At 32.5% G+C, this 57,671-nt stretch carries 48 protein-coding genes and 1 riboswitch (2 of these 49 running past the window's edge); of the genes, 25 read left to right on the top strand and 23 right to left on the bottom strand.

The window, feature by feature from the left end; genetic code table 11:
• On the top strand, positions 1–205 hold the 3' portion of the coding sequence (locus tag OZP06_RS05395) for a thioredoxin family protein (protein ID WP_281238694.1). The gene continues 302 nt to the left of window position 1, outside the view; 205 of the gene's 507 nt are visible here — the last part of the coding sequence; the start codon falls outside the window, past its left edge; its stop codon occupies positions 203–205.
• Between the two features lie 10 nt (positions 206–215).
• On the opposite strand, the gene OZP06_RS05390 is transcribed toward OZP06_RS05395, so the two are convergent.
• The 5 genes from OZP06_RS05390 to surE all read right to left on the bottom strand — a co-directional run bounded on the left by OZP06_RS05390 (position 216) and on the right by surE (position 6,090).
• The gene (locus OZP06_RS05390) at positions 216–2,252 is read right to left on the bottom strand and encodes a ComEC/Rec2 family competence protein (RefSeq protein WP_269223978.1); all 2,037 of its coding nucleotides are present in this window, start codon (positions 2,250–2,252) and stop codon (positions 216–218) included.
• A gap of 145 nt (positions 2,253–2,397) precedes the next feature.
• Complete coding sequence (locus tag OZP06_RS05385; RefSeq protein ID WP_269221582.1) at positions 2,398–3,405, bottom strand: IS110 family transposase; 1,008 nt, start codon at positions 3,403–3,405, stop codon at positions 2,398–2,400.
• 308 nt (positions 3,406–3,713) lie between these two features.
• Positions 3,714–4,826, bottom strand: a complete 1,113-nt coding sequence (gene lpxB, locus OZP06_RS05380) for a lipid-A-disaccharide synthase (RefSeq protein WP_281238695.1) — start codon at positions 4,824–4,826, stop codon at positions 3,714–3,716.
• Between the two features lie 109 nt (positions 4,827–4,935).
• On the bottom strand, positions 4,936–5,208 hold the full coding sequence (locus OZP06_RS05375) for a hypothetical protein (protein WP_269223977.1): 273 nt from the start codon (positions 5,206–5,208) through the stop codon (positions 4,936–4,938).
• 78 nt (positions 5,209–5,286) lie between these two features.
• Positions 5,287–6,090, bottom strand: coding sequence for a 5'/3'-nucleotidase SurE (surE, locus tag OZP06_RS05370; RefSeq protein WP_269223976.1), 804 nt, complete (start codon positions 6,088–6,090; stop codon positions 5,287–5,289).
• Between the two features lie 213 nt (positions 6,091–6,303).
• Between surE and OZP06_RS05365 the strand changes: the two genes are divergently transcribed.
• The 3 genes from OZP06_RS05365 to OZP06_RS05355 all read left to right on the top strand — a co-directional run bounded on the left by OZP06_RS05365 (position 6,304) and on the right by OZP06_RS05355 (position 11,832).
• The gene (locus OZP06_RS05365; RefSeq protein WP_281324325.1) at positions 6,304–8,478 is read left to right on the top strand and encodes a carboxy terminal-processing peptidase; all 2,175 of its coding nucleotides are present in this window, start codon (positions 6,304–6,306) and stop codon (positions 8,476–8,478) included.
• Positions 8,479–8,797: 319 nt separating this feature from the next.
• The gene (locus tag OZP06_RS05360) at positions 8,798–10,954 is read left to right on the top strand and encodes a carboxy terminal-processing peptidase (RefSeq protein WP_281324324.1); all 2,157 of its coding nucleotides are present in this window, start codon (positions 8,798–8,800) and stop codon (positions 10,952–10,954) included.
• Positions 10,955–11,217: 263 nt separating this feature from the next.
• A complete protein-coding gene (locus OZP06_RS05355) occupies positions 11,218–11,832 on the top strand; it encodes a deoxynucleoside kinase (RefSeq protein WP_281238698.1) in 615 nt (204 codons plus the stop codon).
• 85 nt (positions 11,833–11,917) lie between these two features.
• Here the strand turns inward: OZP06_RS05355 and OZP06_RS05350 are convergent, their stop codons facing one another.
• The 7 genes from OZP06_RS05350 to OZP06_RS05320 all read right to left on the bottom strand — a co-directional run bounded on the left by OZP06_RS05350 (position 11,918) and on the right by OZP06_RS05320 (position 20,533).
• Positions 11,918–14,500 (bottom strand): sodium-translocating pyrophosphatase, encoded by a 2,583-nt coding sequence (locus OZP06_RS05350; RefSeq protein WP_281238699.1) that lies wholly within the window; start codon positions 14,498–14,500, stop codon positions 11,918–11,920.
• 115 nt (positions 14,501–14,615) lie between these two features.
• Entirely contained in the window at positions 14,616–15,146 is a 531-nt protein-coding gene (locus OZP06_RS05345; RefSeq protein WP_269223975.1) for an inorganic diphosphatase, read from the bottom strand.
• A 256-nt stretch (positions 15,147–15,402) separates the two neighbouring features.
• The gene (locus OZP06_RS05340) at positions 15,403–16,005 is read right to left on the bottom strand and encodes a DNA-3-methyladenine glycosylase 2 family protein (protein WP_269223974.1); all 603 of its coding nucleotides are present in this window, start codon (positions 16,003–16,005) and stop codon (positions 15,403–15,405) included.
• A gap of 56 nt (positions 16,006–16,061) precedes the next feature.
• Positions 16,062–16,376 (bottom strand): type II toxin-antitoxin system RelE/ParE family toxin, encoded by a 315-nt coding sequence (locus OZP06_RS05335; protein ID WP_269223973.1) that lies wholly within the window; start codon positions 16,374–16,376, stop codon positions 16,062–16,064.
• On the bottom strand, positions 16,358–16,600 hold the full coding sequence (locus OZP06_RS05330; RefSeq protein WP_269223972.1) for a hypothetical protein: 243 nt from the start codon (positions 16,598–16,600) through the stop codon (positions 16,358–16,360). The genes OZP06_RS05335 and OZP06_RS05330 overlap by 19 nt, the downstream gene beginning before the upstream one ends.
• Before the next feature lie 320 nt (positions 16,601–16,920).
• The gene (locus tag OZP06_RS05325) at positions 16,921–19,422 is read right to left on the bottom strand and encodes a DUF5686 and carboxypeptidase-like regulatory domain-containing protein (protein WP_281324323.1); all 2,502 of its coding nucleotides are present in this window, start codon (positions 19,420–19,422) and stop codon (positions 16,921–16,923) included.
• 130 nt (positions 19,423–19,552) lie between these two features.
• Positions 19,553–20,533 (bottom strand): pyruvate dehydrogenase complex E1 component subunit beta, encoded by a 981-nt coding sequence (locus OZP06_RS05320; protein WP_269223970.1) that lies wholly within the window; start codon positions 20,531–20,533, stop codon positions 19,553–19,555.
• Positions 20,534–20,977: 444 nt separating this feature from the next.
• On the opposite strand from OZP06_RS05320, the gene OZP06_RS05315 reads away from it, so the two are divergent.
• From OZP06_RS05315 to OZP06_RS05300, 4 genes are all read left to right on the top strand, one after another.
• On the top strand, positions 20,978–21,724 hold the full coding sequence (locus OZP06_RS05315; protein WP_269223969.1) for an electron transfer flavoprotein subunit beta/FixA family protein: 747 nt from the start codon (positions 20,978–20,980) through the stop codon (positions 21,722–21,724).
• 75 nt (positions 21,725–21,799) lie between these two features.
• Positions 21,800–22,768 carry an electron transfer flavoprotein subunit alpha/FixB family protein gene (locus tag OZP06_RS05310; protein ID WP_269223968.1) on the top strand — a complete coding sequence of 323 codons (969 nt, stop codon included), beginning with the start codon at positions 21,800–21,802 and terminating at the stop codon, positions 22,766–22,768.
• 161 nt (positions 22,769–22,929) lie between these two features.
• Complete coding sequence (locus OZP06_RS05305) at positions 22,930–23,553, top strand: bifunctional nuclease family protein (RefSeq protein WP_281324322.1); 624 nt, start codon at positions 22,930–22,932, stop codon at positions 23,551–23,553.
• Positions 23,554–23,646: 93 nt separating this feature from the next.
• A complete protein-coding gene (locus tag OZP06_RS05300; RefSeq protein ID WP_281324321.1) occupies positions 23,647–24,498 on the top strand; it encodes a thymidylate synthase in 852 nt (283 codons plus the stop codon).
• 85 nt (positions 24,499–24,583) lie between these two features.
• Here the strand turns inward: OZP06_RS05300 and OZP06_RS05295 are convergent, their stop codons facing one another.
• The 5 genes from OZP06_RS05295 to OZP06_RS05275 all read right to left on the bottom strand — a co-directional run bounded on the left by OZP06_RS05295 (position 24,584) and on the right by OZP06_RS05275 (position 31,170).
• Positions 24,584–25,513: a PfkB family carbohydrate kinase gene (locus tag OZP06_RS05295; RefSeq protein ID WP_269223966.1), complete on the bottom strand. Its 930-nt coding sequence runs from the start codon at positions 25,511–25,513 to the stop codon at positions 24,584–24,586.
• A gap of 1 nt (position 25,514) precedes the next feature.
• Positions 25,515–26,690 (bottom strand): fructofuranosidase/invertase, encoded by a 1,176-nt coding sequence (locus tag OZP06_RS05290; RefSeq protein ID WP_281324320.1) that lies wholly within the window; start codon positions 26,688–26,690, stop codon positions 25,515–25,517.
• Positions 26,691–26,694: 4 nt separating this feature from the next.
• A complete protein-coding gene (locus OZP06_RS05285; RefSeq protein WP_281324319.1) occupies positions 26,695–28,071 on the bottom strand; it encodes an MFS transporter in 1,377 nt (458 codons plus the stop codon).
• A 3-nt stretch (positions 28,072–28,074) separates the two neighbouring features.
• The gene (locus OZP06_RS05280) at positions 28,075–28,434 is read right to left on the bottom strand and encodes a glutaredoxin family protein (RefSeq protein ID WP_269223962.1); all 360 of its coding nucleotides are present in this window, start codon (positions 28,432–28,434) and stop codon (positions 28,075–28,077) included.
• 108 nt (positions 28,435–28,542) lie between these two features.
• Positions 28,543–31,170 carry a TonB-dependent receptor gene (locus OZP06_RS05275; protein WP_269223961.1) on the bottom strand — a complete coding sequence of 876 codons (2,628 nt, stop codon included), beginning with the start codon at positions 31,168–31,170 and terminating at the stop codon, positions 28,543–28,545.
• Positions 31,171–31,327: 157 nt separating this feature from the next.
• Here OZP06_RS05275 and OZP06_RS05270 point away from each other — a divergent pair, with 157 nt between their 5' ends.
• A complete protein-coding gene (locus OZP06_RS05270; protein ID WP_281324318.1) occupies positions 31,328–32,356 on the top strand; it encodes a LacI family DNA-binding transcriptional regulator in 1,029 nt (342 codons plus the stop codon).
• A gap of 41 nt (positions 32,357–32,397) precedes the next feature.
• On the opposite strand, the gene OZP06_RS05265 is transcribed toward OZP06_RS05270, so the two are convergent.
• The gene (locus tag OZP06_RS05265) at positions 32,398–32,694 is read right to left on the bottom strand and encodes an isoamylase early set domain-containing protein (RefSeq protein ID WP_269223960.1); all 297 of its coding nucleotides are present in this window, start codon (positions 32,692–32,694) and stop codon (positions 32,398–32,400) included.
• 232 nt (positions 32,695–32,926) lie between these two features.
• On the opposite strand from OZP06_RS05265, the gene OZP06_RS05260 reads away from it, so the two are divergent.
• The 4 genes from OZP06_RS05260 to OZP06_RS05245 all read left to right on the top strand — a co-directional run bounded on the left by OZP06_RS05260 (position 32,927) and on the right by OZP06_RS05245 (position 35,954).
• Positions 32,927–33,259 carry a 2TM domain-containing protein gene (locus tag OZP06_RS05260; RefSeq protein WP_269223959.1) on the top strand — a complete coding sequence of 111 codons (333 nt, stop codon included), beginning with the start codon at positions 32,927–32,929 and terminating at the stop codon, positions 33,257–33,259.
• Between the two features lie 10 nt (positions 33,260–33,269).
• Entirely contained in the window at positions 33,270–33,752 is a 483-nt protein-coding gene (locus OZP06_RS05255; protein ID WP_269224555.1) for a dihydrofolate reductase, read from the top strand.
• A 715-nt stretch (positions 33,753–34,467) separates the two neighbouring features.
• Positions 34,468–35,199, top strand: a complete 732-nt coding sequence (gene ubiE / locus OZP06_RS05250; RefSeq protein ID WP_281238713.1) for a bifunctional demethylmenaquinone methyltransferase/2-methoxy-6-polyprenyl-1,4-benzoquinol methylase UbiE — start codon at positions 34,468–34,470, stop codon at positions 35,197–35,199.
• Between the two features lie 23 nt (positions 35,200–35,222).
• A complete protein-coding gene (locus OZP06_RS05245) occupies positions 35,223–35,954 on the top strand; it encodes a porin family protein (RefSeq protein ID WP_269223958.1) in 732 nt (243 codons plus the stop codon).
• Between the two features lie 12 nt (positions 35,955–35,966).
• On the opposite strand, the gene OZP06_RS05240 is transcribed toward OZP06_RS05245, so the two are convergent.
• Positions 35,967–36,701: an RNA methyltransferase gene (locus tag OZP06_RS05240; RefSeq protein ID WP_269223957.1), complete on the bottom strand. Its 735-nt coding sequence runs from the start codon at positions 36,699–36,701 to the stop codon at positions 35,967–35,969.
• Between the two features lie 44 nt (positions 36,702–36,745).
• On the opposite strand from OZP06_RS05240, the gene OZP06_RS05235 reads away from it, so the two are divergent.
• The 3 genes from OZP06_RS05235 (at position 36,746) to accD (ending at position 41,482) form a co-directional block, all read left to right on the top strand.
• Positions 36,746–39,373 (top strand): BamA/TamA family outer membrane protein, encoded by a 2,628-nt coding sequence (locus OZP06_RS05235; RefSeq protein WP_348651440.1) that lies wholly within the window; start codon positions 36,746–36,748, stop codon positions 39,371–39,373.
• A 74-nt stretch (positions 39,374–39,447) separates the two neighbouring features.
• Positions 39,448–40,515: a class II fructose-bisphosphate aldolase gene (gene fbaA, locus OZP06_RS05230; protein WP_269223956.1), complete on the top strand. Its 1,068-nt coding sequence runs from the start codon at positions 39,448–39,450 to the stop codon at positions 40,513–40,515.
• A gap of 112 nt (positions 40,516–40,627) precedes the next feature.
• Positions 40,628–41,482, top strand: a complete 855-nt coding sequence (accD, locus tag OZP06_RS05225) for an acetyl-CoA carboxylase, carboxyltransferase subunit beta (RefSeq protein ID WP_269223955.1) — start codon at positions 40,628–40,630, stop codon at positions 41,480–41,482.
• A 272-nt stretch (positions 41,483–41,754) separates the two neighbouring features.
• Here the strand turns inward: accD and OZP06_RS05220 are convergent, their stop codons facing one another.
• Both OZP06_RS05220 and OZP06_RS05215 read right to left on the bottom strand, forming a co-directional pair.
• The gene (locus OZP06_RS05220; protein ID WP_281324317.1) at positions 41,755–42,645 is read right to left on the bottom strand and encodes a cupin-like domain-containing protein; all 891 of its coding nucleotides are present in this window, start codon (positions 42,643–42,645) and stop codon (positions 41,755–41,757) included.
• 94 nt (positions 42,646–42,739) lie between these two features.
• A complete protein-coding gene (locus tag OZP06_RS05215; RefSeq protein ID WP_269223953.1) occupies positions 42,740–43,990 on the bottom strand; it encodes an ABC transporter permease in 1,251 nt (416 codons plus the stop codon).
• 245 nt (positions 43,991–44,235) lie between these two features.
• Here OZP06_RS05215 and purH point away from each other — a divergent pair, with 245 nt between their 5' ends.
• The 6 genes from purH to rodA all read left to right on the top strand — a co-directional run bounded on the left by purH (position 44,236) and on the right by rodA (position 51,456).
• The gene (purH, locus tag OZP06_RS05210; RefSeq protein ID WP_281324316.1) at positions 44,236–45,762 is read left to right on the top strand and encodes a bifunctional phosphoribosylaminoimidazolecarboxamide formyltransferase/IMP cyclohydrolase; all 1,527 of its coding nucleotides are present in this window, start codon (positions 44,236–44,238) and stop codon (positions 45,760–45,762) included.
• Positions 45,763–45,816: 54 nt separating this feature from the next.
• On the top strand, positions 45,817–46,845 hold the full coding sequence (locus tag OZP06_RS05205) for a rod shape-determining protein (RefSeq protein ID WP_100433056.1): 1,029 nt from the start codon (positions 45,817–45,819) through the stop codon (positions 46,843–46,845).
• Between the two features lie 94 nt (positions 46,846–46,939).
• Positions 46,940–47,764: a rod shape-determining protein MreC gene (gene mreC, locus OZP06_RS05200; protein WP_269223952.1), complete on the top strand. Its 825-nt coding sequence runs from the start codon at positions 46,940–46,942 to the stop codon at positions 47,762–47,764.
• Entirely contained in the window at positions 47,757–48,263 is a 507-nt protein-coding gene (locus tag OZP06_RS05195) for a rod shape-determining protein MreD (RefSeq protein WP_281238720.1), read from the top strand. The genes mreC and OZP06_RS05195 overlap by 8 nt, the downstream gene beginning before the upstream one ends.
• A complete protein-coding gene (gene mrdA / locus OZP06_RS05190) occupies positions 48,260–50,206 on the top strand; it encodes a penicillin-binding protein 2 (RefSeq protein WP_269223951.1) in 1,947 nt (648 codons plus the stop codon). Before OZP06_RS05195 ends, mrdA begins: the two co-directional genes overlap by 4 nt.
• Positions 50,207–50,220: 14 nt before the next feature.
• Entirely contained in the window at positions 50,221–51,456 is a 1,236-nt protein-coding gene (gene rodA, locus OZP06_RS05185; RefSeq protein WP_269223950.1) for a rod shape-determining protein RodA, read from the top strand.
• A gap of 171 nt (positions 51,457–51,627) precedes the next feature.
• On the opposite strand, the gene OZP06_RS05180 is transcribed toward rodA, so the two are convergent.
• Positions 51,628–52,095, bottom strand: coding sequence for a hypothetical protein (locus OZP06_RS05180; RefSeq protein WP_281324315.1), 468 nt, complete (start codon positions 52,093–52,095; stop codon positions 51,628–51,630).
• A 593-nt stretch (positions 52,096–52,688) separates the two neighbouring features.
• The gene (gene metK / locus OZP06_RS05175; protein WP_269223948.1) at positions 52,689–53,939 is read right to left on the bottom strand and encodes a methionine adenosyltransferase; all 1,251 of its coding nucleotides are present in this window, start codon (positions 53,937–53,939) and stop codon (positions 52,689–52,691) included.
• Between the two features lie 1,189 nt (positions 53,940–55,128).
• Here metK and OZP06_RS05170 point away from each other — a divergent pair.
• The 3 genes from OZP06_RS05170 to OZP06_RS05160 form a co-directional block, all read left to right on the top strand.
• The gene (locus OZP06_RS05170) at positions 55,129–56,415 is read left to right on the top strand and encodes an O-acetylhomoserine aminocarboxypropyltransferase/cysteine synthase family protein (RefSeq protein WP_269223947.1); all 1,287 of its coding nucleotides are present in this window, start codon (positions 55,129–55,131) and stop codon (positions 56,413–56,415) included.
• A 120-nt stretch (positions 56,416–56,535) separates the two neighbouring features.
• A complete protein-coding gene (locus OZP06_RS05165; protein WP_269223946.1) occupies positions 56,536–56,745 on the top strand; it encodes a hypothetical protein in 210 nt (69 codons plus the stop codon).
• A gap of 257 nt (positions 56,746–57,002) precedes the next feature.
• A riboswitch (SAM riboswitch) is annotated at positions 57,003–57,110 on the top strand.
• Positions 57,111–57,187: 77 nt separating this feature from the next.
• Positions 57,188–57,671 carry the 5' portion of an alpha/beta fold hydrolase gene (locus OZP06_RS05160; protein ID WP_269223945.1) on the top strand. Its footprint extends 482 nt past the window's final position, so 484 of the gene's 966 nt are visible here — the first part of the coding sequence; the start codon lies at positions 57,188–57,190; its stop codon lies beyond the right edge, outside the window.

Genomic DNA, 57,671 nt, shown 5'->3' with positions numbered 1-57,671 from the left:
ACAAGCCTTTGGGATACAAGGATTTCCAACAGTTTATTTTGCAAATGCCACTGTTAAGGATGGAAAAGTTAATTTTGAAGGTTTAGGGAGTACTGGTTATGTGGCTGGAGGCCCTACTGCTTGGTTGGCTGTAGCAGATCCTTTTGTAAAAAAACCTGTTTTGAGTTCGCAACCTACAAAAGCTAAAAAATCTAAAAAAGCATAAAAGAATACGATTAATTAATTTTATAGAATCCCTTTTCACTTGTAGCGTGAAAAGGGATTTTTTGTTGGGAACAACTCGTTTTCCATATTCTTTGAATTGATTTGTAATTCGATGCATCTGTCACGACTATTTTGGGTTTAATAATACGCAACATTCGTTCAAAATTAATTTTTGGAGATTGTGTTACGATTAAAATATCGGGATGAACAGAGGTTGGATACGCCTTCGAACTGTCTATCAAAAGTATTTTGTTTTCTTTATAATAAAAAAGATTTTTCAACTTGTTTTTATGAAGTAATGAACTGAAATTGCCTGTCAGATAGGATGATAAAAGGGTGTTTTTTTTAATATTGCTCAAAATACTGTCATTTGCATATAGTACTACTTTATCCCCGTTTCGTTCCAAGAGTTGAGTGTTTTTGGAGGTGTTTAAAACTATGAACTCAGTTTGATTTTGAACCTCCCACTTTGTCTTTAGTGCTGAAAGTTGTAGCATAATAACAGCCATTAGTACCCAAATCAGATTTTTAAAACGTTTTTGTTCGAATGCGATGCTAATTGTAATAATTGCTAAATAACTGCTGATTAAAAAATAAGTGTTTAATGGAATGTCTTTTATAATGAATTGTTCCAATGAAGCAATGGAACCAATAATTTTGTCGAGATAAAGAATACTTATTTCTAAAGCTTTTGCTGGGTAAAAAGGAACCCAATTGAATGCCGCTAGTAACATAACTAAAACCCCCAGACTCATAATGAAACCCAGTAGTGGAATAACAATTATATTGGTAACAAAGAATAATCCAGGAAATTGATGAAAGTAAAATATGCTGAGGGGTAAAGTGCCAATTTGTGCCGCAAATGAAACGGTTAGAATGTCCCAAAAGTAGTTTGTTATTATGTTTTTTGGTTTCCAAAGATTGGACAATAAAGGCTTTAGCCAAACAATAAAAAACAATGCTACATAACTTAATTGAAAACCAACGTCGAATAAAAAAGAGGGCTGAAATAATAAAATGAGCAAAATGGAAACGAGTAATGTATGATAAATATTTACACTTCTTCTCAAATAATGTCCTATTGCAACAAACGAAAACATGGTTACAGATCGGATTACCGAAGGTGCAAGTCCTGCCAAAATTCCGAAAAGAGATAAAACCAGAAGTGTTATTATTAATTTTAAGAAAGCTCCCTTTTTGGTATTTGGAAAAGGTTTTAGTAATAAGGAAAGGAACAGTACTATAAAACCAATGTGTAATCCCGAAACGGATAAAATATGTACGGCTCCAGCATACTGATAATCTTTATTAATTTGTGGGTCAATGTCTTGTTGCTGTCCCAAAATGAGTGCTATTGCAACATTTAGTTCTTTATTACTGAAATTATTTTTTTCTAATTTTTGAATAATTTGTGTTCTTAGTAGTGCAGTATAATACCAAATGTCTTTGACTATTTCTGGATTGAGTTGTATTTCATTTGGTTCAGCATAGAGTTGTGCATAAATTTGTTTGTTTTCGAGGTATTTCTGGTAATCGAATTGGTTGGGGTTTTTCTGTGGAGTGTTTTTATATAAAGAAGTCTTGATTTTTAATTGATTTCCAATTAAGAAAGAATGTTTTAGGCTGTCTTTGCTGATATTTATTATAATTCGGCCCGAAAATTTTTCTTGATCAATAGAATTCAATAAAGCAATGTAGCGCACATTTGAATTTGAACTTTTTATTTTTTCTCTTAATGTGAGTGTGAAGGTGTGTGTGTTTTCGAAACAGTTTTTGTAATGCGTGTAATTGTTTTTTTGGAGGGATTCAGTGTGGAAAGTTTGTGTTGTGACTCCGATGGAAAAGGCTAGGAGGTACGTTGCTAGTCCAAAAAGTAATTCGAGTTTTGTATTTGTTTGGAATGAAAAATAAGTTCCGATAAAACCCAGAGCATTTATAGAAAGAAAAACAAACACAATTGGAAGACTAGGTTTTAGAAAATAGGCAAGCAATATTCCTGCGATAAAGGCTAACGTAATTCTTGCTAATGGGAATTGTAGTACTTTCATAAAACCAAAGTACAATTTTTTTGTAAGAAATAAGTTGTTTTGTAAAGAAAATAAAGTTGAATTGTTCCGGCGTTATTGCGTGAAGGATGGAAGCTAGCTACCGAAGTAGCGCATTCTATGATAAAAAACAAATAATTTTAAAATATTAACAGGCAAATTTATATGTATTTATATATGGTGTTTGTCTGTTAATTACAGAGAAAACACGTCCTATTATTTTGCATTTTACATTGTTTAAGACTAACATAGCATTTTTGCCTTCTCCTTTTTTTCTTTCATAATATTCTTTGAGTTGCGGATCGTGTTTTACCGCTGTTAAAGCACACATTTGTAATATTGATTTCATTTTTTTATCTGCCATATGATTGACTTTGGTTCGTCCTTTTATACTCGAACCCGATGTATGTTCAAAAGGTGCGGTTCCAGCGTAACAAGCCAATTTTCTGGCATTATCAAATGCTGTAAAGCCTCTTGTAACAATTAGCATATAGATAGCCGTTTTATCTCCAATGCCAGGAACACTTTTAATCAACTCAAATTGTTTTTTCAATTCAAAATGATTACATATTATTGCTTTCATTTCCTTCTCAATAGATTTTAATGTTGCTTTTAAAAACTTCACTGTTTTATTATTTATTCCTTTAATTGATTGATAAACTTGTTTTGGTGTAAAATCAGCATTCTCTTTTGTCCCTTCAAAAATTTTAAATGATTTCATTACTTTTTCTCTTTCAGTGAAAAGCAATTTTAATTGTTGAATTACTGTTTCTGGTAAAGTAGACAGTTTTAGTTTGTCAATATTTCGAATACTGTACAAAGCAATGTCTTTGGCATCTGCTTTGTCATTTTTACCTCTCGAGATCCCTTTAGATCGTTTGATTTCAATGGCCGGCACAACCCAGAAATCAAGATTGTTTTCAGATAGACAGCTGCTTAAAGGGAAAGTATAAACCCCAGTGTTTTCACAGCAAAATAAAACAGCACTTAAATCTATCTTCTGTTTTATTAAGTTTTTAAAAATTTCCTTAACGCCTTTTAAATTGTTTTCGACAATGAAATGATTAGTTACATTAGGTTCTTCTTTTTTTAAAAGAACCACATCCAATTTTGATTTTGAAATGTCAACGCCTACATAAAATAAATAGTTTTTCATAACTTTGAATTTAGGATAAACAAAAATGTTGAACTTCTTTAGAGCCTTTATTAGACCTTGATGTCTATCATTCTATTTGAAGCAATTCAACGGGATTCAAGGAGAAGACAGAGGACTAATGCGCTACATAAGTCACAAGCTTGGCGGATAGCATAGTTCACCTCTGTTTTCCTTTGAATAAATTTAGTGTTATATTAAATACAAAGTAAAGGCGGACAGCCTGACAGCATAAAGGAAAGGGGCCGATTGAGCGGTTGCTAAGTTGGCCCCTTTGTTTTATGGTGGCACGCCCAAAGGCTGTTTTAAAACTATTTTAAATTTGCAACAATCAATTGGGCTGTTTTTTTGCTGGCTCCGGTTCCGCCAAGTTTTTCTTCCAGTAAATCATAGTTTTTTAGCAATATTTTGCGGTAATTGGGCTCTAGGATTTTGGTTAATTCTTCTCGGATACGCTTGGTCGAGCAATCGTCTTGAATTAATTCGGTTACGATTTCTTTGTCCATGATTAGGTTGACTAGCGAGATGTATTTTAGAGTGATGATGCGTTTGGCGATTTGGTAGGAAGCCCAACTGCCTTTGTAGCAAACTACTTCGGGGACTTTGAAAAGTGCGGTTTCGAGTGTGGCCGTGCCAGAGGTTACCAATGCGGCTGTGGAATTTCGCAATAAAGCATAGGTTTTATTCGATATAAATTTTATGTTTTCGCCAGAAATGAATTGTTGGTAAAAGGAATGCTCCTGACTTGGTGCTCCAGCAATTACAAATTGAAATTCGGGAAAATCTTTGACCACGCTGAGCATTATAGATAACATTTTGCTAATTTCTTGTTTGCGACTTCCAGGTAATATTGCAATAATTGGCTTTTCAGACAAATGATTTTCGGCTCTAAAAGTTTGGGCATCAATACCCGATTGATTGTGAATGGCATCAATCAGTGGGTGCCCAACAAATTCAACTGGAAATTGATGTTTGACTTCGTAAAACTCTTTTTCAAAAGGTAAAATCACGTACATTTTGTCAATATCATGCTTGATAGCCGTTATTCTATTTTCTTTCCAAGCCCAAATTTGAGGAGAAATATAGTAGTGATTTTTATACCCAATTTGTTTGGCCCATTTGGCTATTCGCATATTAAAACCGGGATAATCGATATAAATGATAACATCTGGATTGAATTGAGTGATGTCTTTTTTGCAAATTTTGATATTGTTTAAAATGGTTTTTAGGTTAAAAAGTACTTCCACAAATCCCATAAAAGCCAATTCGCGATAGTGTTTTACAAGAGTTCCACCTACATTTTGCATTAAATCGCCACCCCAAAAACGGATGTCTGCCTCTGAATCTTCTTCGTAAAGAGCTTTCATTAAATTGGATCCGTGCAAATCTCCCGAAGCTTCTCCTGCAATAATATAGTATTTCATTTTTGTGATTTTTTGGATGAACAAAGATAATATTTAGATAATAAGAAACGAAGAGTCTAAGTTGCTAAGATTAATATGAGTATTTAAAAAAAACTTAGATTCTTAGCTATTATAGAAACAAAGTAATTATGGTGAGCATGATAACTGCCAAAACGACGCCTCTTGCCATAAGTTCTTTATTCATTTTGAGTAAAATACCAAAAGCTATTAAATCAAGAATTGAACCTAGTGTAACTATTTTGCCCAGATTTCCTTGGCTTTTTATAGATTGAATACCGACAATGAAATCAGAATGAACAACAAAAGTGATGTATAAAAACATTCCTAAAATGGAAGCTAAAAATCCGATTATAAATCCGATCAGTAAGTCTATTTTATTCATATGAAAAGCTGCTTTAGTAGGTTATGATATCGGTATTTTTATTTATTGCAAAACTGGCCGATATTGTTTTATTGGGTGTTAGTTGTGTTTTGGGATTGTGTCGATTTCATTCCACTCTCTTTTGGTTAAATTTTGTATGGCATGGTGCGCTGTTAAGTCAAATTGTACAGGGACTAGGGAAATGTATCCATTTTGCAAAGCCCATTCATCAGTATCCTCGCCTTTATCTTGGTTGACAAATTCACCGGTCAGCCAATAATAATCTTTGCCTTGAGGTGTTTTTCGTTTGTCAAATTTTTCCATCCAAAGTGCATTCGCTTGACGGCAAATTTTAATTCCTTTGATTTCTTTTTCTTGTAATTTTGGGAAATTAACGTTCAAGATTACACCTTCTGGAAGTTTGTTTTTTAAAACTTCGAGCGTAATTGTTTTTATATAGGACTTAATCGGTTCAAAATTGGCATTCCAATCATAATCCAATAAAGAGAAACCAATAGCTTGAATTCCTTCTATTCCAGCTTCAACAGCAGCACTCATAGTTCCGGAATAGATTACATTTATTGACGAATTAGAACCATGGTTGATTCCTGAAACGCATAAGTCAGGTTTTCTTTTCAAAATTTCATTTACTGCAATTTTAACACTGTCCACAGGAGTACCTGAGCAGCTGTATTCTAAAATAGCATCGCCATCTTTTGAAATTTTATTTAGATGTAAAGTGTCGTTTATGGTAATGGCATGTCCCATAGCGCTTTGCGGTTTGTCTGGAGCAACAACAACTACTTCCCCAATTGTAGCCATAACTTCAATAAGGGCTCTTATTCCAGGTGCCGAAACCCCATCATCATTTGTAATTAGTATTAAAGGCCTTTCATTTTTCATTATAGTGCTGTTAAAAAAACTTAATTGTTGATAAAATTTGACTTCAAAGACAAATGTACTAACACAAAATCTTATATTGCATTCAAATAAAATATTTTTTCAGCATAGTTTTTTCTAAGGTTGAAATTTCTGTTTTATATCTTTAACAAAAAATTATGTAGCATACAAAAGGGCTAGCATGATTTTTGGTGTAACTTAGTTTAAAAAAAATTGATGAATTCGATTATTAGCTTTATGAAAAAAAATTATAAAATACTCATAGCTGTGGTATGCCTTTCGGTTACCCTATTTGCGTTTAATATTAATTCAAAAAAAGCAGTAGATCCAGAAAGAGATAAATTACTTTTAGAGTTGTTAACTTTTGTCATAGAGAAAGGGCACTATAATCCTGCCGTTATTGATGATGCCTTTTCGAAAGGAGTTTACAAAGATTATATTGCTGCTTTAGATCCTTCTAAACGCTTTTTTTTGCAATCCGATATTAATGAATTTTCCAAATTTGAATTGGAATTAGACGATCAATTGATGAATAAAGATTTAACCTTTTTTAATCTTACCTATGATCGCTTAATGCTACGTATGGAAGAGAGTAAAAAAGTGTTCAAAGATATCTTAGGAAAACCTTTTGATTATAATATTGATGAGGATTTTAATGTAGATTATGATAAAGCACCCTATTCTAAAAACAATGCGGAATTAAAAGAAAAATGGAGAAAACAGATTAAATTATCTACTCTTTCGTCTTTCACAGACAAGAAAAAAATGGAAGAGGATAAGCATTTAAAAGATCCTAAATATGTAATGAAAACAGATATAGAACTTGATATTGAAACAAGAGAAAGTTCTTTGAATTCATTAAACGAATCTTTTGGATTTATGAGTGAATTAAAAAGAGACGACTGGTTCACCCTATATATTAACTCCATAATGTCTCGTTTTGACCCGCATACAACATATTTTGCTCCTGAAGAAAAAGAAAGATTTGATGTAAGTATGAGCGGAAAACTGGAAGGAATTGGTGCTCGTTTGCAAAAGAAAAATGATTACACAGAAATTTCAGAACTTATTTCTGGCGGGCCTGCTTGGAGAGGTAAGCAATTAGAAGCGGGAGATTTGGTAATGAAAGTGGCTCAAGGAAATGGTGTTCCAGTGGATGTAATTGGAATGCGATTAGATGATGTAGTTAAAAAAATTAAAGGCCCAAAAGGTTCCGAAGTTCGCCTTACCGTAAAAAAAGTTGATGGAACAATCCAAGTGATTTCGATAATAAGAGATGTTGTTGAAATTGAAGAAACGTATGCAAAATCAAGTATTGTTGAAAAAAACGGAATGAAATATGGTGTTATTTATTTGCCAAAGTTTTATATCGATTTTGAAAACAAAGACGGTAGAGATGCTGGTAAAGATATCGCTCTAGAAGTGGAACGATTGAAAAAAGCCAATGTTAATGGTATTGTATTAGATGTACGTGATGATGGTGGAGGATCTTTATCAACTGTTGTTGATATTGCAGGTTTGTTTATTGAGCAAGGACCAATTGTTCAAATAAAATCAGCTGGGAAGAAAAAAGAAATTTTATACGATACCGATAAAAAACTAGAGTGGGATGGACCTTTGGTAATTATGGTAAACGAATTTTCTGCATCGGCTTCTGAAATATTGGCAGCAGCTATTCAGGATTATAAACGAGGAATCATTATTGGAAGCAAACAAACCTATGGAAAAGGAACAGTACAAAATGTAATTGATTTGAATCAATTCGTGCGTAACAGTTCAGTGGGGGATCTAGGTGCATTGAAAACGACCACTCAAAAATTCTACAGGATAAATGGTGGCTCAACTCAATTGGAAGGCGTAAGCAGTGATGTAGTTATGCCGGATCGTTATGCTTATTTGAAAATGGGCGAGCGCGATGAAGAAAATGCAATGCCGTGGGATAAAATTGATCCAGCACCTTATGCGGTTTGGAATAATACATCAAAATTTGAGCAAGCGATTATCAATAGTAAAAAACGAATCGAAAATAATGTTCAATTTAAATTGATAGAAGAAAATGCAAAGTGGATTGACACCAGAAGTAATGAGAATAATTATAGCTTAAATATTGATAAATTTAAAGTGGCTCAAAACAAAATTGAAGAGTCTGCCAAAAAATTTAAACCAATTGTTGATTATAAAAATAATTTAAAATTTACTTCCTTGCCTTATGAATTAGAAGCAATGGGAAAAGATCCTGTGCTAAAAGAAAAAAGAGAGAGTTGGCATGAAAGTTTAGCAAAAGATATTTATGTAGAAGAAGCTTTAAACGTATTGGATGATTTACAAACAAAGTCAATCGTAAAATCCAATATTCCTAATGATAAAAAAGGAAAATTGGTTAAATCATAGTATTAAAATATTTCAATTAATAAGGAACGCTTCAATATTTTTGGAGCGTTTTTTTTGTTGAAGATTTTTAATTCGGAATTATAAATAATGGAATAAAAGGTCTTTTTGGGTTATAGTTTTATTTCGGATAAAAAACTATTTTTTATCTTTAACGAAATATTATATAGTAGCTTTATTGTTAGTATGGATTTTAATGTAATTTAGATGTAAAGTTTTGTTTTAGACTTAAAACATTCATAAAAAAAAGTACCTAGATATAAAGAGAAGTAGTTCTTTTTGTCTGGATAAATACAGAAAATTTTAATAATAGAATCGAAATATGAAAAATACACACAGAACAATCGTAGCAATAGTTTTCCTTTCGATTGCATTATTTTCTTTTACGATTAACTCAAAAAATGCAACAGATCCTGATAGAGATAAAATACTATTAGAATTATTGTCGTTTGTAATTGAGAAAGGACATTATAATCCAGCAGCGATTGATGACAATTTTTCGAAAGGAGTCTATAAAGATTATATAACTGCCTTGGATCCTTCTAAACGGTTTTTCTTGCAGTCAGATATAAACGAGTTCTCAAAATACGAATTGGAGATAGATGATCAGTTAACGAATAAAGATTTAACATTTTTTAATCTTACGTATGATCGTTTGATGCTTCGAATGGAAGAAGGGAATAAAATCTTTAAGGAGATTTTAATTAGCCCTTTTGATTATAAAATTGAAGAAGAATTTAATGTGGATTATGACAAAGTTCCATTTGCTAAGAATACTGCAGAATTGAAAGAAAAGTGGAGAAAACAAATAAAATTGTCTACTCTTTCTGCTTTTACAGATAAGCAAAAATTAGAAGAAGATAAAAAAATAAAAGATCCAACTTATGTAATGAAATTAGATAGTGATCTTGAAATTGAAACACGGGACAATTCATTAAAATCATTGAACGATTCTTTTGGATTTATGTTTGAATTAAAAAGAGACGATTGGTTTACAGTATATATAAATGCTATCATGTCTCAATTTGATCCACATACCACCTACTTTGCTCCCGAAGAAAAAGAGCGTTTTGATACTAGTATCAGTGGAAAATTTGAGGGTATTGGCGCTCAATTGCAAAAGAAAAATGATTATGTTGAAATTTCAGAACTTATTTCTGGAGGCCCAGCTTGGAGAGGAAAACAACTGGAAAAAGGGGATTTAATCATGAAAGTGGCTCAGTCAAATGGTATTGCTATTGATATAGTTGGCATGCGTTTGTCTGAGGTGATAAAAAAAATAAAAGGGCCAAAAGGTACAGAGGTTCGTCTTACCGTAAAAAAAGCCGATGGTACATTGCAAATTATTCCTATTATTAGAGATATTGTAGAGATTGAAGAAACATATGTAAAATCAAGTGTTGTTGAAAAAAATGGTTTTAAATATGGTGTGATTTATTTGCCGAAATTTTATATTGATTTTGAAAATAAAGATGGAAAAGGAAGAGATGCCGCAAAAGATATTGCACTTGAGGTTGATAGACTGAAAAAAGAAGGAATAAATGGAATTGTTCTGGATGTGCGTGATGATGGTGGTGGTTCTTTGTCTGCGGTTGTTGATATTGCGGGTTTATTTATCAATGAAGGGCCAATTGTTCAAGTTAGATCTGCTGGAAAAAAAGAAATCCTTTATGATACGGATAAGAAAATAGAATGGGATGGGCCGCTGGTAATTATGGTTAATGAATTTTCTGCATCAGCATCTGAGATATTAGCTGCAGCTATTCAGGATTATAAAAGAGGCATCATAGTTGGCAGTAAACAAACGTATGGAAAAGGAACAGTACAAAGAGTAATTGACTTGAATCAATACGTAAGAAATACTAATTATGGTGATTTTGGAGCATTGAAAACTACGATACAAAAATTTTATAGAATAAATGGAGGCTCTACTCAATTGGAAGGAGTAAGCAGCGACGTTGTTATGCCTGATCGCTATGCCTATTTAAAAATGGGAGAACGTGATGAAGCACATGCATTGCCTTGGGATAAAATCGATCCAGCGCCCTATACGATTTGGAGTCATACTTCAAAATTTGATCAAGCAATAATTAACAGTAAAAAAAGAATTGAAAATAATGTTCAATTCAAATTGATTGAAGAGAATGCCAAATGGATTGACAACAGAAGTAATGAAAATACATACAGCTTGAATTTAAACAAATTTAAAGTAGCTCAAAGTCAAATTGAAGAGACAGCTAAAAAGTTTAAACCAATTGTTGATTATAAGAATAATTTAAAATTCACTTCATTGCCATACGAATTAGAAGGCATGAACAATGATCCAGTTCTAAAAGAGAAGAGAGAAAGATGGCATGAAAATTTATCAAAAGATATTTATGTTGAAGAAGCTTTGAATGTATTGGATGATTTACAACCCAAATCTATTGTAAAAACTAATATTCCATTTGATAAAAAAGGTAAATTAGTTAAATCGTAGCGTTTTCTGATTTAAAATAAATAATAAGTGACTGTTTTGAATCTTGAGGGACCCAAAAGCTACGGGAATTTACGGACTATTATTTGAGTAAGGTTTTTTTTGTGAAAAAAAATACAGTTCCAAGGAATAAATTGAATTTGTTTGCGTTTGTTAAATGGAGATGAATATTTTGAAAAATCGTCTTTGAAAAGCTATCGCTAAGACTAAATTTTATCTATTTTTACAACCTCAAATAATTTACAACCTCAAATCATAACAGCATAATGCACATAGCTATAGCAGGTAACATAGGCTCAGGAAAAACAACATTAACCCGTTTGCTAGCTAAACATTTTAAATGGGAACCACATTTTGAAGAAGTTGTAGACAATCCTTATCTTGATGATTTTTACCATCAAATGGAGCGTTGGTCTTTTAATCTACAAATTTATTTCTTGAATAGTCGTTTTCGTCAAATCATGCAAATTCGCGAAAGCGGAAAAAAAATTATTCAAGATAGAACCATTTACGAAGATGCTCATATTTTTGCGCCCAATCTTTATGCAATGGGATTGATGACACATCGTGATTTTGAAAATTATTCCTCTCTTTTTGAATTGATGGAATCTCTAGTCAAAGCACCCGATTTGTTAATCTATTTAAGAAGTTCTATCCCTAATTTAGTAGGGCAAATTCATAAGCGTGGTCGTGAATATGAAAATACAATTTCGATTGACTATTTAAGTCGTCTTAACGAACGTTATGAGGCTTGGGTACATACCTATAATAAAGGCAAAATTATGATAATTGATGTTGATCACATTAATTTTGTAGATAATCCTGAAGACTTAGGAAATATCATCAATCGAATTGATGCCGAGTTGAATGGGTTGTTTTAGTTTTTAAAATCCTTTTGTTAAGTACTAAATAAAAGAAAAGCCTCGAATTTATTTCGAGGCTTTTCCTATTTAATAAGTGTGATTCTTATTTCAAAGCGTCAATTTGTGCTTGAACTTCAGCATCTGTTCCTTGAAATTGCTTTACTACAACAGTTCCATTTACAGTTGTTGTAACGGTAGCACTCACTTTACCATTTAGATTTGTTTTTTCAATTTTAACTTCGTTTGTCATAGACATTGGCTTTTTGGCACAACATGCTTTTCCTTTTGGTTCAACAAATTTTCCGTCTTTATCATAATGAGACAAACACATTTCTTTTTGCTCAGGAGAACATTTTAGGCTGTCGCACATTTTGGCGCATTCTTCTTTGGTCATTTTGGCACATTTGCTCATGTCGCATTTACCCATCATCATATCGCCTTCTCCCATCGTGCATTTTTTCATTCTGATTTCTTTCATGGTACAAGTGCCTTTTCCTTCAATAGTGCTACTTCCGCTTCCTAAAATCGGAGCCATTACCAAACCAATCAAACAAGTTAATTTAATTAAGATGTTCATTGATGGTCCAGAAGTATCTTTGAAAGGGTCACCAACAGTATCACCTGTAACCGCTGCTTTGTGGGCATCCGATCCTTTGTACGTCATTTCTCCATTGATCATAACACCAGCTTCAAATGATTTTTTAGCATTATCCCAAGCACCACCAGCATTGTTTTGAAAAACAGCCCAAAGTACTCCAGAAACAGTTACACCAGCCATATAACCACCTAACATTTCGGCTATTAATTGATTGTTGCTTCCGTACACTAATTTCCCTAAAAGAACAATAGCAATTGGAAAACCAATCGTTAAAACTCCAGGCAACATCATTTCACGTAAGGCGGCTTTAGTCGAAATATCAACACATTTGGCATATTCAGGTTTTCCAGTTCCTTCCATAATTCCAGGAATTTCTTTAAACTGGCGACGTACTTCGTACACCATATCCATTGCAGCTTTTCCAACAGAATTCATCGCTAAAGCGGAGAATACAACAGGTATCATTCCACCAACGAATAGCATTGCTAGAACAGGTGCTTTGAAAATATTAATACCATCAATTCCTGTAAAAGTTACATAGGCAGCAAATAAAGCCAAAGAGGTTAAAGCTGCCGAAGCAATTGCAAAACCTTTTCCAGTTGCTGCGGTAGTATTTCCTACTGAATCCAAAATGTCGGTTCTGGTACGTACTTCTTTTGGTAATTCACTCATTTCAGCAATTCCTCCAGCATTGTCAGATATCGGTCCAAAAGCATCAATAGCCAATTGCATTGCTGTAGTGGCCATCATTGCAGATGCTGCCAAAGCTACACCGTAAAATCCTGCCAAAGCATAAGAAGACCAAATTGCAGCTGCAAACAATAATACGGTTGGGAAAGTAGAAATCATTCCAGTTGCCAAACCTGCGATAACGTTGGTTCCTGCACCTGTACTCGATTTTTGAACAATTGCCATTACTGGTTTTGTGCCTAATCCAGTGTAATATTCCGTTACGGATGAAATGGCACCACCTACAACTAATCCGATAAGTGTAGCATAGAAAACACGCATTGAAGAAATATCCATAGATCCTTCTCCGAAGAATGTCATACTCATTGTTTCTGGAAGCATATATTGCACTAAGAAGTAGCATGAAATAGCAGTTAAAACAATAGAAACCCAGTTTCCAATATTCAAAGCCTTTTGTACTTGAGCTTCTTTAGCATTTTCATCTGTAATTTTAACCAACATTGTTCCAATTATAGAAAATAAAATTCCAAAACCAGCAATTGCCATAGGTAATAAAATAGGTCCTATTCCGCCAAAAGCATCTTGAATGTTACCACCCATATCTTTTATAACATAATTTCCAAGAACCATTGCTGCTAGTACGGTTGCTACATAAGATCCAAATAAATCGGCTCCCATTCCGGCAACATCTCCAACATTATCACCAACGTTATCTGCAATGGTTGCAGGATTTCTAGGATCGTCTTCTGGAATACCAGCTTCTACTTTCCCTACTAAATCAGCACCTACATCGGCAGCTTTGGTATAAATTCCTCCACCCACACGAGCAAAAAGAGCAATTGATTCAGCTCCAAGAGAGAAACCGGCTAAAGTTTCTAAAACAACGGTCATATCTTCTGTAGAAGTCCATTGCCCTTTCATAAATATTTGAAAGAAAACAATAAAAAAACCGGTTAACCCTAAAACAGCTAAACCGGCTACGCCTAATCCCATTACAGTTCCACCACCAAAAGAAACTTTCAAGGCTTGTGGTAAACTTGTACGAGCCGCTTGTGTAGTTCTAACATTGGTTTTTGTTGCGATTTTCATTCCCATATTTCCTGCCAAAGCAGAGAAAAAGGCACCAAACACAAATGCTACTACTATTAAAATATTGGTTTTAACTCCAGGAATAAAAGTGATACCGGCTAAAACAATACTTGCGATTAATACAAAGACGGCTAATAATCGGTATTCTGCCTTTAAGAAAGCCAAAGCTCCTTCATATATATAATCTGATATCTCTTTCATTTTGCCATCCCCAGGATCTTGTTTTAATACCCAAGATCTTTTGATAGCCATAAAAATAAGTCCTATTATTGCCATAAAAATTGGCACATAAATCATAATTGAATTCATAAATATTCTTTTTGGTTTGTTAATTTTAAAAAATTGTAATCGATAGCAATTTAAACAAAAAAAAGCAACACTCATTGAAGAGTATTGCTTTTTTTATAAAAATATAGGGTAAAAATTATTTAATACTAAATAATCCTTCTGGTTTATTTTCTATTTGCTCAAAACGTTCTGTACATTCTTTAATAATAGCGTATGCTTCATTTACATCTCCCCAACCTTCAACATCTACTACTTTGTTTTCTAAATCTTTATATACTTGAAAGAAGTGTTCGATTTCTTTTAACAAGTGTGGGTTGATATCTGATAAGTTTTCTAATGAATTCCAAATCGGGTCTGAAACGGGTACACAGATTACTTTTTCGTCTGGTCCTTTGTCGTCTGCCATGTGGAAAACTCCAATTGGTTTTACTTCCATTACACAACCAGGGAAAGTTGGCTCATTTACCAAAACCAAAACGTCTAATGGATCACCATCCAAAGCTAAAGTTTCTGGAATGAAACCATAATCTGCTGGATACATCATAGAAGAGAACAACATTCTATCAAAACGCATTCTTTTTATGGCAAAATCGTATTCGTATTTATTTCTACTTCCTCTTGGTATTTCGATTAATACATCAAAAGTTTTTAATTTGTCTGCAGTCATTTTCGTTTTATCTTTTCTTGTTTTATTAACGAGTGCAAAAGTAATCAAAGAATACTTTTTTACAATAAAAAAAGACAATTTAATCCAGTGATAAGGGATTCGTTCGCTGTATTTAGCTTTGATTTCCGCTTTACGACACAATTGCACTCAAAATAATTGAAAAACAATCTATCAAAAAAGTCTTTTTGTAAAGAGTTTGGGTTTTAAAATCTGTAGTTGCAAAACCATAATCCGCTATGGTCTAATTGTTACTTTCTTAATATACTATTGTTCTTTTTCTTTTTTTAAGGTAGTAATGCCAAAGCAAAAAAGTGGCGTAAGAGCGATATGGACTCCATTGGTCCGTAAGAACTTCCATTTCTTGTTTATCATGAATATTAAGCAACTCTTTTATTGTGTTTACAACCGCAATATCACCTAATGGAATTAAATCGGGTTCTTGCAGGCAAAACATTAAATAAATATCGATAGTCCAATTGCCAATTCCTTTTATTTTTATAAGCTCTTCACGAACTTGTTGAGCCGATTTTTGAGGTAAACTGTCCAAGTCAATCTCCTTATTCAATAGGGCTGTTGCCAATGCTTTTATGTAAGTTGTCTTTTGTCGGCTTACGCCAAAGGCTCTGTATTCTTCGTCTGAAACTAGAATTAAAATCTCGGGTTCTAAACTCGGATATTGAGCCTTTATTTTCAAAAAAGTAGCTTTTGCGGAATCTATAGAAACTTGTTGTTCCAAAATCAACAGCACCAAAGTCTCGAATCCTTGTGGTCTTTTTGGGATTGTTGGTAATCCGTAAGTGTCAATAATCTGTTTGAAAATAGGATCTTTTTGAAATAAATGGTCTATTGCTTGTTGCATGGTTTATATTCGGAACTTGTAATGTTTGAAAAATACATTTCAATAAGGATAAAAATCTATTCATTAAGAGATAGTAAGATTTTAAGTATTTCGGGATCTTGTCTATTGTCCCAAAAAGTAACCACATCTATCGACAAATCAAAAACTCTGTAAAACAGACTGTAGTCACCCATGATATAAACTCGAACGTCTATAATATCTGTTGGTTTTCCTAAATAAGGGAATTTCGTTAGTTGCTTTGTCGCCTGTTGGGTTTGTTTCAATAATTTTTTAGAAAACACATTGGACTGATTTCTTTCGAACCAATATAAGAGTATATTTTTCCTTTGCAGATATGCGATTCTAGACCAAATTATTTTCCGTTGAGCCATTCCAAATCTAATCTGTCTATTTCTTCTTGGGTAAAATAATTTCCATTATCTATATCTTTAATCCCTTGGAGAATGGCTTGTTTTTGTGAATCATTTGTAGTGTATTGAATTTCCGTCAAATTTAATGAATTTAATACATCATCAAGGGCGACAAGCATTCTTTCATTATCAATGGATTGAATTCTTTCAATTATTTTTCTTTTATGAGTGTCGATAGAAATCATAACATGCTGGTTTTAAATTCAAATTTACATTATTTTTTCAAATAGGTCATTCATTTTTATGGTTTTCTAAATCACTTCTAAAACTTAAGATATAACTTAGATGCACAAGTCTAAACTTCATACCAAAAAGAAAAGCAATATTAAAATGGAAGAGTCTATAAAATTTGCAATGATCCATTTGCCTTTAATTTAAAAATATTTTATAAAGACAAATTTTATGAAAATCCCGAATGCCCTAGCCCAGATAGAAGGGAAAATCCTTTTTTTAGGCTATTTTTCTTAGCCTAAAAAAAGATTGGAATGATAGCTGGATAAAGCTCCTAAAAATAGAATCCAAAAGATCCTTTTACAGTAAATTTATTGGTATTTGGCGTATCGAGATAGCTTCCTCTCCAAGAAAAATCCAAACGGAATACCTTGAAGATGTTTCCAATTCCGGCGTTGTATTCCCAATAGACATTTTCTGGAGCTACATATTCGAGACCTGAAGCATTGATGGCTCTATTGGCATCTGAAACGGTTCCATAAGCGGCTTTTACACCGACAAATTCTCTCCAATTGAGTTTTCTAAGAAATGGAACCCTGGCAAACAGCCTTCCGTTGAAATCATGATTCCATTGAAATGTAGCATATTGATCGGTAACAAATTCGTAATAATTTAGATTACTAAAAGCGTTCTCTATGGTGAAAAAAGTTTGATTACCTGGAACGACACTCATTAATCCTAAAGGAACTGTTCCAAAAGTTTTACCCAGTTCCAAAATCAAATTAGTACGGCCTAACGGACCAATAATTATAGGTTGTTTGTAATAGAGTTCGAGTTTTTTGTAATTGAAATCACTATTGATAATTCCTTTATATCCTTGACTATAATTGACAAAAAGGGTAGTGTAGGGGCTGTTGGCAATACTTCTTTCTACGCCGTACGCAATGGTTCTTCTGTTTGGTGTATACTCGGCTTGTATATTAAATTCAGATTGAGTGGTGTTGCTTTTTACAACTCCTGCTGGATTTGCCACAGTTGGTAAAGTGGTATAATAATCCAAACTGAAAACAGCTGAGGCCGATTCTAGTGTTTTATAACTTACCCCAGTTTGTAATGTTAGGTTTTTTAGGGGTTCTATCGCAACAGAGGCATTCGTCAAGCCTAAATTTGTCAATTTACCATTGGACCCTGTCGTAAAAAAGGACGAAGAGCCATAGCTTCTTGCTAAAATATCATTGGTTGTGGTTAAGCTAGCACCCAATTGCTCAACATCGCGTCTGTTTCCTCCAGAAATAATGATTCTGTTTTTCTTGTCAATCATCCATTTTCCTGCAAAACCGTATTTGAACTTTTGGTCTTTGAATCCATAAGCAGTAAACGCTTGAACACGCCACGTATCATTTGGGCCAAAATAAGTACGACCTCCTAATTGTGTTCTAAATCCCTCGACTTCATTGTAGCCAAACGTGGAGAAAATAGGTCCAATATCTAAGAAATCATAATTGATATATCCACTCGCTAGTATTTGAACTAAGTTGGTAATTCGTTTGAAGGCTTTTACATTTTGTAAGGTATCGAGCATTTTATAGACTCCTTGTTCGTCTTTACTTAATTTTTCGAATCGATTTTCTTCCCAATACTCATCACTTTTTTTATAGACTTCGTTATCTACAAAATTGACTTCTTCTTTGTAGAAATTAGCAGGTTTCTCGATATTGAATTTATGATTTTGGTAGTAAGTTGTTCGCTTTCCGTAAACTCCTTTTGATTTTTCTTTTTTATTTACAGCAAAATCAGACATCAAATAATCTTTGGTCAACAGAAAGATAGAATCGTTTAATACATCAAATTCTTGTTCTACGTAAATGTCTTTTACCCAGTTGATATTGGCACTTTTGGTAACAGCCATATTGATTTTTTTGATAGCAAATGTGGTGTCATTTACCCAAAAATCCCCTTTGAAAGTAAGTTCGTTTTTTCGTCTAGGATAAAAAACAATATTAAAACACCATTTTTTGTCTATGAAAGCACTGTCCTTTAAAACATAATTATAGACATCAATTCCCGTTTTAGATAGTGGACTTGTAAAGCTTTTGTCAAATAATGCGATGTAATTATTGTAGATATTATAATCAGAATATAAATCTTTTATGAAAGACAATATTTGTTGATTTCCATCAAATCCAGACGTTTTGTTGGCTTTTGTTATCTCTTTTATTTTCGGTATTTTATTGTCACCATACACATCAACCAATGCTTCATTTACAAATATGGGCAAATACGTTTTTCCGGTAATTTTAGAAGTGTCAACATGATCAAAAATGAATTCCATGCCTTTGAAAATTTTTTGTTTTCTATAGGCACTGTCAATAGAATTAATGTCAAATTCTACTTTTTCATATTTTTCCATTTGGTATTGAGCAAATTGATATAGACCATTTTTGCGCTTTTTCTCCCAAATTTTTCTCAGAATATCGAGAGCGGGATTATTCTTCTTAGAAGTTTTGCCCGTAAAAATAACGACTTCTTTTAGACTCTCTTGTTCATTAAGTTCAATTGTAAAATTATAATTAACTGATTTGGTAAGCGTTATTTCTTTTTCGGAAAAGCCTACCGAGCTTATAATTAACGTTTTGTAGGTATTTGGAGATTCCATATAAAAACGTCCATCTTCATTAGTCACGGTACCAATACTAGTGTTTTTAAACACAACATTGGCAAATGGAACAGGTTGTTTGGATTTGTCAACAACAATTCCGCTCACTTTTGTTTGTGCAATAAGTGAAGATGTAGTTGATACCAAAAATATAACGAGAACCTTCAGTAGATTTTTCATAATGATCAAAAAAAAACTTCATCAAATTTAAATGTCTGATGAAGTTTCGAGTTTTATTTTTTTAGCTATTTAAATTTTTTAATTAAAGGGTTTAATCTAAAAGTTTAATAAATCTAAGCAGTCTAAAAATCTATTTTTTATACAATACTTTTTTCACTGCTTTCACAACATCGGCAGCATTCGGCAGCCATTCTTTTAATAATACTGGAGAATATGGTGCTGGAGTGTCAGCAGTCGTAATACGTTGGATTGGAGCGTCTAAAAAGTCAAAAGCTTGCTCTTGAACCAAATAAGCAATCTCCGAAGATACACTTGCAAATGGCCAAGCTTCTTCAAGAATCACCAATCGGTTTGTTTTTCTAACAGAAGTTAAAATTGCTTCATTATCCATTGGGCGAACCGTTCTTAAGTCAATAATTTCACATGAAATACCTTCTTTTGCCAATTCATCTGCAGCGATGTACGCTTCTTTGATGATTTTTCCAAACGAAACAATAGTTACATCCGTCCCTTCACGTTTGATATCAGCAACACCAAGAGGAATTGTATATTCTCCATCTGGAACTTCGCCTTTGTCACCATACATTTGCTCTGATTCCATGAAAATGACTGGGTCATTATCACGAATTGCCGATTTTAATAAACCTTTGGCATCATAAACATTGGATGGAACCACCACTTTAAGTCCAGGAGTGTTGGCAAACCAGTTCTCGATTGCTTGTGAGTGTGTTGCTCCCAATTGTCCAGCAGAAGCCGTAGGACCACGAAAAACGATAGGTACATTAAACTGTCCACCAGTCATTTGACGCATTTTGGCAGCGTTATTTATAATTTGATCAATTCCAACCAAACAAAAGTTGAAAGTCATATACTCAACAATCGGACGACAACCATTCATTGCCGATCCTACTGCAATTCCAGTAAAACCAAGCTCAGCAATTGGCGTGTCAATCACTCTTTTCTCACCAAATTCAGCAAGCATTCCTTTTGATGCTTTGTAAGCTCCGTTGTATTCAGCAACCTCTTCACCCATTAAGTATATGGACTCATCGCGACGCATTTCTTCACTCATCGCTTCGCAAATGGCCTCTCTAAATTGTATCGTTCTCATATTATATAGTCTGTGTGTAATTTTAGAAACGCAAAATTAATTATTTTAAATTACTTAAATGCATAAAACACTTTAAAATAACAAGCTTTTATGCTATTGTGTTTTTTGTAGCTGTTTCCGGCTATTCGCTATATCTTCTTGAGGCCTCGTTTAAAAAAAACGAGACCTCAAGAAGGATGCCGCTTCTATCCGGGCTAGGGCTGCAGTTGTATGTAGCTGTTTTTGATTTCATAACGCAATGTAAATCAAGTCTAAAAAAAGATTTATTCTATTAGTATCATAAAAGTTATTGAGTTATTTATAATAATTTGCATTAAAATCTTTCTTAATGCTATACTAGCTTCGAAATCGTAATAGTTGTAAAAAATATTATGCATGCATAATAAATAATTCAATTTATTATTTTAAATTTGTCCAAGAAAAAAAGAATTTAAATATATAATTATGAAAATATTAGTTTGCATCAGCCACGTTCCTGATACTACTTCAAAAATCAATTTCACTAACGGAGATGCTGAATTTGATACCAATGGGGTTCAATATGTTATTAATCCAAATGATGAATTTGGTCTAACTCGTGCGATTTGGTTTCAAGAGCAACAAGGAGCTACAGTAACTGTGGTAAATGTTGGTGGGCCGGATACCGAATCTACTTTAAGAAAAGCATTGGCGATAGGAGCCAATGAAGCCATTCGTATAAATGCCAATCCAACGGATGGTTTTTTTGTGGCTAAACAATTGGCTGAAGTAATCAAAAATGGTGGTTATGATATTGTAATTGCAGGTAAAGAATCATTGGATTACAACGGAGGAATGGTTCCTGGTATGATTGCAGGGATTTTAGGATACAACTTTTTAAACTCTTGTACAGGAATCACTGTAGAAGGAACAAATGTTACAGCCGTCCGTGAAATAGATGGTGGAAAAGAAACAGTAAGTTCTTCATTACCTATTATTATTGGGGGTCAAAAAGGAATTGTTGAGGAAAAAGATTTGCGTATTCCAAATATGAGAGGAATTATGACAGCCAGAACAAAAGTATTAACAATCCTTGAGCCTGTAGATGCTGCTATAAATACTAAAGCCGTAAAATTTGAAAAACCAGCTCCAAAATCAGCAGTAAAATTAATTTCAGCTGATAATTTGGATGAATTAATTAATTTATTGCACAACGAAGCGAAGGTAATCTAGTAATCAGTTTTCAGTCCGAGTTTTCAGTTGCCAAACTTTAAACTTTAAACCTTAAACTTTTAAACAAAAAAAAATATGTCAATATTAATATATGCAGAATCTGCAGAAGGAAAATTTAAAAAAGTTGCATTAGAACTTGCTTCTTATGCAAAAAAAGTAGCCGAATCATTAGGAACAACTGTTACAGCCGTTACGGTAAATGCTGGAGATGTTTCTGAATTGTCAAAATACGGGGTTGATAAAGTTTTAAAAGTAAACAATGATAAATTAGCAGGTTTTACCGCCAAAGCTTATGCTGATGTTATTAAGCAAGCAGCTCAAAAAGAAGAGGCTAAAGTAGTTTTACTTTCATCAACAACAGATAGTATTTACTTAGCTTCATTAGTAGCGGTGGCATTAGAGGCTGGTTACGCATCAAATGTGGTTGGCTTGCCGGTAAGCACTTCCCCGTTTCAAGTAAAAAGAACGGCTTTTTCTAACAAGGCTTTCAATATAACAGAGATCAATACCGATGTAAAAGTATTGGCACTAGCCAAAAACTCTTATGGTATTTTCGAAAATACATCCTCATTAACAACAGAAGATTTTAATCCAACTATCGGAGATGCTGATTTTGGAGTTAAAGTGGTGTCTGTCGAAAAAGTTTCTGGAAAAGTTTCTATTGCAGATGCTGATATTGTAGTTTCTGCAGGGCGTGGCCTTAAAGGTCCAGAAAACTGGGGAATGATTGAAGAATTAGCATCTGTTCTTGGAGCCGCAACTGCTTGTTCTAAGCCAGTCTCTGATTTAGGTTGGAGACCTCATGGAGAACATGTTGGTCAAACAGGAAAACCAGTTGCTACTAATTTATATATTGCTGTTGGTATTTCTGGAGCAATTCAACACATTGCTGGGATCAACTCTTCAAAAGTAAAAGTGGTAATCAATAGTGATCCGGAAGCTCCTTTCTTTAAAGTAGCCGATTATGGAGTTGTTGGTGATGCTTTTGAAATAGTGCCTCAATTGATTCAAAAGTTCAAAGCTTTTAAAGAGCAACAATCTTAGGATTTAATTTCTCTCACAATAAGCTGCCTAAAAAACAAGATAATCGTATCTTTGCTTTAGGTAGCTTTTTTGTTCCATAAATTTTGATTAAAATTGCACTTTATTTAAAACAGAGAAAAAGACACAATTAATAAAGTACTCGTACTTTCCATAATACAAACATGAGCTTAGTTAAATTATCTATAAAAGGAATTTCATACAGTCAAACTCAAAATGGCGCCTATGCGTTGATATTAAATGAGGTTGATGGGGAAAGAAAATTGCCTATTGTTATTGGCGCATTTGAAGCCCAGTCTATTGCAATTGCTTTGGAAAAAGAAATTAAACCACCTCGTCCTTTGACTCATGATTTATTTAAAAACTTTGCCGAAAGATTTGATATAGTCGTAAAACAAGTCATTATACACAAGTTAGTCGATGGCGTTTTTTATTCTAGTATTATTTGCGAAAGGGATAAAATTGAAGAAATAATTGATGCCAGAACTTCGGATGCTATTGCATTGGCAATTCGTTTTAATGCTCCAATTTTTACCTATAAAAATATATTGGACAAAGCAGGTATTTATTTAAAAGCCAATCCGCTTGAAACGGATTCCTTGAATGAATTAGACGAGATTTTGTCTAATCCAGAAACATTTGGCAGTACCGAAAGTAATGAATCTGGAAATACATATTCCAATCATAGTTTGCAGGAATTAAATGAATTATTAGAGCAAGCTGTAGAGCAGGAAGATTACGAAAAAGCGGCAAAGATCCGTGATGAAATTTCAAAAAGAGAAGCGTAATTTTGATTTGTTTAATCGGTGATTTGTTTAATCGTTTGTCGTTTAATACAAATTGATGAATAAACGATTCAATATTTTAACGAATAAACACAAATGAAACAATACCTAGACTTAGTACAACATGTTATGTCCAACGGTTGTCAAAAAGGAGACCGAACAGGAACTGGAACAAAAAGTGTATTTGGATATCAAATGCGATTTGATTTGAGTGAAGGTTTTCCAATGGTTACAACAAAAAAATTGCATCTTAAATCTATTATATATGAGTTGTTATGGTTCTTAAAGGGCGATACGAATATAAAATATCTTCAAGATAATGGTGTAAAAATATGGGATGCATGGGCAGATAGTAATGGTGATTTAGGACCTGTTTATGGACATCAATGGCGCAATTGGAATAGTGAGGAGATAGATCAAATTTCAGATCTTATTGCCGAATTAAAAACAAATCCAAACAGTCGAAGAATGCTTGTTTCGGCTTGGAATCCATCTGTATTACCAGATACTACCAAAACATTTGAAGAAAATGTAGCCAATACTAAAGCAGCTTTGCCTCCATGTCATGCTTTTTTTCAATTTTATGTTGCAGCACCTGATGAAACTAAAGGAGAAACAAAAGGAAAATTATCCTGCCAATTGTACCAACGAAGCGCAGATATTTTTTTAGGAGTTCCTTTTAATATTGCTTCTTATGCATTATTAACCATGATGATAGCGCAAGTTTGTGACCTAGACGTTGGTGAATTTATTCATACTTTTGGTGATGCACACATTTACAATAATCATTTTGAACAACTCGAATTGCAACTTTCTCGCGAGCCAAAACCATTACCCAAAATGATTTTAAATCCTAACATAAAAAACATATTCGATTTTGATTTCGATGATTTTACCTTAGAAGGGTATGAACCACATGCACTTATAAAAGGCAATGTGGCTGTTTAAATTTCAAATAATTTCAAAAGTTTGTTAATAGATTAATTTCTTTTGCAATTAAAATAGAATAAGTCCGCCATTAAGCGGACTTATTCTATTTTAATTCTTCTTTAAAATTGATATCATTTGGCAACTGCCCGATGTTCTGCAACTTTATACTGGCTAGTTTTTGTGCAATAGTAATTGTCTCTTCAAAATTTTTATGCAATAATTGTGCATATAAAAATCCCGTCCAAAAAGCATCTCCTGCACCCGTTGTATCTTTTATCTCTGGAATTACAATAGCTTTTTGACAGAACACTCCAAAAGTATTGTCTGAAAGTACAACACCATCTTTTCCTTTTGTTAAACAAATGGTAGAAGCACCTAATGCATGGAAATATTCAAAAATATACTCTTCTGTTTTTTCCTCGGCAAAAAGCCTGAAACAATCATCCAAACTTAATTTTACTAGGGGATCTGTAGACAAGTATTCTTTTAGAACAAACTTGGCTTCCTCTCGGTCTGGCCAAATTCTTTCTGAAAAATTGACATCAATACTGGTTTGCAAACCTAACGATTTTGCTTTTTTGGCACTTTCTAAAATAGTAGTACGAGCTGGATTTTTGCTTAAAGCAAAACAAGTGGTATGAAATATCTTTGCGCTTTCTAAAATTTTATCCGGAATTTGAAACTTTTCGATCTGACAATCGGCTTCTCTATAAGGAATAAAATCAGGTGTGCCAGTTGATTTTGATACAAAAATAATCGAAGTCGGCTCTGTTTCCGATATTCTGACTTGAGAAGTAATTACGTTGTTCGCTTTTAATTTTCGAATAATATATTCTCCTAAACCATCTTGCCCGCAAGTAGCTACCAAAATGGATTTCAATCCTAATCTCGCAGCATTTACAGCTACATTTGTAGGTGAACCACCCAAAAAACGATGGTAATCTTTTGTCTTGTTTATCGAAGTATTTACTTCATGCCCTATAAAGTCAATGAGTACTTCACCAACACTTATAATATCTATGGTCTTTTTCATTCTAAACGAAAAATTTAAAATTTGTATTAATACTTTGGTGTAAGATAATTGTAGCGGCTCCACTCCATGCGCAAAACGGAACACCATTTGGTAGTTTCGTTTCACTATTGAAGTTTTCATAAAAGCTATAATCATTAATTGCATTGGCTATATTTATGGCATTTAATAGCGTTAAGGCTTCCTTCTTTTTATCTTTCGAAAGTAATGCCAAGCCAAAGAATCCATTCACCATAGGCCAACTGCCCCCGTTATGAAACTCATTTGGATAATTCCTAAATTCATATTTGCAATTATTTTTCAGCAAGTTCCAATCTAAATCATGTTCTTCAATTGGGGGCCAAAAAGCAGGTATTAATTGTAAAGGCCTTTCACTTGAAAGTTTTAAGGCGTATTTTAGAATACTTTCTTGAAAATTTTGATCACCAATATTCAAATACAAAGCAAGGGAATTGGCAAAAGCATCAAATTGTTTTTTATAACCAGCAGGAGAAAAGGAACAAGGCATAAATTCTTGAATATTAGCTTCGTCATATGCTCTTTCATGGTATTTCTCTCCAACTGAGTTTGGAGTGAAATTAATTTCAATTTGCTCTTTTATTTTTTCAATTTTAGAAGTAATCAAACTGTCTTTTGCAAAATAGTTATAACTTTTAAGTGCCCAAATACGGAGTAATTGATCGTATAAAACATAACCATCTGTTATGTATTCGTCTGCCCAATTTCCTGAAAGCGGCACATACAATAAATGTTTATTATTAAATTCCCATGCCTCAAGTAGGTATAAACATTTTTGGATGCTGACTTGGTATTTTTTAACAAAAGCATCGTCTTTTTTATAAAAAGCAAATTGACAAATTCCGATGATAAACCAAGTTACAGCATCAACTCTACCAGCTAATCCGCCATAACTTACTTCTATTTTGTCTCCTTTTGTCATTACATTTGAAGGAACAGTTCCGTTATGATGTTGATTATTACCTAATGTTTCCAATGTCTTTTGAAAGGTTGCAATCAAATCATCGTCTCCCGAAGCCAAAGCTGCCAATCCGCAAATCACACCATCACGAGCCCAAACCCTTTTGTAATTGGAGATGTTTTGGGCGCTCGCCAAAAAACCATTGGATGAAGATACTTTTCTAAGTAAATCAATTGCTTTTAAATAATGTAAATCATTCATTATGCTATACTTTATTTTGATGTTTTACTTTAATGAACAGCGTTAATAAGGCACCAATGATTAAGAATAATCCCGCTAAACGGATAACATTGATTGGATTTTTGCCTAATAAATCATATACAAAAAACTGCATAGTGACTATTTGAAGTGCCATTGGAATCACAATAAACATATTGAAAATTCCCATATATACACCTCGTTTTTCTTTGGGAATTGAACCTGCCAATAATTGATACGGCATAGACATCATTGAAGCCCATGAAATTCCCAAACCAAATGAATATAAATAAATGGTACTAATTTGTATTGATGTTCCAAATGGGTTATAAATATGAAAAAGCACATCAGTATTGTTTAAATATGGAATAGCGAGCAATCCCAAACCTCCCAATGTTAAGGCTATAAAATGCACTCCTTTTGCTCCAATTTTATACGCTAACGGCACTAAGGCAAATGCGACCATAAAACAAATAATATTATAAGTTCCATTTAAATTTCCAGTCAAAAGCTGTGCTTTAGAAAACCCATCGGAAGCTGAGTCTGATGTATGAAAAATAGAAATGGATAATGTAGAAGTGATGTATTCCCAATAGCAAAACATAGCATACCAAGTAAAAAACATCATGGGTATAAGTTGACGCATTGTTTGGGGCATTGTTTTGAAAGCTTTTGTTATATCATTGAAGGTTCTAAATACAACATTCCCTTTTTCCTTTTCCCTTTTCATCACTTCTAATTCTTGTTCTGTTGGAGGGTATTCTTTGGTGGTCAAAACAGAAATTAAAACGGATCCTATAGCAGCAACTGCTCCAATAAAAAAAGCCCAATAGGTATAAACGGGGATTCCGTTACTCATTTTGTCAGTAAAGGCAAACAAGCCTAAAGCAACTAAAATGGCAGGAGTGAAATTGGCCAATGTAATTCCTAAACCCGTAAAAAAACTTTGCATTAAAAAACCCAAGGAATGTTGTTCACTCACTAATTTGTCTGCAACAAAAGCACGATAAGGTTCCATGGCAATATTATTAGAAGCATCAAGAATCCAAAGTAAACTTGCAGCCATCCACAAAGAAGAAGAGAAGGGCATGGCTATCAAAGCGATACTAGAAATCACGGCTCCAATTAGAAAAAAAGGTTTTCTGCGTCCAAATTTTGGAGACCATGTTCCATCGCTTATTGCTCCAATAATAGGTTGAATAATTAATCCTGTTATTGGGCCAGCAAGCCATAACATTGGTAAACTTGCTTCGTCAGCACCCAAGTATTTATAAATGGCGCTCATATTACTTTGTTGTAATCCGAAACTAAATTGAATTCCAAAAAATCCAAAATTCATGTGCCATATTTGCCAAAAATTAAGTTTAGGTCTTTTGAAAGTCATAACTTATTGTATTAGTTTTTTTAGAAAATCATCAAAGTTGAAGTTGTTTGAAAAAATTTCACCGTATTTATCAATAACTGGAATTCCAAGATTATTTGTACTGATATTTGCCCTTTTTAATTTAGTAAGCATTTCATTAAGTGCTTGTTTGTCGGTATCGATGTCACAAAAAATAAAATCAATATTTTTTTCGATTAAAATATTTTTTGCACTTATGCAGTAATGACAATCTGGACTGCCGTAAATTATAATAACTTTTTTTTGTTTTTCGATAATTTTTTCAGGTTTTGAAACAACTTGTGCATTCAAATTATATTGAAAAAGCGCGATAAAAAATAATATCAAATACGTGATTTTTTTCATTTTATAAAATTTAAAAATTTTTGTTAGTACTCATTTTTTAGAAACAATTCCCATGCTTTAGAGGCACAGGAATTGTTAACTAATTAACTAAACCAAATCATATTTATATTAAAATCTATAAGACAAAGCCACTGAAGTAGACCTTCCAGGCATTGGTCTTGCTCTTACGTAATTAACTGTATTTTCCGTAATAGCCCCTTCTTCAGTTTCTGTAATTGCTAAGGTGTCAAATAAGTTGTTTACGGAGAAATTTGCTGACAATCCCTTTGTAATTCCAATTTCTACAAATGCATTTGCAATTACAAAGCCATTCATTATTAGTTCATTAGAATCTTGTGTATACGCTTTGGTTTGGCCAATAAAACTCAATCCAATCGTGTTTTTATCGCCTAAAAAGCTATAAGTTGGCATTAAATTATACATCAATTTTGGTTGTCTTCTTGGTTCATTTCCATTGTTATTACCAGATGTAATTTCAGCTTTAGTATACGTTAAAGCTCCTCGCAAATTAAAATTATCGCTCACATTATAAGAGGATTCTAATTCTAAACCATACGATTTGTAATTGTTTTTTATGATACTATTTGAAGTGGCTTCATAACCGCCTTGCTCGTCAGTTTTAGAATGGAAAGCAGTTGCATAAACATACCCTTTAGTGAATTTTTGTTTATACCCTAATTCGGCTTGTGTCAAAAAGTCTAGTGAATTTATTTTATTGCCATCTGTGTAATCCAATCCAGAGAATAAAATACGATCTGCTTTTGCAGACGCACCTTTACTATATCTAGCAAAAAGAGATTGTTTTTCGGTTAATAAAAAATTGGCTCCAATAGTATAAGAAACATAATCATAGTCATAATGAACAGCAGTTTCATTTGCAGTGTTTATTGCTGAAACACTTGTTTCGGGAACAGAAATGGCACCGTCATTATTGATGTCAAAAATGGTCTGTGCACTACCCGCAAAAGATCCAGAAACCTTTCCTAAGTCATAACGTAACCCACCTTCGAACGAAAGTTTGTCAGTAGCATCAATAGTTACATTTACATAAGGAGCAGAAACGTTGTATTGTGTGTCATAATTTCTGGTACAACAATTACCCCAAGCAGGAACACCGTAAGCATACAGACCGTTTTCGGACAATAAATTACCAGTGGCATTTGTTACATTTATTAAACGTGGATTATTATCCGACACTTCCTGTAAATAAGAATTCCACAACCAAGACATAGAAATATTTTGTATCGATTTGAAGAAACCAGCAGTGATTCCCACTTTGTCAAATTTTTTCGTTATTTTTAAATCATTCATGAAGTTACTTAAATCATTTAATTTTGTGTCAAACATGTGTATTCTGGCCACTAATCCATTTGGATTGTCAAACGGAGTTCCGCTGTTTGCATAGGTTAGACTTGAACCTACTCCAAACGAATTGGCTATTGTAGATGCTGAACTAACTTCTGCAGGGAATGGAGAAATAAACCCGCCACTATTTGCAGAATAACGAATATTATCATCTAATTTCCAACCTTGTTCTAGATTAAAAGAAGCATTAGCTCCGATTGATTTCGATACAGGGTTCATTCCATCTGCAACATTTCCTCGTCTTAATTCTCCATCAGGGCCAAGTCCCACATTATGAGTCAAATATATAGATTGTAAAGCTCCTGTTGTAGCATCAAAACCATTTACATTTCCCCAATTTGGGTTTGAATTTGTTCCTGTAACTTGTACTGGCATGGGCATATAAGCAACCGCTTTGTCATTTAAAAATTTGGCATAAACAGTTATTTTTCCGTTTTCAAATTCTTTTGTGATATTAAATTTTACTTGGCCTCCATTATTTGATGTAAAACCTGTCTTTCTTACTCCTTCGCCTGCTCTGTAAAAACCACCTACATGAAAATATAAGCCATCTCCAATTTTTGCTCCATAATCTAAATCCGTTCTGAAAGTATCATAATCTAAACCAAAACTTGTTCTAACCGTACCTCCTTCGGTTTGCCCAGTTTTACTGATAAAATTTATGATTCCACCAGGAGAATTGGAAGATAAGGTTGAAGCTGATCCACCTCGAATAGCTTCGATTCTGGCAACATTTCCATCAAATCTTGTAAAAATGTCTGCTGTTGCAAAAGAGATATCGCCAAATAAAAGAACAGGAAGTCCATCTTCTTGAATTTGTAAATATTTTGATCCACCAGAAGAAATTGGCACCCCACGTACTGAAATATTTGAGTTTCCTTCTCCTCCAGATGATTCAGAACGAATTCCAGGGATTGATCTAAAAATTTCTGCAGTTGATCTTGGAGCCGATTGTTCAATTTGTTTTGTATTAAGTGATGTAATTGAAAGGCTGGATTTTATTTTAGTTTTTTGACCAACAACCCCTGTAACAATTATGTCATTTAATAGATTTGCATCTGGTGTTAATGAAATGTTTTGAATTGTATTTCCGTTTATGTTAACAGATGTTTGAGTTGTTTTATATCCTATGTAGGATGCAATTATAACTATATTTTCATTTTGAAGATTAGAAAATTCGTAACTTCCCTCATCATTGGTTGAAGTTCCCTTTGCTGTATTTTGAATGGTAATATTCGCTCCTGAAATTGGTTTGCCATTCGCATCAGAAACAACCCCTGTAAGAGTTGAATTTTGGGAAAAAGACAAGTTAAATAACAATAGTGCAAAAACCAATTGTCCCCTTTTTAATAAATAAATGATTTTTTTCATGGTTTAAAATTGTATGATTAATAAATTTAACGTTAATTTATTGTAAATGTACTTTTATCATGACTTTACAATGCAACAATTTTACCGCAAACGTTTGCGAAAGTTACGCAAACGTTTGCGATTTGAGATTGAGAAAAATAATTCTAATATTTGCTAAATGAAAGAGACGACTCTAAAAGAAATTGCTGAAACATTAGGTATATCAATTACCACTGTTTCAAAAGCATTAAAAAGCAAGCCGGATGTTAGTGAAAAAACCATAAAAAAAGTTCTTGCCTTAGCTGAAGAACTCAATTACATACCCAACAGTTTTGCGGTAAATCTTCGGACTAAGGAGTCAAAAACGATAGGATTAATTATTCCCGAAGTAGTTCATCATTTTTTTTCCAATGTTATTAACGGTATTATAGCCGAAGCTGAGAAAAATGGATATTTAGTTATTATACTTCAATCGAATGAGTCTTTAGAATTAGAAAAAAAACAGGTGGCGCTCTTACTAAACAAAAGAGTTGACGGGATTATAATGTCTCTTTCCAATGAGTCAAACAATGATTCTCACATCAAGGAAATACTTAGAAAAGAAATACCTTTTGTTCAGTTTGATAAAATTTCTAAATTAATTCCTAGTTCGAAGGTTATTATAAATGATCAGAAAGCGGCTATGGAAGCAGTTCAACATTTAATTGACAAAGGGTGCAAAAAAATAGCACATATTCGGGGACCAGAAAATCCTCAAAATGCTATTGATCGTTTTTTGGGTTATAAAAAAGCTTTAGAAAAAAACAACATTCCGTATGATTCAAAATGGGTCTATACTTGTCAAAATGTTACTTTTAAAGAAGGAGTTGATTTTGCCAAACAAATTCTCGAGGAACATACTGATGTAGATGGAATTTTTGCAATCACAGATTTGGTTGCAGTTGGTGTTTTGGCATATTTTAATGAAAAAGGAGTTCAGGTTCCCAATCAAATAGCCGTAATTGGTTTTAGCAATTGGTTTATGGCGCAAGTAATAACCCCCAAATTGAGTACAGTTGAACAACCTAGTTACGAAATGGGAGTTGCTGCCTTTACCTTATTACTCGAAGAAATGATTTCTAACAAAGATGGAGTTTCATTTTTACCGAGAACGATCGAGTTAGAAACAAGTGTTATCGAAAGAGACTCAAGTATGAAAAATAAATAATCACTTTTTCGGTTAGTATATAAAAAAACAGTGTTTTGGGATTAAACCACCAAAACACTGTTTTCTGCACCTGCAAAATCATTCCATTTGAAAGAATCAGCTTCGGGCTCGTTTACAAATGCTCCATCAACTACATACTTAAATTCATAAGAAGCATCTTTATCCAACTCGAAAGTTGCTTTAAAAGTACCATTTTTTAATTTGCTTAAAGCTCCTTCTTCAATACTCCAGTTATTAAAATCTCCAATAACCGATGCTTGATTTGCCGTTTTTGCCTCTACACTAAATGTAACTTTACAAACGGGCTTGGTTTTTATAAATTGTTTTTTGATTGACATAACTATTTCATTTTTAAAGTTATATCAAAGTAAATAAAAATATTCGAAGTTTTTTTAAACAAGTGAATTTTTAGTGTAAATGCAAAAAGCAATCCCTTTTTTTAATTATAAAATGAAATGAAACCTTCTAAATTTTGAATATTTATTTAGAAAACGTTTTCTTAATAAATATTCAATAATCACAATAGTGTCATTAAAAAAATAATTTTATCTTTATAAGCAAAAATTAACCATGGAAAAAGAGTTACACGAGCAATATGAATATGCAAGAAACCGATTAAAACAAAAGAAAAGGCTGTATTATCATTTTGTTTTATTTACTTTGACAAGTTTATTTCTGTTTACTGCAAATCGTTTTTTTGACATTGGTATTGATTCAAATTGGTGTATTTGGATAATTACTTTGTGGTTGTTTCTTTTTGTGTTGCATTTTATAAAAGTTTTTATCACAGATCGTTTTATGAATAAATATTGGGAGAGAGATCAGATAGATCGACTTGTTGCACTACAGCAAAAAAAGATAGCGCAATTGCAATCTAAAATTGAAGAGACTAATACTAAATAAATTCTGGAATATGATTATTATGATTGCTGCAGTAGCAGAAAACAATGCACTTGGAAAAAATAATGAGTTAGTTTGGCACCTTCCAAATGATTTTAAAAGATTTAAAGCCTTAACAACGGGACATCATATTATTATGGGAAGAAAAACATTTGAAAGTTTTCCTAAACCACTTCCTAATCGCACGCATATTGTAATAACTCGTCAAAAAGACTATAGCCCAGAGGGATGTATAGTAGTTGATAGTATTGAAAAAGCATTAGCTATTTGTCCAGAAAATGAAAATTCATTTATTATTGGTGGAGGTGAGATTTATACTTTAGGAATTTCCTTTGCGGATCAACTTGAGATCACGAAAGTGCATCATACTTTTGAAGCAGATGCTTTTTTTCCTGAGATCAATACTCTAGAATGGAAGGAAATTAAATCAGCGTTTAATCCAATAGATGATAAACATAAATTTGAATTTACATATCAGACATTCGTGAGGATTTAAATCACTTATTTTTTGTGTTTACATTTGAAAATTTATAAAAAAAAACATCCCTTCTAGAAGGGATGTTTTTGTTAAAACGATTAGAGGAATGACCTATTCTTGTACTAAAATTTGATAACATAATATACAAATCACAAATATCAAAACTACTCCAGAAAAGAAGACAATCGTATTTGATAATTTTTGAGAGTACAACTCAAAAAAGCCTTTAGTACCAAATACCACAAAGGTACTAAAGGCAAAGAAAATTAAAATTTCCAAAAACAAATTTAATCCTAAGAACGTATTTTGCGCTTTAAACAGGATACTACCATTTACAATAGTACCTTCAAAAAAAAATACAAGAACAAACGAGATAAATAGCGCAAAAAATATCCATTTGATTTGGGTCATTACTTCCCTACTAATCATTCATAAAATATCTAAATTTTAAAGTACAAACATCAGTATTAAAATCAGTACTCACAATACCCACTTTTGGTGATATTTCATTTTTTTTTCATTTTATATAAAATCAATATTTTCCAGTAAATACAAGGGGTTGAGCTAGATGATGCTGCTTTTTTATGAATTTTAGATTTTTTGACTTAGCTAAAAACAAATAAATCACCTCTTATATTGATAAATTTTGCGTTTTATCTAAAATTAATTTATCAATTTAAAAAACACATTTATTCTTCCTTAAGATTATGTTATATTTGTACAAATTATAAAAATGCCAAAGCAAATCACACCTTATAAAAATTCGACACTTACTAAAAAAGAGCAAGTAGCAACAATGTTTGACAATATATCCGGAAATTATGACAATCTAAACCGTGTTATATCATTTGGAATAGATGTTAAATGGAGAAAAAAAGTGTTACAATTGGTTGCGCAAAATAATCCAAAAACTATTCTTGATATTGCTACAGGGACTGGAGACCTTGCAATTTTGATGACAAAAACCAAAGCTGAAAAAATAATTGGTTTAGATATTTCTGCAGGAATGCTTGAAATTGGAGTAAAAAAAATTGCAGATAAAAATCTATCCAATAAAATTGAAATGGTTTTGGGTGATTCTGAAAGTATGCCTTTCGAAGATAATTTTTTTGATGCTATAACAGTCGCTTTTGGGGTTCGAAATTTTGAGCATTTAGAAACAGGCCTATTAGAAATCTTAAGAGTTTTAAAACCTGGTGGAATTTTTGTTATCCTAGAAACATCTGTTCCAGACAAAACGCCCTATAAGCAAGGATATAATTTTTACAGTAAAAATATTTTACCGATTATTGGAAAATTGTTTTCAAAAGATGATGTTGCTTATGGTTATTTGTCAGAATCAGCAGCTTCTTTTCCATATGGAGAAGCATTAAACAATATTTTGAGAAAAACTGGGTTTATTGATGTAGTAGCTTTGCCTCAAACTTTTGGAGTGGCCACAATTTACACTGCCTCTAAAAAATAATACCGAAAACCTTCAGCGTAGATATGAAAAAATTAATTGTCCTATTTCTATTAAGCATCGTCATAAAAGGAAGTGCACAAAACTCGGACGGAATTTTCAGTAAGAATCCAATTATAAACCTAGAAAATTACCAAATGAAAAGAGTCTATTTTGGTTTTTTTTTAGGATTTAACTCGTATGATTTTAAAATAGATTATAAAGTAATGGAAACCGATCCAAGGTATTCATCTGATATACAAACGGACAAATCGGGAGGTTTCAATGTAGGACTGGTAACCAATTTAAGATTGCACGAATATATAGACTTGCGTTTTGAACCCGGTCTTTACGTTGCTTTTAGAACGTTGCATTACCCACCTAGTATTGGCTTTAATAATTCAAGTGACGCAATTAGAGAAATAAATAGTACTTATATTAATTTTCCGTTATTATTGAAGTTTTCCGCTCTTCGTACTGGAAATGTTCGTCCTTATTTATTAGGAGGTGTGTCAGCTAATTTAAATTTATCAAGTAATGCCAAATCGTTGGACGACAATCTCGAAGAGCGTTTTAGAGTAAAATCTTGGACTACCAACTATGAAGTGGGTTTTGGAATTGATATTTTTTCAGAATATTTTATATTTTCTCCTTCTATTAGGGGACAATTTGGAATTTCGGATGAATTAATCAGAGATAAAGATCCTAATAGTCCTTGGACAGGCAATATTGATGCTATGAAATCTAGAGGGGTATTAATAAATTTTACATTTCATTAGTAAATCAATTTTTTATTTTAAATTTTGCCGTCTAAATTCACTTAAGATTATCGAAGTTGCGGTAGCTACGTTTAAACTTTCGGTCATTTGAATGTCTCCAAATCGCGGGATAGTAATTTTATTAGTTGTTAATTTTTCTATAATTTCAGAAATTCCATTCGCTTCATTTCCCATGACAATAATGCCTTCTTGAGGCAGCTCAGTTTTGTATATATTTTCTCCTTCCATAAAAGTTCCAAATATAGGTAAAGTTGACTTTGATAAAAATGCTTCTAAATCAACATAATTAACTTTTACTCTTGCAATTGATCCCATTGTAGCCTGAACCACTTTTTGATTATAAATATCTACAGTTTCTTTAGAACAAATGATTTGTTGTATGCCAAACCAGTCACACAATCTCAATATGGTTCCCAAATTCCCAGGATCTCTTATGTCATCAAGAGCTAAAATTAGCCCAGATTCATCAATTTTACTTTCTAAAGGAATTTTGAATACTGCCAAACAGGTATTAGGTGTAGATAAAGCACTGATTTTATGTAACTCATTTTCTGAAATAAAGCTTCTTTTGTGGGAAGGTATTTCATTGAAATCTTCTTTAGTAGTATAAAGATGTTCTAATTCAAAATTTGATTTAACTAATTCTTGAATTACTTTTATACCCTCAGCAAAAAACAAATGATTAATAAAACGATGTTTTTTTTGTTGTAAACTGGATATAAGCTTTATTTGGTTTTTACTAAGCATAAAAAAAATGTACTTTTGAATTAATTATTCTATAACACTTCCAGATGGATCACTATTTTTCTTTTTATCAATTAAATAATGGTATTGCTGAACAATTTATGCAATCTAGTATTTATAATAAGAAAAAGAATTGTGCAAAAATAGCGGTATTTATTCTAATTACTATTTTTTTCTATGGTTGTAATTCAGAAAAGAGAGTGCCTGCTAGAAAACAGCTTCTTGTAAAGAATGAAATTTTTGAGAATGGGAAGTTGCTAAAGGATCAAACTTTATATGATCAATTGTATCAGCAACCCAACAGTAAAGTGCCTTTGATAAATTATAGATTGTTTTTGAATATTTATAATTTGGCCAATCCAAACCCTGATTCAACTTTTAATTTAAAATATTATAATAATAAAAAGAAGTACGATAGGGAAGTAAAATGGCTCTCTGTAAAGCAAATTGAAGGACTACGTAAGTCGTTTTGGTATCTTGGAATACATAATTTTTTGAAAGAGACTGGTGAGGCGCCTGTTATTCTAGATACACTTAAATCAAAAAAATCATTAACAAGACTTAAAAGCTACTATTTTAATAATGGTTATTTTAATGTTGATGCAAATTATAAATTTGATTCTTTGGCTCCAAAGAGGGCACAATTAAAATATTATTTGACAACGGGTAATCCTTATTTTATCGATTCGTTGCGAACGTCCATTCAAACTCCTGTGTTAGATTCTCTTTATAAAACAACGAAATCATTGATAATCCCTGGAAAGCAATATAAAACTGAAGATTTTGAGAATGAAAAAAACAGAATTACCACTTTGTATAGAAATAATGGAGCCTATCGATTTCAGTCCAATTATATAAATTTTGACATTGATACCATTAACAAAAAGGATAAAGCTACTGTAATTTTAAATGTGGGAAATTATTCGTATCAGGAAAATGATTCTACAAAGACAGAACCTTTTAAAATTTACAAAATAAGTGATATTGAGATTTATACCGATTATAAATCGGAGAACCATAATTCGCCTATAAAAGACAGTGTGACTTTCAATAATATTCATTTATATGCTTATGAAAAAATTAAATACACACCTCATGCTATAACTGATGCAGTGTTCCTTTCCAAAGGAGGTGTTTTTAACGATGCAAGAACAGTTTTGACAACAAGATATTTGAATAATTTAAAAATATTTAATTATCCAACCATTCAATACGAAGTGGATAAAAAAGACACATTAGCGCAGTCTTTAATCGCTAAAATATATTTAACTCCACGAAAAAAATATAGTTTTGGTTTTGCTTTCGATCTAACCCATTCCAATATAGAAGATTTTGGTATTACAGGTAGTGTTACCGAGACGGTTAGAAATATTTTTAATGGAGCCGAAACTTTAGAAGTCTCAGCCAGAGGAAATATTGGTGCTTCCAAAGATATTGCTAATTCAAACAATAGTTTTTTTAATGTATCAGAATATGGAGTAGATGCAAAACTAAATTTTCCAAGAATTTTATTTCCGATAAAAACAGAAGGGCTAATACCCAAGAGCATGATACCATCAACGGTATTTAGTCTAGGTTTATCTAAACAGACCAATATTGGTTTAGATAAGGAGAATTTCACAGGTTCGTTTTCGTATAATTGGACACCTAAAAAAAACACAACCTCTCGATTTGATCTTTTCAACTTTCAGTTTGTTCGGAATTTGAATCCTGAAAATTATTTTAATGTATATGGAAGTTCATATGATGCATTAAATCGCATAGCTCAAACTTATAATACAAATCCAGACTATACTAGTGATAATAATTTGATAATCGAAAGTGGTACAACTGGTTTCACAAATGATGTTTTAACTTTAAAAACCAGCCTATTGCCAAATGATGCTGAATATCAAAATGTTCTTAATGTTGAGCAACAAAGAATAAGACTTACGGATAACGATTTTATTTTTGCCACAAATTTTAATTTTACTAAAACGACTAAAAAAGATTTGCAGGACAATTCGTTTTATACTTTTAGAACTAAAATAGAATCAGCAGGTACCATTTTATCTTTAATTTCAAAAGTAGGAAATTTACCAAAAAATATAAATAATAATTATGAGATTTTTAATTTGGAATATTCCGAATATATAAAAACAGAATTTGATTTTATAAAACACTGGAATGTAAATAAAGCAAATGTTTTTGCTATTCGAACCTTTTTTGGCATAGCCATACCCTATGGGAACTCAAATACAGTTCCTTTTTCAAAAAGTTATTATGCAGGGGGGGCTAATGATAATCGTGCCTGGCAGCCTTATAATTTGGGACCTGGAAGCAGTTCATTTTCTAATGATTTTAATGAAGCAAATATGAAAATTGCAATTAGTGGAGAATACCGTTTTTTAATTGCTGGAAAATGGAATGGAGCTCTTTTTGCAGATGCTGGAAATATTTGGAATGTATTAGACGCTGTTGTTTATGATCCGGCTCGTTTTGACGGATTGAAAGACTTAAAAGAAATGGCTTTAGGTACTGGATTTGGTATACGATATGATTTAGGTTTTTTTGCAGTTCGACTTGACATGGGGTTCAAAACATACAATCCAGCCTTGGAAAAAAGGGAAAGATGGTTTACTCAATATAATTTTGGAAATTCTGTTTTTAATTTTGGTATCAATTACCCTTTCTAAGTGCTAATTAATTCTTATTTTTGCAAATTATAATCTGAAAAATTAATAAAAAACAATTTAAAAAAAAAATTACAATGGCACACAATATTAAACCCGGAGTAGCTACAGGAGATCAAGTACAAGAAATTTTTAATTATGCAAAAGAAAAAGGTTTTGCACTTCCTGCTGTAAATGTTATTGGATCAGACACTATCAATGGAGTTCTAGAAACTGCTGCAAAATTAAACGCACCAGTTATCATACAATTTTCAAATGGTGGAGCTCAATTTAATGCAGGAAAAGGACTTTCAAATGCTGGAGAAAAAGCTGCTATCGCTGGTGGTATTGCTGGAGCAAAACATATTCATACATTAGCTGAAGCTTATGGAGCTACAGTTATTTTGCACACTGACCACTGTGCTAAAAAATTATTACCATGGATTGATGGTTTATTAGATGCTTCTGAAGTTCATTTTGCAGCTACAGGAAAACCATTATTCTCTTCACATATGATCGATTTATCTGAAGAACCGATTGAAGAAAACATAGAAATATGTAAAGGTTATTTAGAAAGAATGAGCAAAATGGGTATGACACTAGAAATCGAACTTGGAATCACTGGTGGTGAAGAAGATGGTGTTGATAACTCTGATGTAGACAGTTCTAAATTATACACGCAACCTTCTGAAGTTTCATATGCTTATGAAGAATTATCAAAAGTAAGTCCAAAGTTTACAATTGCAGCTTCTTTTGGAAATGTTCACGGTGTTTACAAACCAGGAAACGTAAAATTAACTCCAAAAATCTTAAAAAACTCTCAAGATTATGTTCAAGATAAATTCAAAACTGGACCAAATCCTGTAGATTTTGTTTTCCATGGTGGATCAGGTTCTACTTTAGAGGAAATTAGAGAAGGAATTAGCTATGGTGTTGTAAAAATGAACATTGATACTGATTTGCAGTTTGCATTTACTGAAGGAATTCGTGATTTTATGGTAAATAACATAGAGTACCTTAAAACTCAAATTGGAAATCCAGAAGGATCAGATGCTCCAAACAAAAAATATTACGATCCAAGAAAATGGTTGCGTGAAGGTGAAATGACTTTCAATGCAAGACTTGAGCAAGCATTTGCTGACTTAAACAATGTGAATACACTATAAAAAGTGTTCAGTTTTTAGTTTTTTAGTGTTCAGTTCTCAAAACTGATAATTGAGCACTAAAGCTAATTACTAACACTGAATACTTGATTACTGAACACTGAACACTATATAAATGGCTTGGTTTAAACGACAAGAAAAAGGAATTACTACGGCAACCGAAGACAAAATGGATATTCCAAAAGGACTTTGGTACAAATCACCTACAGGTAAAATTATTGATGCTGATGAATTAGCGCGTAATCTATTTGTAAGTCCCGAAGATGGTTTCCATGTTAGAATTGGAAGTGCTGCCTATTTTGATATTTTATTCGACAATAATGTGTTTGTTGAATTGGATAAAAACATGACTTCAAAGGATCCTTTGCATTTTGTTGATACAAAGAAATATGCAGACCGCTTGAAGGAAGTGATGGATAAAACGCAACTCAAGGATGCTGTTAGAACTGCTGTTGGGAAATCTAAAGGAAGAGAATTGGTGATTTGCTGTATGGATTTTGCCTTTATTGGAGGTTCAATGGGAGCAGTTGTGGGTGAAAAAATCGCTAGAGGAATTGATCATGCCATCAAAAACAGGCTGCCTTTTGTAATGATATCAAAATCGGGAGGTGCTAGAATGATGGAAGCGGCTTATTCTTTGATGCAATTAGCAAAGACTTCAGTAAAGTTGGCGCAATTAGCAGAAGCTAAATTGCCATATATTTCTCTTTGTACTGACCCAACAACTGGAGGAACAACAGCTTCTTATGCTATGTTAGGAGATATCAATATCTCTGAGCCTGGAGCCTTAATTGGATTTGCTGGTCCACGTGTGGTAAGGGATACTACAGGTAAAGATCTACCTGAAGGCTTTCAAACAGCCGAGTTTCTCCTCGAACATGGTTTCTTGGACTTTATTACGCCTAGAAAAGAATTGAAAGATAAGATTAACTTATATATCGATTTGATTCAAAATAATGATATTAGATAAATTAAAAATCCCGAGCAATCGGGATTTTTTTTGATTTGACTTTTCTTTAAATAACAATTTTTTAATATGGATTGTAAATTGGACTACATTATTAAATTTGATCTTTAATAAATGAAAGTGCACTAACAATTTTAAATAAAGAAATTAAATAAAGTAAAAACCATATTAAATAATAATCAAGGAACTAATTATTTCGTGTTTTGGTTTATAATAATGGAATAATTATTTTAGTATGAATAAGAATTAAGGAGTAGTAGGTTTTAATGCAGTGTCTAGGAATAATTTTTTGGCCTGCCATTTTTTAACTCTTTTTCGGCTATTTTGAATGCCAGTTTCTCGCGCCATTTAGCATAACGTTCTTTAAAAACCACCTTTATCGCACTATCCACTGCGCCATGCATAAATAAACTCCAGATACTGGCTATTTTTCGAGTTATTGATCTATCCCAGGAACGAAGTGTCAATGAAAAGGAGCCATCAATATAGCGCATCCAATGCCACATTCCAGTTGGCATAAACAAGGTGTCGCCATGCTCTAAGAAAACTTCATATCCTTCAACTCCTTTTAGTGCAGGGAATTTTTCGAAATCCGGATTAGAAACATTGTAATCCTCTAAAGCGTAAGTGGTATTTGGAATACAATAAAGTCTTTTTTTCCATTTATAGTCAAACAAAATAATGTGTTTCCGACCCCCAAAATGGGTATGAAAAAGATGAGGTAAATCGATGTCATAGTGCAAAAAAGTGATAGCGCTGGAACCTCCAAAAAACATAGCGGGCATACTTTCAATAAAACCACCCATTAAATCTTTGGGGATTTTTATATCATTAATTAAGTCAGGTCTTTGTTTAAATAGGTTAAGGAAAAAAATACGCAACTCAGTAGGTTCTCTTTTTATTAAATCCAAGTATTTTCCAAATTTCATACTGGTTATAGAAGCATTTATTATTTTGGTTGGATCTGCTTTGGAATTATCGACCAGTTTTACATCAATATCTCCGGCAATTTGTTTAAAATAATCGGTTGTCCATTTTTCACGGGCTGGCCAATCTTTAGTTAGCCCTTTTATAATTAAAGGCTTTCTTTTATCTAAATAGTTTTTTTTAAAATCTTCTCTACTAATAGACTCGATAGTGTCAACAGGTTTTAGAATAAAGCTCATTTATTTATTTATTAAATTAAATGTAATGCCTTATCAAAAGTACCTAATTATTTCTTGTCTTCAAAATATAGAATAAAATAGCAAAAAAGAACTATTACATCCCCGTTCTAATGGCTTCTACAGGATCAAGTTTGGAGGCTGCAATAGCTGGAAGAATTCCTGAAATAAGTCCAATTATAGCGGCTAAGCCAGTTCCCAAAAGAATATTTCCAAGACCCAAAACAAATTCAAAATCTAATGCTTTGGTCAAGATCAATGCAATTATCCAAACCATAAACAAACCAATAATTCCTCCAAGTACGGATAGAATTATGGCTTCAAATAAAAACTGAAATAATATAAAACGATTTTTGGCGCCCAATGATTTTTGGATACCTATAAGATTGGTGCGTTCTTTTACGGACACAAACATGATATTGGCAATTCCAAAACCTCCAACTAGTAATGAAAAACCAGAGATAATCCAGCCTACTACATTCATTTGACCAATAATACCATCAATAAGATCAAGAAACCCAGCAAAAACATTGATGAAGAAATTGTCGATTTCTCCTGCTTTTAATCCTCTAAAATTTCTTAGCTTTTGGGATATTTCACTTTTATATTCCTCCATATCAACGCCTTTTTCGGGTTTGAATATGATTACATTCGTTAAATTTGGATTATTATCCCCATATAATCTACGAATAAAATTAACGGGTATAAAAGCAGAAGAATCGTCACTTTCGCCAAATATGCTTGATCCTTGCTTCTTTAAGATACCAATAACGGTAAATCTTTGGCCATACAATCGGACATTTTTGCCAATGGGTTCCATGTCTCCAAAGAGGTTTTTTGCAATATCATCACCAAGCACAATAACGGATGCTCCAGAATTCGCTTCGGACTCATTATAAAATCTGCCGTTTTCAAATTCTAGTCCTTGAATGTCTATAAATTCGTGGGAAACAGGTACAATATTTACATCACTCACCGTATTAGCTTCAAATTTTATAGCTTCTCTTCTGGTGAATATTTGATAGCCTAATTGTTCGGTATGCGTCATCGCTCCTTTTAAATAAATATATTCCGAATATTTTACGTTGGGAAACTGCTCTCTTTTCCATTGTGGAATTTCTGAAGGGCCAAATGAAAATTTTAATAAATAAATAGTGTTTTTATCTAAACTGCTAAGATCCTTTGAAATTTTTCTATCCAAAGAATCAACTGCCGCAAGTACTGCTATTATAGAGAATATACCAATAGTTACTCCCAGTAAAGAAAGCAATGTTCTTAATTTGTTGCTTCTCAGTGCATTCATGGCAAAGCCGAAACTCTCTTTTAATAATCGTAGGTAAACTAGCATATTTTTAAATTTGTGTTACTGTAAAACATTAACTTTTATTTCTTCCAAAAAGTATTTAAAATTTGGTTGTCAGGAACTGCTTTTTGTCATTATAATTTGGATGAAATTTCAACACGGCGGTTTCTAAAAGCTAAAATTAATACATTTAACAATAGGTGTGATATTTTAAGAGATTGTTACATTATTTTTATTGAATTATATTCTCAAAAAAAACTATTTTTGCACTTTATAATCATAACTACTCGATGAACACAACAAAAACAATCCAATCCGCATTAATTTCGGTTTTTTCAAAAGAAGGCCTTGAACCAATTGTAAGAGAATTGCATAAACAAAATGTGGTTTTTTATTCTACAGGAGGTACTGAGGAATTTATTAAAAATTTAGGAATTCCTGTTATCCCAGTTGAAGATGTTACTTCATATCCGTCAATTTTGGGAGGGCGTGTGAAAACGTTACATCCAAAGGTTTTTGGAGGGATCTTGAATCGTCAAGATAATGAAAGTGATGTGCAACAAATGCAAGAATATAATATTCCGCAACTTGATTTGGTAATTGTTGATCTATATCCATTTGAAAAAACAGTTGCTTCTGGTGCAAGTGAAGTTGATATTATCGAAAAAATTGATATTGGTGGTATTTCATTGATTCGCGCTGCCGCAAAAAACTTTAAAGACACTGTAATTGTTTCTTCTATGGATCAATACGGTTTATTTTTGGATATGATTACATCTCAAAATGGAGCTACAACATTGGCAGATAGAAAATTATTGGCGACCAAAGCTTTTCATGTTTCTTCTCATTACGATGGTGCTATTTTTAATTATTTCAATACGGATGAAACTATTTATAAAGCCAGTATCGAAAATGGACAAGTATTGCGATATGGAGAAAATCCGCATCAAAAAGGATTTTTCTTTGGAGATTTTGATGCCATGTTTACAAAAGTTCACGGTAAAGAACTATCTTATAATAATTTATTAGACGTAGATGCTGCAGTTAATTTAATAAATGAATTTAAAACAGACGGTCCAACTTTTGCAATTTTAAAACATAATAATGCTTGTGGATTGGCAACAAGAAGTACTATTTGTGAAGCTTATAATGTAGCTTTGGCTTGTGATCCTACTTCTGCATTTGGAGGAGTATTGATAGCAAACACTACAATTGATGTAGCAACAGCTAATGAAATCAACAAATTATTTTGTGAAGTAGTAATCGCTCCGTCTTATGATGCAGAAGCAATTGCCATTTTACAGGAAAAGAAAAACAGAATTATTTTAATCCAAAATGAAGTAGAGTTGCCTCAAAAACAGGTTAGAACATGTTTGAACGGACTATTGATTCAAGAAAGAAATAACATCACGGATACTAAAGGGGACTTAAAAACCGTTACGGTAAAAGCGCCTACGGAGCAAGAAATTGAAGATTTAATTTTTGCTTCTAAAGTATGTAAAAATACTAAATCGAATACCATTGTATTTGCTAAAAACGGCACGTTAATTTCTTCAGGAACAGGACAAACTTCAAGAGTAGATGCATTATTGCAAGCTATCGAAAAAGCTAAAGTTTTTGGATTCAGCTTAGAAGGAGCTTCTATGGCAAGCGACGCTTTTTTTCCATTTCCAGATTGTGTTGAAATTGCAAAGAAAGCTGGAATAACGGCAGTAATTCAGCCAGGAGGATCAATAAAAGACGAATTGAGCATTAATTATTGCAATGAAAATAATCTTGCGATGGTATTTACAGGAACACGTCATTTTAAACATTAATTTGTTTAACTTTGTGCGTAAATTATTTATAACTTTTTAACCCTTAAAAAGCATATGGGATTTTTTGATTTCATGACCGAGGATATTGCGATAGACCTTGGTACAGCAAACACTTTAATCATACACAATGACAAAGTCGTAATTGACAGTCCGTCTATAGTTGCACGTGATCGAATATCAGGCAAAATTATTGCAGTTGGTAAGGAAGCCAATATGATGCAAGGGAAGACGCATGAAAACATTAAAACAATTAGACCCTTGAAAGATGGTGTAATTGCCGATTTTGATGCATCAGAAAAAATGATCAGTATGTTCATTAAAAGCATACCTGCATTGAAAAAAAGAATGTTCACTCCAGCATTAAGAATGGTGGTTTGTATCCCTTCTGGAATTACTGAAGTGGAGATGAGAGCAGTAAAAGAGTCTTGCGAAAGAGTAAATGGTAAGGAAGTCTATTTGATACATGAGCCTATGGCAGCAGCAATTGGTATCGGAATCGATATTATGCAACCAAAAGGGAATATGATTGTTGATATAGGTGGTGGAACTACTGAAATAGCAGTAATTGCATTAGGTGGAATAGTTTGTGACAAATCAGTTAAAATTGCTGGTGACGTTTTTACAAATGATATTGTTTACTATATGCGTACACAACACAACTTATTTGTTGGGGAAAGTACTGCTGAAAAAATAAAAATTCAAATTGGTGCTGCTATCGAAGATTTGGAGACTCCTCCAGAAGACATGTCGGTTCAAGGACGTGATTTATTGACAGGAAAACCAAAACAGGTTGAAGTGTCGTATAGAGAAATTGCAAAAGCTTTGGACAAATCTATTCAACGAATAGAAGATGCTGTAATGGAAACATTATCACAAACTCCTCCAGAATTAGCAGCCGATATTTATAATACCGGAATTTATCTTGCTGGCGGTGGATCTATGTTAAGAGGACTTGATAAAAGAATTTCTCAAAAAACAGACTTACCCGTTTACATAGCAGAAGATCCATTAAGAGCCGTTGTAAGAGGGACAGGTATGGCGCTAAAAAATATTACAAAGTTTAAAAACATTCTTATAAAATAATAAAAAAAGCTTAAGCCAAATCCCAATTTAATACTATAAAATTTGGGGTTTGGATTTTTTTAAATTTCATTTTTTAAATTTTTAATTTTATACAATGCAGCAAATATTTTCATTTATTATAAAAAACAGTAATAGATTGCTGTTTTTGCTGCTTTTGGGTATTTCGTTGGCCCTTACGATTCAATCCCATTCCTTTCATAGGAGTAAAGTAATTAGTTCTGCTAACTTCTTAAGTGGTGGTGTCTATGAAAGAATTAATTCCATGGAAGAATATCTTCACTTAAAGGAGCAAAATGATCAGTTGGCACTAGAAAATGCTAACTTGAAAAGTTTATTGTTTAAGACTCGCGATTCAGCAGAAATTCCAAATTTAGATAGTTTAAAAGGGGTAAAACCTGAAGATATTGTAGTTTGTAAAGTTATTCATAACTCTTATAATGTATATGAGAATTTTTTAACATTGAATGCAGGTTCTAAGTCAGGAATTACGCCTGATATGGGAGTAATTAATAGTTTGGGTATAGTTGGTATTACAGATAATGTATCTGCCAATTATTCGACAGTTATTAGTATTTTGAATGTCAAATCTCAAATAAATGCTAAGATTAAAAATTCGGATCATTTTGGGTCTTTAAATTGGAATGGTAAAAGTACTGGTTTTGTACAGTTAATAGATGTTCCTAGGTTAGCCACTGTAAAAAAAGGGGATACCATTGTAACAGGAGGTCAATCAGTAATATTTCCTGAAAATATTGGTATCGGTACAATTGATAAATTGGAAATTGATGATAAAACCCATTATTACACTATAACAGTTAAATTATTTAATGATATGACTAATTTGGGTCATGTATATGTTATAAAATCGGGGAATAGTGAAGAAATTAGAAATTTAGAAAAACAAGATAAAAATGAATAACACATTGTTAGTTAATATTTTTCGTTTTGTGTTTTTATTAGCCTTACAAATTCTTGTTTTTAATAATATGAATTTTGGTGGTTATGTAAGTGCATTTCCTTACATTCTTTTTATTATTCTTTATCCAGTAAATGGAAACAAATCAAATCTATTGTTAGCCAGTTTTTTTCTTGGTATTATTATGGATTTATTTTGTAATTCTGGAGGTGTACATGCAGCAGCTTGTGTACTATTAGCTTACTTAAGACCTAATTTTTTTAAATTTTCTTTTGGATTGAGTTATGAATATCAAACTGTAAAATTGAATGATGTATTGACACCTGAACGTTTTACATTTATTTTATTGTCGGTACTAACTCATAATTTTACCTTATTGATTTTAGAATCTTTTCAGTTCACTTTCTTTTTAGATGTTTTGCTGAGAACTGTTTTAAGTACACTATTTACTATTTTAACTTGTATAATTGTAATATACCTCATAAAGCCAAATAAACGATGAGAAAAGTTTTGTTGCCAGCTTTGATAATAATTGGTGCTTCTTTGTTAATCATTCGTGTTTTTTACTTGCAAATTATTGATGATTCTTTTAAGTTAAAATCAGAGAATAACGCTATAAAAATCAAATATGATTATCCTGAGCGTGGCTATATCTATGATAGAAATGGTGTTTTGTTAGTTGCTAATCAACCTTCATACGATATCATGGTTATTCCTAGAGAACTTGATAAAACGGACACACTTGAGTTTTGTAAATTATTAAATATAACTAAGGAGGATTTTATAAAAAAAATCGAGAAAGCAAAAGTTTATAGTCCAAGGCTACCTTCCGTATTCTTATCTCAATTAAATAAAAATGAATTTGCTGCTTTTCAAGAAAAAATTCGAAAATTTGATGGGTTCTATTTTCAAAAAAGAGCTTTGCGTGATTATGAAGTAAATTTTGGAGCGAATATATTTGGATTTATTACTCAAGTCAATGAGAAACAAATTGAAAAAAATCATTATTACAAAAGTGGTGATTTAATTGGAAAACAAGGAGTTGAACAAAGCTATGAAGAGATTCTTAGGGGAGTAAAAGGGGTAAAGTATTTTCAAAAAGATAAATTTAATCGGGAAATTGGATCTTACAAAGATGGAAAATACGATACCATTGCAAAACAAGGAGAAGATGTCAATTTAACCATTGATGCAGTAATTCAAAAGTATGGAGAGGAATTAATGGTAAATAAAAGAGGTGGAATTGTGGCTATTGAACCTAAGACAGGCGAAATATTAGCACTAGTAACCGCTCCTTCTTATGACCCAGGAATTTTAGTAGGTCGTCAAAAATCAAAAAATTACACTAAATTATATTACGATTCTATTGCTAAACCTCTTTACGATAGGGGGTTACTAGCTGAATATCCTCCAGGATCACCTTTCAAAATCATGACAGGGTTGGTTGGATTACAGGAAGAAGTGATTAATGAAGAAACCACTTTTGTTTGTAATCATGGATTCTCTTATGCAAGAGGACGATTTCAAGGATGCCACTGTGGGATTTTTGGACCTAGAAGTTTAAATGTTGGGATTTATAAATCGTGTAATGCCTATTTCTCTAATGTATATCTAAAAACTATTGCCAAATATAAAAAACCTGCTTATGCCGTAGATGTATGGAGTAATCATGTAAAAAGTTTTGGATTAGGTCAATTTATGGGCTATGATTTGCCTATTGGGAAAAAAGGAAATATACCAAGTTCTAAAACGTACAAAAGAATATATCCTAATGGAGGTTGGAGAGGAACTACCATCATATCGAATGCAATTGGTCAAGGAGAAGTATTAATGACTCCTATACAATTGGCAAATATGATGTCTGCAGTTGCTAATGAAGGATATTATTATACGCCTCATATTATTAAAAAGATAAAAGGAGAAAAAATTGACACTAAGTTTACGACAAAACACGTAACTACAATTGACAGGAAATATTTCCCTCCTATGATTCAAGGTTTATTTGATGTATATAATCATGGTACCGCTTATGCCTTAAAGGTTGAGGGAATTGATATTTGTGGTAAAACAGGAACGGCAGAAAATTTTGCAAAAATAGATGGAGTAAGAACCAAAATGCAAGATCACTCTATTTTTGTTGCTTTTGCGCCAAAAGACAATCCCAAAATTGCCATTGCTGTATTAGTTGAAAATGGTGGTTTTGGAGCAACTATTGCCGGCCCAATTGCTAGTTTGATGATTGAAAAATATTTAAAAAAGAAAATTTCTAGAACCGATTTAGAGACTAGAGTTTTAAATATAAGTTTGCAAAGTCGTTATGCTAAATTAGGTGGCCTATCAGAAGAAGTAAAAAAAGAATTAAGAATTAAAGACTCTATCTTACAAAGTAAAGCTAAAATAAAAGCAAATACGCTTAAAATAGATACCACTAAAATAAAAAAATAATATATTCATATCAAATGAAAAATCAAAGTTTATCAAGCAATATTGATTGGATATGTATCATTATCTATATCTTACTAGTGTTTTTAGGGTGGTTAAATATCTATTCTTCTTCATTGTCTTCCACTGAAGGGACCTATGAAAAACAAGCAATATTCATTGTTTTATCTATTCCTTTGATTTTTATTTTATTATATATTGACGGTAAATTTTATGAAAAATATGCAAGTATAATTTTTGTTATCTCTTTGATATCATTAGCGGGTTTGTTTGTTTTTGGTAAAACAATTGCGGGTCAACGTTGCTGGTATGGAATAGGAGGTTTTACTTTGCAGCCTTCTGAATTTGCAAAAGCAGCAACGGCACTAGCATTGGCTAAATATTTGAGTGATACACAAATCAACTTAAAAGATTTAAATAGACAAATTCAAGCTTTAGCAATAGTTTTTTTACCAGTTTTACTAATCTTGCCGCAACCAGATCCTGGAAGCGCATTAATATATAGTATTTTTATTATAGTATTGTATAGAGAAGGTTTACCGTCTTGGTACGTTTGGACAGGTTTTGTTACCATATTACTTTTTATGTTAACGTTGGTTTTGGAGCCACAATATGTTATTTTAATATCTTTATTAATAATTGTTTTAATACATTTTAAATCAAGATTAGCAGATAGGAATATTGTCTTAAGCGGTATACTTTTTGTTATAATATCTAGTTTTGTATTATCAGTAAACTATGTTTTTACAAATGTTTTTAAGCAACACCATAGAGATCGTTTTAATATTTTATTAGGGAAACAAGTCGATATGAAAGGGATTGGGTATAATACTAATCAATCTGAAATTGCTATTGGTTCAGGAGGTTGGTTCGGGAAAGGATTCCTTGAAGGTACTCAAACTAAAGGAGGATTCGTTCCAGAGCAGCATACGGATTATATTTTTACAACCGTTGGTGAAGAGTGGGGATTTGTTGGCTCTTTAGTGGTAATTGGGTTATTTACTGGTTTATTCCTCCGTATAATTTATCTTGCCGAAAGACAAAAAACAAAATTCAGTAGAGTATATGGCTACTGTGTCGCAGGAATATTATTTACTCATTTTTTTGTAAATATTGCCATGGTAGTTGGAATTTTTCCAACCATAGGAGTGCCTTTGCCTTTCTTTTCTTATGGCGGATCTGGATTATGGGGATTTACAATTTTATTATTCATTTTTATAAAAATGGATGCCAATAAAGTAAATGAATGGTAGCGCTATTTCATAAATTAATTGTAAAAAAAACTCCTTTCAACAAGAAAGCCAATTCAATTTTGAATTGGCTTTCTTGTTTGAGTAAAATTTAAATTAGGAATCCAATTATAGATATATACTTTATTATAAATCTATTATTTGGATGAGCATATGTACTTTTTAAAAGTTGTTTTAATTTCTTTTTGCCCAAACTTCAACTTCTGCTCTACTACCCAATAAATTTTTACTCTTGTATAAAAAGCGTATTTTATCAATTCTTCTTTTGTTGCCTATTAAATTGATTATTCTAGTTTCCTCACCAGGACCAATAAATTTTCTTAATACTACTTCTTGTGATTGACCATTGTCATAATATATAGTCATTTTATTAATTGTAACAGGATTGTTTTTAACTCTAATTTTTATTGCAGAATAAGTTCTTCTACTTGTGGGTCTAAACTCATCTGATTCGGTTATTTTTTGTACTGTTTTATTGCCTATTTTTTCCCATCCTCCGATAGACGAACCCCATTTTTTGTCTTCTTTGTCCCAGTTCTTTTTGTCTTTGTATTTATTATTTTGTGCAATTAAAGCATTTGAAAACAAAGATATTGATAGCGTAATTACTAGTATTCTTAAATAGTATTTCATAGTGTTCATTTGATAAATTTTAATTTGAGTTATATTATATTTTAAAATTTTAATTTAAAAAATTATTCAACTTATATTCAAAAATACTAAAAAATGGCTTTTTTTATTTATTTATTAATATCAAATTAACAGTTTTGTTTTTTTTAGGCCTTGTGTATCAATATGAAACGATTAAAAAATTATTTTTTATGGAAGTGTTTTATTCTTTTGTTTATGACATTTTATGATTATGCCTAAATTAAATTATTTAAATTAGGTAATTGATTTTAGTCTTGCAAAACAAGGAGTCACTTTAAAATAGGTTTGTGAAATAGAAAATATTTCAGTCAAACATTTTGTAGTATTAGAATAAATGAGTGATAAGGATGTTTTTTTTGAAGGCACTATTTTAGATAAGTTAAATTTTCCGGAACAAAAAAAATCTATTTACGTATAATTTATACCTGAAACCAAAGGGATAATTTCGAGACAAATCGAAGTAGTCAATAATTCTACTTCGGGTGTTATTAAACTGGAATTAAAAGGAAGAATTGAGTAATAAAGGAAAAACCGTCTCGTAACAAAACAAGACGGTTTTTATATTAAAATAATTTTAGATTTTTTTACAATCCAAAAGCTGTTTTCACTTGATCAACGAAATCTAATTTTTCCCAAGTAAACAAATCAACAGTAACTGTTTTTGTCAATCCACCAGGAGCAGAGAACGTTTTGGTTACGGTTTCTGGAGTACGTCCCATGTGGCCGTAAGCAGCAGTTTCGCTATAGATTGGGTTTCTTAATTTCAAACGTTGTTCGATGAAGTAAGGACGCATATCAAAAATAGCTTCTACTTTTTTGGCAATTTCACCATTAGTCAAATTTACTTTTGAAGTTCCGTAAGTATCAATAAAAATTCCCATTGGTTTTGCAACACCAATTGCATAAGAAACCTGTACCAAAATCTCATCAGCAACACCAGCTGCAACAAGGTTTTTGGCGATATGACGTGTAGCATAAGCCGCACTTCTGTCTACTTTACTAGGATCTTTTCCAGAGAAAGCACCACCACCGTGAGCTCCTTTTCCACCGTAAGTGTCTACAATAATTTTTCTTCCTGTTAACCCTGTATCTCCGTGAGGTCCTCCAATTACGAATTTCCCAGTTGGATTAATATGGTATTGAATTTTATCATTGAATAAATGTGCGTGAGCAGGATTTTTTGCAATGATTCGCGGAATTAATATGTCTATGATGTCTTTTTTGATTTTAGCAAGCATAGTCGCTTCTTCGTCAAAATCGTCATGTTGTGTAGAAATTACGATAGCATCAATACGTGTTGGCTTGTTGTCATCGCTGTATTCTAGTGTTACTTGAGATTTTGCATCAGGACGTAAATAAGTAATTTCATTGTTTTCACGTCTTAAAATGGCTAATTCCTGCAATAATTTATGAGATAAATCAAGTGCCAAAGGCATGTAATTTTCAGTTTCATTTGTTGCGTAACCAAACATCATTCCTTGGTCACCAGCTCCTTGCTCTTCTTTGCTAGCTCTGTCAACTCCTTGATTAATATCGGCAGATTGTTCGTGAATGGCCGAAAGAATACCGCAAGAATTGGCTTCAAACATGTATTCACTTTTTGTATAACCAATTTTGCGAATTACATCACGTGCAATTTGTTGTACATCCAAGTAGGTATTCGACTTAACTTCACCTGCCAAAATTACTTGACCAGTTGTAACTAATGTTTCACAAGCTACTTTTGAGTCAGCATCAAATGCCAAAAAGTTATCAATTAATGCATCCGAAATTTGATCTGCAACTTTGTCTGGGTGTCCCTCACTTACAGATTCTGACGTAAATAAATATGCCATAATAATTATAAATTTTAAAAATTAATCGAGAAAAAAATAATTGCTAGAAAGGCTAAAGGAGAGTTTCTGCTTTAGCATTTTTTCTACTGAAAATTTTTCAGCATCCATAATGAATTCAATTCATTATGAAGAGGTTGCAATCAGTTCAAATTTTTCCTCTTGTATTCGGGTGCAAATGTATGAAACCATTTTGAATTGCAAATTATTCTTTTGTTTTTTTTAATTAATTAAGAGGAATTTAACAAACTATACTAATTCTATAGAATTTAACAAAATAAAATGAATTTTGTTTGGCGGTTTAAAAAATAGTTCGCATTTTTGACCCTTTGAATAGGATCAATCATAAACAATATGAATTTAATAATTTGCAATATTTGTTGTATGAGGTGTGTTGTGGAAGGCTTCCGCAGAGGTTAGTATTCTATGTTATGTTATTCTTTCTTTTTTTTCAAATCCATTACTCATCATTGGGGTTGGATTATTAGCTTTGGTTGGAATACTATTTTATCAAACAATTCATTCAAAATACGAAGAATTTTTGTTTTTGAATTAATTTTAAGTTTCAAAAAAAATAAAATGAGAAATTTTTGTTAAAATAATGTAGGAATATTTTAAAATTTGAAACTTAAATTTAAGTAATGTCCTTGTGTTTAGGTAGTTGTAATTTTAATAATTTGTTTAGAAAACATTAAAATTACGTTTAGTATTAGGATTATTGAAAAAAAGTTCAGATATTTGTCAAACAGAATTAAAAAAAGAAAAAATGAAGTTTAAAGTATGCAATATGTCTAAAAAAGCCATTCAGGATGAATCCTGTGGGGAGTGTGTATAGCTACAATTTAAATACAAAAAATATATAGCAAAAACCTCCCACTTAAAAGGGAGGTTTTTTTTTACTCTTTTTTTTTAAAATAAATAACAATTAAGAATACAATATGAAGCAAAATTACTCAAACATTCAGGTTGCCATTTGCAAATCGAAGTCGATGATGTGTGTCAATGCCATGATGTGTGTTTGTGTCTGCTGATTCCAAAAGTATAAGTTTATCATATAACTTAAAACCCTTTTGGATACGTATCTAAAAGGGTTTTTTGTTTTTCTGCTTTTAAAGGCTAAGAAAACTAGAAATTAAAAAATAATATAAAAGCGAATATGCTTTGTTTAAATATAAATTAAAAATAAAAAATTATGAGTTCAAATAAATTCGCAACTAATGCATTGCACGCAGGACATGACGTTACAAAACACGCAGGTACACGCGCAGTGCCTATTTATCAAACGACTTCTTATGTTTTCAATAATTCGGAACATGCTGCTAATCTATTTGGCCTTGCAGAAGCTGGATTTATATATACACGATTAAATAATCCTACGAACGATATTCTAGAGCAACGTTTAGCAGCTTTGGAAGGTGGAATTGGAGCAGTAGTCACCGCATCCGGAACTGCGGCTATTGCAACTACATTGTTGGTTTTGTTAAAAACAGGAGATCATATTGTAGCTTCCAATAGTCTGTACGGAGGAACCTATAATTTATTAAGTGCGACATTACCAAGATTGGGAATCACTACCACATTTGTTGATCCGTCCGATCCATCAAATTTTACCAAAGCAGCAAAAGAAAATACCAGAATATTTTTTGCAGAAAGTTTAGGGAATCCAAAATTAGACGTTCTTGATCTTAAAGCCATTTCGGCGGAAGCCAAAGCGTTCAAAGTTCCGTTTATTGTAGATAACACAGTTCCGTCACCTTATTTGTTGAACCCAATTGAACATGGAGCTAATATTGTAATTCACTCCCTGACCAAATACATTTCAGGAAACGGAACCTCATTGGGAGGAGTTGTTATTGATGCAGGAACATTTGATTGGAGTAGTGGTAAGTTTCCTGAGTTTACAGAGCCTTCAACTGGATATCATGGATTAGTATATCATGAAGCACTTGGAAACGCTGCCTTTATTGCCAAAGTGAGAATCGAAGGATTGCGGGATTATGGTGCTGCATTGAGTCCGTTTAATGCTTTTCAGATTATACAGGGATTGGAAACCTTGCCTGTTCGAGTCCAGAAACACAGTGAAAACGGATTGGCATTGGCGCAGTGGTTAGAGAAACAGGAAGCAGTGTCTTGGGTTAATTATCCGGGTTTAAAGTCGAGTAAGTATTATGATTTGGCACAGCAGTATTTGCCAAAAGGACAAAACGGATTGTTGACATTTGGTTTAAAAGGTGGTTTTGAAGCGGCCAAGAAGGTGGCTGATGAAACGAAGTTATTTTCGCTTTTAGCCAATATTGGAGACACCAAATCCTTGATTATCCATCCGGCCAGTACAACGCATCAGCAATTGTCAGATGAAGAGCAGGTCGCCACGGGAGTAACCAAAGATTTGATTCGACTATCAGTAGGACTGGAAGACATCGAAGATTTAAAAGCCGATTTATCAGCCGTTTTTGCCGAATTAACAGTAAAAGTATAATTGCACAATTGATTTTTTAGAAAACGAAACTCATTGTGCTATAAAAAAAGAAAGAGAATGTTGCAAAACATTTGAACTACAAGCCATAAAAAAGAAACATTAATTACAAAATAAAATATCATGAAAACTATAACATATATCACAAGCAAAGTTGAGTTACTAAAAAAAGCAATTTTAAAAGCAATAAAAGTAGAACCTATTAATCCGATGAAAGAGTTGGATCACACCAGGTTTCATGTTGATGAGAATTTCGATTTGAAAGCAAAAAAAGGAAAAAGTTCTTTATTGTTTCATATGTATTCTAAAGAAAATGAAACTCTTTTTATTTAGAATACAAATGCAACAGGAAATGTGTAGGTGAAAATTATTTGCCACGAATTGCATGGTTAAGAAAAAACGAATTTTTCTTTTGGATAAGATAGACTCGTACTATTTTTCTTTGTCAGTTCGCTGAAGCTCGAGTGTACAATTCGTGGCAATTTTTTAATTAATTAACAACAATTGTTTCAAAGATGAATTGAATAATAATTTGGTTGTTTCATAAAATTGTAGTTAATTTGCACCTTTAAGTTCAGAAACGTATTGAAATGTTATAAAGAAAGGCAGAGGGATTAGACCCGATGAAGCCTTAGCAACCCTTCGATTTATCGAAGAAGGTGCTGCATTCTACCACGCCAAACGTGGAAAGATAACACAAGAATTTATCTAGTTTTTTCTAGCTTTCTTCATAATATTTCCAGGTACAAATCAAAAAATCAAAATAGATTTGAAATTGGAAAATAAACCAACCACAATTACCATACAAAATTTCACTACCGAAAGGGGTGCTTTTTATGCTACCATTAATTTGAGTTATCAGCTTTTTGGTCCTGCATTGCATACAGCGCCTATTGTTTTGGTCAATCATGCATTAACCGGGAATTCACAAGTGGTAGGTTTGAAAGGATGGTGGAATGTGCTTATTGGTGATAAGAGAACGATAGATACCAACAAATATACCATACTTGCTTTTAATGTTCCAGGTAATGGTTTTGACGATACAGTAATCGAAAACTATTTGGATTTTACGGCCAGAGACGTAGCCAAACTTTTTATAGAAGGACTAAAAACACTTCAAATTAAGCAATTATTCGCCATTATCGGCGGTTCTGTAGGTGGCGGAATTGCTTGGGAAATTGCTGGATTGTCACCACAAATCACAAAACATTTAATTCCGATTGCAACCGACTGGAAATCGACTGATTGGTTGATCGCGA

This window comes from Flavobacterium sp. IMCC34518, assembly GCF_027111095.2.
Taxonomy (GTDB): Bacteria; Bacteroidota; Bacteroidia; order Flavobacteriales; family Flavobacteriaceae; genus Flavobacterium; species Flavobacterium praedii.
This window is presented reverse-complemented; position numbering and strand designations above follow the sequence as displayed.

Excerpts from the sequence above, each read along its gene's own strand:
- OZP06_RS05320 (WP_269223970.1), bottom strand. The coding sequence starts at position 20,533 with ATGAGAACGATACAATTTAGAGAGGCCATTTGCGAAGCGATGAGTGAA.
- OZP06_RS05240 (WP_269223957.1), bottom strand. The coding sequence starts at position 36,701 with ATGCTTAGTAAAAACCAAATAAAGCTTATATCCAGTTTACAACAAAAA.
- OZP06_RS05360 (WP_281324324.1), top strand. The coding sequence starts at position 8,798 with ATGAAAAATACACACAGAACAATCGTAGCAATAGTTTTCCTTTCGATT.
- surE (WP_269223976.1), bottom strand. The coding sequence starts at position 6,090 with ATGAAAAATGAAAGGCCTTTAATACTAATTACAAATGATGATGGGGTT.
- fbaA (WP_269223956.1), top strand. The coding sequence starts at position 39,448 with ATGGCACACAATATTAAACCCGGAGTAGCTACAGGAGATCAAGTACAA.
- OZP06_RS05285 (WP_281324319.1), bottom strand. The coding sequence starts at position 28,071 with ATGACTTTCAAAAGACCTAAACTTAATTTTTGGCAAATATGGCACATG.
- OZP06_RS05375 (WP_269223977.1), bottom strand. The coding sequence starts at position 5,208 with ATGAATAAAATAGACTTACTGATCGGATTTATAATCGGATTTTTAGCT.
- OZP06_RS05385 (WP_269221582.1), bottom strand. The coding sequence starts at position 3,405 with ATGAAAAACTATTTATTTTATGTAGGCGTTGACATTTCAAAATCAAAA.
- OZP06_RS05390 (WP_269223978.1), bottom strand. The coding sequence starts at position 2,252 with ATGAAAGTACTACAATTCCCATTAGCAAGAATTACGTTAGCCTTTATC.
- OZP06_RS05255 (WP_269224555.1), top strand. The coding sequence starts at position 33,270 with ATGATTATTATGATTGCTGCAGTAGCAGAAAACAATGCACTTGGAAAA.
- OZP06_RS05195 (WP_281238720.1), top strand. The coding sequence starts at position 47,757 with ATGAATAACACATTGTTAGTTAATATTTTTCGTTTTGTGTTTTTATTA.
- OZP06_RS05275 (WP_269223961.1), bottom strand. The coding sequence starts at position 31,170 with ATGAAAAAAATCATTTATTTATTAAAAAGGGGACAATTGGTTTTTGCA.
- lpxB (WP_281238695.1), bottom strand. The coding sequence starts at position 4,826 with ATGAAATACTATATTATTGCAGGAGAAGCTTCGGGAGATTTGCACGGA.
- rodA (WP_269223950.1), top strand. The coding sequence starts at position 50,221 with ATGAAAAATCAAAGTTTATCAAGCAATATTGATTGGATATGTATCATT.
- OZP06_RS05350 (WP_281238699.1), bottom strand. The coding sequence starts at position 14,500 with ATGAATTCAATTATGATTTATGTGCCAATTTTTATGGCAATAATAGGA.
- OZP06_RS05315 (WP_269223969.1), top strand. The coding sequence starts at position 20,978 with ATGAAAATATTAGTTTGCATCAGCCACGTTCCTGATACTACTTCAAAA.
- OZP06_RS05330 (WP_269223972.1), bottom strand. The coding sequence starts at position 16,600 with ATGATTTCTATCGACACTCATAAAAGAAAAATAATTGAAAGAATTCAA.
- OZP06_RS05260 (WP_269223959.1), top strand. The coding sequence starts at position 32,927 with ATGGAAAAAGAGTTACACGAGCAATATGAATATGCAAGAAACCGATTA.
- OZP06_RS05245 (WP_269223958.1), top strand. The coding sequence starts at position 35,223 with ATGAAAAAATTAATTGTCCTATTTCTATTAAGCATCGTCATAAAAGGA.
- OZP06_RS05310 (WP_269223968.1), top strand. The coding sequence starts at position 21,800 with ATGTCAATATTAATATATGCAGAATCTGCAGAAGGAAAATTTAAAAAA.
- OZP06_RS05205 (WP_100433056.1), top strand. The coding sequence starts at position 45,817 with ATGGGATTTTTTGATTTCATGACCGAGGATATTGCGATAGACCTTGGT.
- OZP06_RS05345 (WP_269223975.1), bottom strand. The coding sequence starts at position 15,146 with ATGACTGCAGACAAATTAAAAACTTTTGATGTATTAATCGAAATACCA.
- OZP06_RS05300 (WP_281324321.1), top strand. The coding sequence starts at position 23,647 with ATGAAACAATACCTAGACTTAGTACAACATGTTATGTCCAACGGTTGT.
- OZP06_RS05215 (WP_269223953.1), bottom strand. The coding sequence starts at position 43,990 with ATGCTAGTTTACCTACGATTATTAAAAGAGAGTTTCGGCTTTGCCATG.
- accD (WP_269223955.1), top strand. The coding sequence starts at position 40,628 with ATGGCTTGGTTTAAACGACAAGAAAAAGGAATTACTACGGCAACCGAA.
- OZP06_RS05295 (WP_269223966.1), bottom strand. The coding sequence starts at position 25,513 with ATGAAAAAGACCATAGATATTATAAGTGTTGGTGAAGTACTCATTGAC.
- OZP06_RS05165 (WP_269223946.1), top strand. The coding sequence starts at position 56,536 with ATGAAAACTATAACATATATCACAAGCAAAGTTGAGTTACTAAAAAAA.
- OZP06_RS05305 (WP_281324322.1), top strand. The coding sequence starts at position 22,930 with ATGAGCTTAGTTAAATTATCTATAAAAGGAATTTCATACAGTCAAACT.
- OZP06_RS05355 (WP_281238698.1), top strand. The coding sequence starts at position 11,218 with ATGCACATAGCTATAGCAGGTAACATAGGCTCAGGAAAAACAACATTA.
- OZP06_RS05365 (WP_281324325.1), top strand. The coding sequence starts at position 6,304 with ATGAATTCGATTATTAGCTTTATGAAAAAAAATTATAAAATACTCATA.
- OZP06_RS05270 (WP_281324318.1), top strand. The coding sequence starts at position 31,328 with ATGAAAGAGACGACTCTAAAAGAAATTGCTGAAACATTAGGTATATCA.
- OZP06_RS05170 (WP_269223947.1), top strand. The coding sequence starts at position 55,129 with ATGAGTTCAAATAAATTCGCAACTAATGCATTGCACGCAGGACATGAC.
- OZP06_RS05180 (WP_281324315.1), bottom strand. The coding sequence starts at position 52,095 with ATGAACACTATGAAATACTATTTAAGAATACTAGTAATTACGCTATCA.
- OZP06_RS05265 (WP_269223960.1), bottom strand. The coding sequence starts at position 32,694 with ATGTCAATCAAAAAACAATTTATAAAAACCAAGCCCGTTTGTAAAGTT.
- OZP06_RS05280 (WP_269223962.1), bottom strand. The coding sequence starts at position 28,434 with ATGAAAAAAATCACGTATTTGATATTATTTTTTATCGCGCTTTTTCAA.
- purH (WP_281324316.1), top strand. The coding sequence starts at position 44,236 with ATGAACACAACAAAAACAATCCAATCCGCATTAATTTCGGTTTTTTCA.
- OZP06_RS05335 (WP_269223973.1), bottom strand. The coding sequence starts at position 16,376 with ATGGCTCAACGGAAAATAATTTGGTCTAGAATCGCATATCTGCAAAGG.
- OZP06_RS05220 (WP_281324317.1), bottom strand. The coding sequence starts at position 42,645 with ATGAGCTTTATTCTAAAACCTGTTGACACTATCGAGTCTATTAGTAGA.
- OZP06_RS05325 (WP_281324323.1), bottom strand. The coding sequence starts at position 19,422 with ATGAAAAATCTACTGAAGGTTCTCGTTATATTTTTGGTATCAACTACA.
- OZP06_RS05235 (WP_348651440.1), top strand. The coding sequence starts at position 36,746 with ATGGATCACTATTTTTCTTTTTATCAATTAAATAATGGTATTGCTGAA.
- OZP06_RS05290 (WP_281324320.1), bottom strand. The coding sequence starts at position 26,690 with ATGAATGATTTACATTATTTAAAAGCAATTGATTTACTTAGAAAAGTA.
- mreC (WP_269223952.1), top strand. The coding sequence starts at position 46,940 with ATGCAGCAAATATTTTCATTTATTATAAAAAACAGTAATAGATTGCTG.
- ubiE (WP_281238713.1), top strand. The coding sequence starts at position 34,468 with ATGCCAAAGCAAATCACACCTTATAAAAATTCGACACTTACTAAAAAA.
- metK (WP_269223948.1), bottom strand. The coding sequence starts at position 53,939 with ATGGCATATTTATTTACGTCAGAATCTGTAAGTGAGGGACACCCAGAC.
- mrdA (WP_269223951.1), top strand. The coding sequence starts at position 48,260 with ATGAGAAAAGTTTTGTTGCCAGCTTTGATAATAATTGGTGCTTCTTTG.
- OZP06_RS05340 (WP_269223974.1), bottom strand. The coding sequence starts at position 16,005 with ATGCAACAAGCAATAGACCATTTATTTCAAAAAGATCCTATTTTCAAA.